We start from the raw sequence: 56,747 nt of genomic DNA, 5'->3' as shown, positions 1-56,747 counted from the left end.
TTACTTCGCACGCAAGTCGCGCAATCTCTAGCGCCAAATACCGCCATTTTTAGTACTCACTTTATTTTTGCCGGTGCGGTTTAACCCACCTGTTTACGATAGTTGCGTTAATAAAAAAAGATAGGGTAATTTAAGGAAATGCGCCCAATTCGCAAATACGGCTATAGGAACGCGAAAGTGTGGTGGGGCGCAATGCAATTCTTCGCGAAAGGAAAGAAGAATATGCGTAACTATATGAATAAGTCAAATATGAATAAATTGAATACAATCAAAGTAAATACGAATAAAAGCGCTCTTAAGTTCCGTAGTATCGCTGCGGCAGCGCTAACTTTCGGCTTGTGCGCAACTTGCGCTGCTTGCGGCGACAATGTTCCTGCAGACAACAACAACGCAACTGGCGCACAGAATGCAAAAATTTCCGGAAACTTCCAAGGCTCTGGCGCTTCTTCGCAGCAGGTTGCAGTAGAAGCGTGGATCGCAGGATTCCAATCTAAAAATCCTGGCACTAAAATCGCCTATAATCCAACTGGCTCTGGCGCTGGCGTTACTACTTTTATGACGGGAGCCACAGCATGGGCTGGGTCCGATAAATCGCTAAGTGACGACGAAGTAGAAAAATCAAAGTCGGTTTGCGCAAATGGCACTACAGCTTTCGACGTTCCAGTATACGTATCTCCAATCGCTGTAATCTTTAATCTAAAAGGCGTTTCGGATGCTGGAAAACACATAAATATGGACGCTTCTACAATTGCTAAAATTTTCGACGGCAAGATTACGCGCTGGAATGACGATGCAATTAAATCGCAAAATCCTAAGCTAAAGCTTCCAGACACTCCAATTACTGTTGTTCACCGCTCCGATAAGTCCGGCACAACGCAGAACTTCTTAAGCTATGTTAAGGATGCAGCTCCGGACGATTGGTCGCATGATCTTTCTGAAAACTGGCCAAATAGCGTCGGTCAAGGCGCAAAAGGCACTTCCGGTGTTGTGTCAACAGTTCGCATGGCTGACGGTGCTATTGGCTACGCTGATTTTTCGCAAGTTGGAAAGCTCGGCACTGTTGCTGTGAAGGTGGGGGATACTTATAATGAGATTTCTCCTGAAGCGGCTTCGCAAACTTTGGCTGATTCCGAGATTGATTCTGATATTTCGGCAAAATATCCTAACCGCGTTGTTATGAAAATTAATCATAATACGCAAACTAAGGGCGCTTACCCGATTGTGCTGGTTTCTTACGATATTTCTTGCCCGGTTTATAAAGATTCTGGAACTGCTCAGTTTGTGAAGTCTTGGCTTAGCTACGTAACTAGCGCGGAAGGTCAGAATGCTGCTTCTTCTGCTGCTGGAACGGCTCCACTTCCACAAAATTTGGTTGGCAAAATTAACAAGTCAATTAATACAATAAAAATCGGAAAGTAAAATAAAAAGTAAAAACTTTTCGTAACTGATATTATAAAAATATTAGTTAAAAGGAGCATGATTGAGTTCTACGAAAAATACGACAGCAGTTGCGAATAGCGCAAATGATGCTACTAAAATTTCTGAGAGCAATAGCAAAAATTATGCAGGCACTCATATTGCGGATCGTCTTTTTAAAGGCGTGGCTGCAGGCTGTGGCGTGCTGATTTTGATTGTTCTTACTGCAGTTGCGCTATTTTTACTGTTTCGTGCTTGGCCGCTAATAAGCGGAGATCAAGCGCAAGTAAGTCGCGTATTTTACGACTTTACTGGCGGTAAAGCGCACGATTTTATAAGTTACGTAGCTCCTCTTATTTTTGGAACTGTACTTATGTCTGCGCTCGCACTGCTGTTCGCATTTTTCGTTGCAATCGGCATCGCGCTGTTTATTGCGTATTATGCTCCTAAAAAAATTGTTCCGCTTTTAAGCGGAGTTGTTGATTTGCTTGCTGCAATTCCGTCCGTAATTTATGGTTTGTGGGGCGGATTGGTGCTTGTGCCAGCAATGTATCCGTTCTGGGATTGGGTTTCTAAACTTTTTGGTTGGATTCCGCTATTTTCTGGTCCTGTGGCGAATCCTTCCAGAAGTGCTGCAACTGTTAGCTTAGTTTTGGCTGTTATGATTTTGCCCATTATTACTTCGATGGCTCGCGATATTTTCCAGCAGGCTCCTCGCTTGCAGCAGGAGGGCGCGCTGGCGCTCGGTGCTACGAAGTGGGAGATGATTAAGTTAGCTGTTTTGCCGTTTGCAAAGTCGGGTATTGTGTCGGCTTCTATGCTTGGGTTGGGTCGTGCTCTTGGCGAAACAATGGCAGTTTTGATGATTTTGTCTCCTGGATTTACTTTTGGTATAAATATTTTCAAAGCTTCCCAAAATCAAACTATTGCTGCAAATATTGCAGCGCAGTATCCGGAAGCGAATGGTCTTGGCGTAAGTGCGCTTATTGCAACCGGCTTAGTTTTGTTCGTTATTTCTTTTGCAGTCAACTTTATTGCTCGCAAAATTACAGGAAAGGCGGGCGCATAAATGGCGAATCAAATTAATAAATCTAACGAAGGTGCTGTAGATTCTGCAGAAAATTCCGCAGCAAATCGCGCAGAAAATTCCGCAGCTCCTGTTATCGACTTCAACAAATTCCGCCCAACTAGATCTTCTCTTGCAGCGCGCAAACGCAAAGATATGCTTATGCGCGTGCTTATTTTCTTGTCTTTCGTAGTTGCAGTTATTCCTTTGGCTTCGCTGCTTTTAACAACAATTATTAACGGCATTAAGCGCTTAAATCTTGACTTTTTAACGCATAATATGACCTACGTTGTGGGCGGAAATGCCACTGGAACTGGCGGTTACGGCGGAATTTTACACGCAATTATTGGAACTCTTGAAATAACTTTTGGAGCTATGCTTATTTCGATTCCAATTGGAATCATGTGCGCAGTTTACTTAGTGGAGTATGCTAGCGGAAGCAAAATGGCTCGAATAATTAACCTACTAGTTGACGTAATGAGCGGTATTCCGTCAATTGTTGCTGGCTTGTTTGCGTTTTCTATGTTTGCGCTTTTTGCAGGTCCTGGAACTATTAACGGTTTTGAAGGTTCCGTTGCACTTTCGCTACTTATGCTTCCAACTGTTGTAAAATCTTCGCAAGAAATGCTAAAAATTGTGCCGAACGATTTGCGTGAGGCTGCTTTAGCTTTGGGAGTAACAAAGCAGCGCATGATTACAAAAATTGTTCTGAGAACTGCTCTTCCGGGAATTGTGTCTGGATGCATTCTTGCTGTTGCGCGTGTGATTGGCGAAACTGCGCCGCTTCTTATGGCTGCAGGTTTTATTGCTTCCACGAATTTCAATTTATTTGATGGCCAGATGACGACTTTGCCAGTGTATGTTTACCAAGAATATTCTAAACTTTCTGCGAACTGCCCAGCTAATGCGCCGGCTTCTTGCGTAACTTCAATTCCTATGGAACGCGCGTGGGCTGCGGCTTTAACTCTTATTGTGGTTGTGCTGTTACTAAATATTATTGGTCGAGTCGTTTCTAGAGTGTTTGCAGTAAAAGCGAGATAAAGCGAAATAAGTCAAAGTCAATCTGGAATAAAACGAAATAAGCGAAATAAACGAAACAAGCAAAATAAGCGAAATAAAGCAAAACAAGCGAAATAAAGCAAAACAAAGCAAAATAAATTTTTAGAAAGCGAGCATAAAATGGGTCAACGAATTGATGTGAATCACCTAAATATTTATTATGGTGATTTTCTTGCTGTAGAAGACGTGAATATTAATATTGAGCCGAATAAAGTTACGGCTTTTATTGGACCTTCCGGCTGCGGAAAATCAACAGTTTTGCGCACTTTAGATCGCATGCACGAAATCACGCCGGGCGCTCGCGTAGAAGGTCAAGTGCTTCTTGAAGGCCGCGATTTATACGGCAAAGATGTGGATCCTGTGGCGGTTCGACGCGACGTTGGCATGGTTTTTCAGCGTCCGAATCCATTCCCAACTATGTCAATTCGCGAAAATGTGCTTGCTGGAGTTCGTTTGAATAATCGCAAGATTTCTAAGAATGACGCCGACGACTTAGTTGAGTGGGCTTTGCGCGGAGCAAATTTGTGGAATGAAGTAAAGGATCGCTTAGATAAGCCTGGAATTGGTCTTTCTGGAGGTCAGCAGCAGCGACTTTGCATTGCTAGAGCGGTGGCAGTGCATCCGCAAGTTTTGCTTATGGACGAGCCTTGCTCGGCGCTTGATCCTATTTCAACTCTTGCAGTAGAAGATTTGATTAACGATCTTAAAAACGAGTACACGATTGTGATTGTTACTCACAATATGCAGCAGGCTGCGCGAGTTGCTGACTACACAGCATTCTTTAATTTGAAGGCTGTTGGCAAGCCGGGCCATTTGGAGTATTTTGCGGATACTACGACTATGTTTAACAATCCGCGCAATGCCGAAGCCGAGCGCTATATTTCCGGTCGCTTTGGGTGAGTTTTGCGTTGTTTTTTCAGCCGTTTTGCTGAATTTTTAACACTTTTACCTTTGTGAGTTGGTCAGCACGTGCGCGTAAGGTCAGAGCTGTTCGGTTGTTCAAAGCTTTCGCAATTTTCATAATTTTATTTGAGATTTTGTGGTGCTTTTGTTCTTCCGGCGAGTCGCAGTAACCTCTGCGTGAATGCCCAAATGTAATTGCGTCCGCGATTGCTCAAGTGCTTTCGCCGCGCTTTCTATGGTCTTTTGCGCTGTAAAACCAAGGAACAGAGAGTTTATGGAAAAGTTCTTCCATCTCAAAGAAAACGGCACGAATGTATCAACGGAGATCACTGCAGGTCTCACTACATTCTTCGCAATGTCGTATATTATCGTCGTAAATCCAATGATTTTAAGCCAAACTGGCATGCCTAAGGGTGGCGTTTTCCTCGCTACAATCATCGCAGCAATCATTGGTACCCTTGTTATGGGCTTGTTTGCTAACGTACCTTACGCACAGGCTGCAGGCATGGGTCTTAACGCATTCTTTACTTACACAGTTTGCTTCGGATTGCACTTTACATGGCAAGAGGCCATGTGCATGGTGTTCTTGTGCGGTTTAATTAACATTATTATTACCGTTACAAAAATTCGTAAAATGATTATTCGTGCCATCCCGACTTCGCTTCAGCAAGCAATCGGCGGTGGCATTGGTTTATTTGTGGCCTATGTGGGCATGATGAGCGTTGGCTTGATTACTTTTACTTCCAAGGATCCTGCCGCCGCTGCAAAGAGTAAACCAACTGCTGCTATTCCAGGTCTTGCTGTTATGAATAACCCTGTGCTTTGGTTATTCCTTATTGGACTTCTTTTTGCTATTGTTCTTACAGTTCTTAAAGTTCGCGCAAGCTTGCTTATTACAATTATTGCAACCTCTTTAATTGGTATTCCTTTGGGCTTGACTTCTTTGAACAATGCAGTGTCTGTTACTGACGCTTTTGCTCAGCTCCCAACTACTTTCGGCGCTATTTTTAGCGATAAGGGCTTTGCATCTTTGTTTGCTGATCCTGCTCGTTTGCCGCTTGTGTTGGTAACTATCTTCGCATTCTCAATGTCGGATACTTTTGACACTCTCGGAACCTTTATTGGTACCGGCCGTCGCACTGGTATTTTCTCCGAGGAAGACGAGAAGGCTTTGGAGAACGGCTCCGGCTTTAGCTCCAAGATGGATCGTGCTTTGTTCGCTGATTCTATTGCTACTTCCGTTGGTGCAATTTGCGGTACTTCTAACACCACTACTTATGTAGAATCTGCTGCTGGTATTGGTGCCGGCGGTCGCACTGGTTTGACTTCCGTGGTTGTGTCCGTGTGCTTCGCGCTTTCTATTGTTCTTGCGCCTTTTGCTTCTGCAGTTCCTGCTGCAGCAACTGCAGGCGTGCTTGTGGTTGTTGGTTGCATGATGGCAAGCTCTTTGAAGGAAATTGCTTGGGATGATATTTCCGAAGCAATTCCTGCATTCTTTGCTGCTGTATTTATGGCGTTCTCTTACTCCATTTCTTACGGTATCGCTGCAGGCTTCATCATGTACTGCTTAGTTATGACTTGCAAGAAGCGTGCTAAGGAAGTTCATCCAATGCTTTGGATTGTTTCCTTGCTGTTCTTGCTTGATTTCGTTGCTAACGCTGTGCTGTAAAAACCTAGAATGCTGTAAGCAATAAACTTAGGTAGCATAAACTTACAGAGCAGTGAAAATAATGTATTTGAGGGTGTGCAATTGCGCGCCCTCTTTTTATTTATAGTTTTCGCATAAATTTTTATTGACATTGTCTTGATTTTGTATTAAACTTGCCCAACGTAAACCACAGACCGTTGGTGGAGTCGAAAGATTCCTGAAATTGATGCGTCAGGCCAGCACAGGTTGAGCGATGATTTACAGCGCGCTTGCTGTAAGTTGTATTTAGCATGTTTTGCTTCTTATGTTGCTCTGCCAGTGCGCAGGGCTTTTTTATTGCTCTGTTTCTTGAGTTTGATGCCTTTCTTTCGAACTGACGGCCGATTTAGGAAGGAACGCCATGAAGAGGCCCGAAAAGGAAGCGGTAGTTGCAGAGCTTACGGAGTTGTTCCGTAACGCGGACGCTGTCTACCTCACCGAGTACCGCGGGCTTACCGTTCCGCAGATTTCTTCTCTGCGTGAAAAGCTAGGCCGCGATACTTCCTACTCTGTGGCCAAGAACACACTCGCCCGTATCGCCGCTAAGGAAGCGGGCGTTGAAGGTCTTGACGAGATCCTCGCCGGCCCAACTGCAATCACCTTCGTGAAGGGTGATTTCATTGAGGCTGCTAAGACCTTGCGTGATTTTGCCAAAGAGAATAAAGCCCTCGTCGTCAAGGGTGGTTTCGCAGATGGAACCGTTTACGATGCCGAAGGCGCAAAGCAGCTTGCAGACTTGAAGTCTCGTCCACAGTTGCTTTCCGAAATGGCCGGCGCGCTCAAGGGCACCATGTCCAAGGCCGCCTACCTGTTCAACGCATTGCCAACCAAGACTGTGCGTACTATCGACGCTTTGCGCGAAAAGCAGGAAAAGGCCGCTTGATTCCCTTGCAGCTTGCTGCATGAGACCAACCAATAATAAAAATGTTATGGTCGTAAGGCACAACTTGTGCCTGGCCAAGTAAGAAAGGAAGCCAATTATGGCTAAGCTCACTAGTGAAGAGCTTCTTGAAGCTTTTGGTGAAATGACCCTCGTTGAGCTCTCTGAGTTCGTCAAGGCCTTTGAAGAGAAGTTCGACGTCGAGGCTGCTGCCCCTGTCGCCGCTGTTGCCGCTGCTCCAGCTGCTGCTGGCGCTGCTGAGGAAGAGAAGGACGAGTTTGACGTCGTTCTTACCGCTGCTGGCGACAAGAAGATTGCAGTCATCAAGGCTGTGCGTGCTTTGACCAGCCTCGGCTTGGCTGAAGCTAAGGCTCTCGTGGACGGCGCTCCAAAGGCTGTTCTTGAGAAGGCTAAGAAGGAAGATGCCGAGAAGGCTAAGGCTGCCCTCGAAGAGGCCGGCGCTTCCGTGGAACTTAAGTAGTTCTTGTTTTTATCTCTATTCGTGAAATTTATTAGTAGCGAGTAGTGAAAATAGGCGGTGAGATTTATCTCTGCCGCCTATTTTTATATTTAATTGAGTGCGTTTTCGACACGCCGATAACATAACAAGTTTTGCCTCCGGGGTGGTTAAAACAGGTTATAAGGTACTATTGTTTTGTAAAGCGTGTTAAGAAGCGCTTGCTGATATTAATCAGTACACTATTGGAAAGCTAGGTTTTATAGCCGTGCTTTTCTAAAGTAGGGGGCGCATCCCCCAAGGAGAAAGGAAAATAATATGTTAAATAAGAAAGCTCTTGCAGCTTTTGCTGCTGGCGCAACCTTGCTTTCTGGTTTCGCTTTTGCGGCACCTGCTAATGCATTAATGCTGGATCTTGTAAAAACGTTGGAAACTGAGAATTTTACAGCTCCAGCTGATAATGATGAACTTGACCATGTGCTTTTTGGTGGCGGTGCTAGTTCTTCTGCTGGTAGCTATGATGCAACTCCAGCTGCTCCTGTAGCTGATGATGAGACTCCAGCTGCTCCAGCTGATGATGCTGCAACTCCAGGTGCTGATGATTTCAACTTTGATGATTTCAATCTCGATGATTTCAACTTTGATGATTTTGATTTGAGCGGTGTTGAGGATGCTCCTGCTGCTCCAGTTGCTGATGATGCAACTCCAGCTGCTGCTGATGATTTCAACTTTGATGATTTCAACCTCGATGATTTCAATCTTGATGATTTCAACTTTGATGATCTTGATTTGAGCGGTGTTGAGGATGCTCCTGCTGCTCCAGTTGCTGATGATGCAACTCCAGCTGCTGCTGATGATTTCAACTTTGATAATTTTGATTTCAGCGATGTTGAGGATGCTCCTGCAGCTGATAATGCAGCCCCTGCACCAGCGGTTAAGCATACCGCTCCTGTGGGAGCAGCGAAGCGCCATGGAAATCCTGCTGTACCAATGCGTCACTAGTTTGTAAAATTAAATATCGCGTTTATTCTTTGCATAAATAAGTGCATAAATAAGTTTGAGATGAACGTTATTTTTTCGGCTTTGTGGTGCTATTTGCGTCACAAAGCCGAAATTGATATATGAGTAAAAAGGCTATGGGGGGTTTGCGTAATTTATTATCCCTCAAAGCATATGTGATATACGTAATCGTAAAAAATATACGTAATCGTGAGAAAAGAAAGGAAGATGAAATGTTAAATAAGAAGGCTATTGCAGCTTTTGCTGCAGGCTCTACATTAGTTTCTAGCGTGGCTTTTGCTTTGCCAGCAATGGCTAATGGCGCTGTTGCAGCTAAAGCTGCTACTGTTTCTAATACTGCTGCTTCTGTAGATGCTGCCCCTGTGACTGCAACTTCTGCCGCTGCTGATGATTTCAATTTTGATGATTTCAATTTTGGCGACATCGATTTTAGTGACATTGATTTAAGCGATGTCGACGCTTCTGCTGCTCCTGCGGCTGAGACTCCTGCGGCTGAGACTGCTGCTGATTCTGATGATTTTAATCTCGATGATTTTAATCTCGATGATCTTGATTTGAGTGGTGTTGATTTGAGTGGTGTTGATTTGAGTGGTGTTGACGCTTCTGCTGCTCCTGCAGTTGAGACTCCTGCGGCTGGTACTGCTGCGTCTGAGACTCCTGCTGATTCTGATGATTTTAATCTCGATGATTTCAATTTTGATGATCTTGATTTGAGCGGTGTTGATTTGAGCGGTGTTGACGATTCTGCTGCTCCTGCTGATTTCAATGTTGATGATTTTAATCTCGATGATTTCAATTTTGATGATCTTGATTTAAACGAAGATAACGCTGCTGAAGAAGATGCTGCTGAAGAAGACGTTCCATCTGCTCCTGCTGTCACCTCTACTCCTAAAGTTACAGAAGTTAATGCCAAAGACATTAAGAGATTTAAGAATATTCTTAACAATGATTTGGTAGATAGCAAGGGTGAGAATCTCTTTAACAGTAATTTTACTAGTGATTGGCTTAAAAAGTTCCGTGAGCAGGAGAAGAAGGATAATGAGAATCCTGCGCCTGCAAAGCAGGATGAGAATCCATCTGCTACTCCTGCAGCTCCTGCAGTAACTCCTGGCACTTCTTCTGAGCCTGCAAAGCCGGCTGGCACCACAACTAAACCTGCTGGTTCTACTGAAGGTGGCGAAACCCCAAAGGCTGATACTACTCCTGCAAAGCCGGATGATCATAAAACTGAGACTCCAGCTCCTTCTGCTTCAGGTACGACCACGAATACTGGTACTACCGAAAAGCCTGCTGGTACTGCAACTACACCTACTGGCAATACTCCAGCTCCTGCCAATCCTTCTGAGCCTGCAAAGCCGGCTGGTGCTGCAACTCAACCTGGTAATACTCCAGCTCCTGCCAGTTCTACTGAAGGTGGCCAAAATTCTGCTCCTTCTACTCCTAAGCAAGGCGAACATGAAGCTGGTAGCACTGGTAGCACCGGCACCGTCGGTAGCAACGGCAACACTGGCACCACTGGTAGCACAGGCACCGACAGCAACAGTGGTAAGGATAAGAAGGATACGCCTGCTCCCAAAGTCAATCTAGGTCTTGGCGATTTCTCTGCTCCGGGTAACGACAGTGATTGGGGTGGCCTTTTTGGCGGCGGCAAAAACTAAGCCACCAATAAGTCTTTGACTTATAAATTATTTACAGAATTGGCTTTGTGAATATTCGCTAAAGCTTTTAAGTTTCAGCTTAATTGCTATTGGCGTTTCTTCACAAAGCCATTTTTCTTATCCCAAAACTCATTTTCCTTAAAACTTATACATAAAATAATCAAATTCTTATAAAAACTAGCGCAATATACATAAAGCATGACACAATAGTGTGTAGTGTGTTTTTTGAAGGGAGCAGGTCACGTGAGTGAGCGACAAACCGTGCAGCGCTGGATGATTACAGTAGGTGGTGTCGAACAGGCACGTGTGGGTGCTGGACAGTCGGTAGAGATTGGCCGCAAACCTATACGCCCATTGCGCGAGGATGGATTTAAGCGCGTCGACATAGTAGACAACAAGCGTTCTATGTCAAAAAGGCATGCGCTTCTTATTGTTGATAATCGTGGAGTAGCAACAATTCGCGATTTGCATTCAACAAATGGAACGTACTTGGTTGGAGCAAATGGAGATTTGCTTAGACTGGAGCCGGATGTTGATTTCCAGCTTCCAGATAGCTTAATGCGCATGCAATTTGGCGATGTGCCAGTTGATTTTGTGCGCGTAGAAGAAGAAGCTCCTGATGCTGATCAAAAAAATGAAGTGCGAAATTTGTTCTCGTATGCGACTGACGATTTGCACGATGAGCCGGCTGCATCAGGCTTATCGGTAGATCAAATTCTTGATTTGCGTGCTGGAGAGCCTACTGGCATTTTCCATGCGCAATCTGTTGCGCAGCCTGGATTGTCGTGGCAGCAGGGTGAGCAAAAATCTCCTCTTGATAATATTTCTCCGGTTAATCATGATGTAACGTTCCCTGTAGTTCAAGAACAGCAGGAACAGCCGGTGGAACCGCGTAATTTGTTTGATGATGCTAAAGCTTTGCACACTGAAACTCCTGTGCAAGAAGAAGTTGAATCTGACGTTTTAAATAATGATCCTATTAAAACTGAAAGCAACAACGCAAATTACGATTTCGCATCAACCAATACGAATGTTGAAAGCGAAAGCAACGTAAATAACGCAAGCAGCGTAAATAACGTAAGCAACGTAAATAACGCAAGCAGCATAAGCAATATCGGCACTATCGATAACGGCGTATCTAATAGCATATCTAGTGACATTGTTAGTAGCGTCGATGCTAGCGCAAGTAACGCAAGCAACGTAAGCAACGTAAGCAATATTGGCAGCATCGACACCAGCATCGACACCAGCATCGACACCAGTATTGATGAGCCTTACACTCCAGCATTTGAGCCTGGCTCAGTATTTGAAAAGGTGTCAAAGGGAGAATTTGACGCCCAGCAGCAAATAATTGAGATTGATGGATACACTTCTCAAGAAGCCAAAGAAAGCAATGATTTTTCAAGGCAATTTGAAATGGCTCAGTATCCTGAGTTTCTCCCGTATTTGGCTGCAAATACTGGATTATACGATGATTTATATGCTTGGCTTGCAGCACAAGGTAACGCAGAAGTAGATTCTGCTCTTGCGCGTAACAGCGGTTATAGCGCATATCGTAAAGCTATTGAACAGTAAGCAAGTTTAACGTAAGCAAGTTGAACAGTAAGCAAGTAGGGCGGAAATATGAGCGATACAAATAATATGGAACAAGATTCGCCAGCAAAAGACTTTACTGGTTCTTTAGCTGGTAATTCTTATACGGAGAATGCTGCTGTGGAAGACGATTCCTTGCGTAATAAATCTAATGCGCAAGTTTCTAAATTTGATGAATTGAGTCGCATCGTAAGCTGGAAAAAACAATATCAGTCGCAATTATCTCCTTCTCCTTTAGAAGATATTACGCAACTTGCTGCACAGTTGGAATTAACTCATGCGCATCCTTCTGGGATTGCTCAGCTTTTTGCTAGCGGCAAAGTCACATTAAAATCTTTGTTTAGAGATTCTGGAATGTTGCGAGCTGCTGGACGCAGGCTCGACCGCGTTTTTGAAGATCGAGATGCAAAAGCGCATGAAAGCGGTGTTTCTGAACTTTCCTTAATTGTTGGTGTTGCGTCTTGGAATGGCAACCATGTGCCGGTTCTTACGTATCCAGTTCGAGTTGTTCGTGATACAAATCAAGATGAAACTTCTGCAACTATCTACTTTTCGGGAAGCGTTGGTTTAAATCGTGCGCTTGTATCGCGCTTACTTGAGCGCGGTGTTGAGTTGCGCGAAGACGTGCTATTTGATGGATCGCATTACGAAAGTGGCACTCCAGAAACGTCGGTTGTTTTTGAAGCAATATGCCAGCAGGCGCGTCATGCTTTCCCTGATTTTGATATTGAGCGAGATATTGTTCTTGGCTGCTTCACGGATGCTGGCTCACGTTTTGTGGCAGAAAGCGAATATATTATAGATTCTCTAAAAAATGGCGGCGCAGGTAATACTGTTATTAATGCCATGGCTGGGGATGATAAAGCTAAGCAGATTCTTAAATCGACTAAAAACCCTGAATATAGTCCTTTCGATGCGGATCCTCATAGTGAGTGCGAAGTAGGGGATGTTGACAACACTGTTCGCTATGCTGCGAATTTAGTTGCTTCCGGAAGTTCGCTATTTGTAAATATTGATTCAGGTTCTGATTCTGCTGCAATTGCTGCTGCAATAGCTTCTCGTTCTGTGCTTGCAGGACGTTCAGTGTTGTATGTTCCAAATGTTGTTGAGCAGCAACGTCGATTCAGATACACTCTGAGTACTCACGAAATTTCTTCATTAGCATTAGACGTTTCGGATGGTCATATTGCAAAGCATGTTGATTCTCAATTGATTGCTGCAGTTGGTGCGCGTCAAAGCGTTGCAACTTCGCGTTTTGAGCAGGTTGCGGATGAGCTTGTTGGCGTGCGCTCGCGTCTTACGCGCTATTTGGGAGACCTTCACGGAATTAATGAAACTTGGGGAGTGTCTGCGTACCAAACTATCCAAAATCTTGCTGCTATTGCTATGCTTCCGTCGCATCCTTCTACTCATGTGCGTTTAGATGTGGCGTCTGCGCATGCTATGACTAATCAGATTGATTCTTGGGCTAAAAAATTCCATCAAGCGGATGAGCTTGGTGAGTTCAGCATTAATCCTGAAGATACTCCTTGGTTTGGTGCGTCTATTTTTGACGAGAATGAAGCTGTAGCTGTGTATCAGCGAGTTGTGGATGTTCTTCTTAAACTTCTTCCTGCTACTCGCGAGCAAGTTAAAAGCACTGTACAAAGCTGTGGTTTCCCTGTACCAACAACGGTTCGTGAGTGGAGTAGGCAAGTTACAGTATTAAAGAATCTTCGCCGCGTGCTTGACGTTTTCCAGCCGGATATTTTTGAGCGTGACTTAGACGCAATGATTGAAGCTAGTAAGCCAAAAGCTCAACGCAAAGCTGAAGGCACTGTTATGGGCTTCTGGGAGCGCCGTCACCATGTGCGCGAAGCTCGTAGTTTGCTTAGAGTCGGAGCTAAAGTTGAAGATCTTCACGAAGCTTTAAAGATTGTTGCTCAGCAAGCGGCTCAGTGGCGTACTTTTGTGCCTCACGGCGGATGGCCTGTGCTGCCTCCAAAGTTAGACGAATTAGTGAGCACTCAGGATGTGTTATCTAGGCATTTGGTTGCTTTAGATGCAGTGTTAGCTACAACTCGTCAAGGTGCAGATCTTGAAAACATTGAGTTTACGCAACTTGAGGCACGTTTACAAGCTTTGCATGATGATCGTGCTTCTTTGGATACTTTGCCTGGTCGTTCTAAGTTGGAGCGTGAATTTAACAACGCTGGTTTGACTGATTTAGTAAATGATTTAAGGCATCGTCATATTACAGGGGATGCTCTTGACGGCGAATTGCAACTTGCTTGGTGGACAACTGTTTTTGAGGATATTGTTAACGCTTCTGCGATTATTTCTCATCAAGACGGTTCTGCAATGCAAGATGCGTCTGATCGCTTTGTGCAAGTAGATACTGAGCATGTGCGTTCTATTGGTCCAATGGTTCAGCAAGAAGCTATGAAGCATTTGTGCGAATTATTGTTCTCGCATACTCAAGAAGCAAATCAATTGCATACTATGCTTGCAAGCAACCATTCCGGAATAACTTTTAACAAACTTTTGCGTAATTATGCAGAAATTGTGTTAGCTGCTAAGCCAATATTACTTGCTATGCCATCTACTCTTACTATGATGACACCGCTTAGCCCTATTGCAGATACTGTAATTATTGATTCTGCAGAGCATATGTCAAGTATTGAGCTGTTCTCTATTTTGGCGCGTGCTCGTCAAGTTGTTGTGTTGGCTCACAAGCAGACAGTAAGTTGCGAAAGCTTGAACGCTCTTATTTCAATGCTTCCGTCTGTAACAGTTGTGTCGCGTTCAACAAGGCGTTCGTTGCGTTTAGCTAGATTCTTGGAAGAGCATGGCTATGGAAAACTACGTCATGATATTCCTGTTGAGCGCTTGCAAGGCAAGGTGCGTTTGCATCAAATTGAGGCGACTGGCGTTCCAGTATTATCTTCTGGTCTTATTGAAAGCAGCCAGCGTGAAATTGATGAAGTAGTGGATCTTATTCGTCAGCGTGCTAAAACCTTTACAGTTGTGCCTTCAACTTACGTTCTTGTGGTTGTTACTTTAACAAACGTGTTTAGAAGCCGTTTGGGTGCAGAGCTTAAGGCTTTGTCTATTAAAGACGAAAATATGGCTCGTTTCTTGCGTCATGTGCGTTTAATGAGTGTTCATGAAGCTTCCGGAGCTGTGGCTACGGATGTGATTATGTCGCTGTGCTATGCAAAAACTTCGCACGGCAGACTTCTTCAGCAATTTGGTTTGCTTGAAGAAGAAGGTGGAAGTAGCATGCTTCTAGACGCTCTTGCTTTGGCTCGACGTCATCTTGATATTGTAAGTGCTTTTACTTCTAAAGATATGGAAGATGATCGCTTGCACCAAGATGGCCCTAAGCTTTTGAAGACTCTGTTGCAATGGGCTGAGCATTTAAGCGATAAGCCGTTGCGTCCAGAAGATTCTCACGACGTTGAATCGCAACTTGCTGCACAATCAGCAAAAGATAACGTATTGTTTGCAGATTTAGCTGAGCGTATTCGTTCTCGCGGATTGCGTGTAGAAGTTAATTACGGCTTCGATAATGATTCGCGAATTCCTATGGTTGTTGGTCTTGCGGATAAGCCTTTCGCTTTGGCTGTTCTCACCGATGATGCTCAATTTATGAGCGTGCAATCTACTCGTGAACGTCATCGCATGATGATTCAAGACTTGGAATCTTTGGGATGGTCTGTGATGACAGTTTGGAGCGTTGGAGCGTTCGTAAATCCTGAAAAAGAAGTGGATCGCGTTATTTCTCGCCTTGGCGAATTATATGGTGATAACGAATGAGCGAATATAATCCAAATCGTCGCTCTCCTAGAAAGTCTGTTCGCGTTGTTCGTGAAGGCTCTGAGCTTTTTGACGCTGATGGCGTAAAGCTGGAGCCTTCTGACGAACTTACTTTGCAACAACGTAATCAAGATGACGATAATCGTATTTTGAGTGAGTTGCCGCCTCATTGGGCTGTGTTTTCTGAGCGCGGACGCTAAACAGAATGCGCAATCGCGTATAACTATGCTGCTAATAAAACTACTAATAAAACTGTAGCTTTTTACTAAGCTGTCATAGTATGTACTAGGATATTTGAAGGAACAGTAAGCTTCTACTTACATGCTCGTATTACTTCGGAGGAACTTTTGCCTACTTATCATTACCGCTGCAAAGAATGCGGATACGATTTTTCTGAACATCAATCATTTTCGGATGAGCCTATTACTATTTGCCCGCAGTGCGGCAAAAACACTGTTCGCAAAGTGTATTCTGCGCCTCCAATTAATTTCAAAGGCAAAGGTTTTTACCGAACCGATAAGTAATTGTGCTTATAAAAACTTTAATTGCGCATTGATAGGTTTTATCCACAATGCGCAATTTTTATTGCGCGAGTTTTTTGCTTACGTAACAATGCAAATATGAGTACAAGTTTTTCTTTATTTTCAAAAAATCAGCGCTCTATGCGCACAAGCGCATTATTGCAGCGAAGACAAAGCGCTTTTGTGCGAAAAATAATTGTGGTTTTATGTGCTGGAGTTATGTCTTTGCTTGTGATTTCTTCGATTATTGATGCTCAAGCAACGCAAGTTATTCCAGTTGCGTCAAGGCATATTCATCAGGGGGCTAAAATTACAGCTAACGATATTAGCTATATAAAAGTTCCTCAGCATAAAATATTTTTTAATACTTTATCTGAGCAAATTAATTCGCATAATCCTCTTATTGCAACTTGCGAAATAAATATTGGAATGCCGATTTTTAAAAATGAAGTAAGTCATGTGCCAAGTATTCCTGAAGGTTTTACTTCTATTAGCGTGCATTTAGCAAGTGCGGATCACACGTTAGTGCCTGGGGAGCATATTAATCTTGCTTTTAGTAAGCCTATTCAGGATGAAGAAGATAGCGCTTCGAAAAATGGCAAAAATGCGGAAAGTGGAAAAGATTCTTACGCAAAAGACGAGTCGGAAAACTCGGGAAATTCGGAAGAATCGAACGAATCGGAAGCACCGGAAGAATCGGAAGAATCAAACGAAACTAGTTCTTCAACAATAGATAGCAGATACGTAAGCGTAATCCATAACGTTATGGTAATGCGCATAACGCAAGGCTCTCAATCGTCTGAAAATCAGCAAGATACCACAACTCTTGCAATGCCTGCAGCAGACGCTTTGCGGCTGTTACAAGCGCAGTCGGCGAATTCCTCATTAGCGATTGTTGCTATGAAGCATGCGAGTAATAAGTAGTGCGCTTACACAGCATATTGTGTGAAATCGTGTGAATTAAACCTACATTTTGGCGACACGCCGAAGCATTTATGTTGCTACACATCCCGTGACTTCTTTATATTAATAACTATGGGTTATGAATCGGTGAGTGCGCTACTTGTGTTGATCATCCTCGTAGCCTTATGGTTCGGGTGGCTGCCTAATCACACGGTTAATGGCATGAAGACTATGCTTGAGCATCGAGAAGATAGGTTTTCACCAACGCTCCATCTTGTAGGTGAGTGGAGTATCGCGCGTATTTGTGACGGTACCGGTATGTTGGCAAAAGAGGCTTGTATGCAACCGACTCAACAAAAACGAACATTAACACCTGAACATATTGCGCGTATTCGTGCAGCTAGACGTGCTGCAATTCGACGACGTTGCGTGTTGGTTGCGTCGTTGGCGTTGCTGACTTTTCTTGTGTTGCTAGCTGGATGCTCTGGTCTGTTTTCGCCAGCTTTTGCGCTGATTCCTGGAGTAATGCTTGCTGTTGTGCTGTATTTTGGTTCGCGTGCTTCGAAACATGCGCGTCAGTGGGAAGCGCGCGTGGCTAAAATGAACGCTAGATCAAAGCAAAATGTAGAGGATGCTTTGTATGAGCGACATAACAGTACAGTTGCGAATCAATTAAGTAACAGCAATGCTGATATTGCTGAAAAGATTGATGATGTTGAGGTTTCAGAAGCTGCTGATTCTGAGTATGCCTCTGAGGAAGCTGCTGAGGATGCTTCGGAATTAAATAATTTTGATAATAATTTGAATAATTCTATTCATCATAGTTCGCGTGACGATACTGCAACGTCTGTTATGGAACAGCGTGAAATTCGTGTTGCTTTGCGTCGTGCAGAAGAAGAGCGTGACGCTGTTTTGCGTTCTCGTAGCGTAGCTAAAGATAGTGAATCTAAGGATGAGTCTTCTAACAATGTTGTTGATAGTGTAGAAGTTACTTCAAATGCTAGTAGCAATCAAGATTTGATTTCCTTCTCGCTTGATTCGAAGGCAAAAGTCGAGTCGGATGATTCTGCTGCTTCGCCTGCTCCGGAAAGCTTGGAAATTAAGTCAACTAAGCAAGTTGTGAAAGCTGTTTCAGTTGCTAAAGATATTAAATCTATTGCGAAAGCAGATTCTTCTAAATTCCATGATGAAGAGCAAGCAAGTCAAGTAGAAGCTCCGGAAAGCTCTGAAGACTCACTTGGCGTTGCTAATTTGCACGACGTTCTTGCTCGCCGCAATGCTTAAACCTTCAATTAAACTAAAGATTTTTTAAAAATTTTAGCACTCGAGTTGGCAGAGTGCTAAATTCGCGGTACCATAAAAGACAGAACGCAAGTGTGATTGCGGACGTGATCGTCAGCCTCGTCGAATTGCAGCTTGCGCAAAAAGTTAGTATCTCTCTTAAGAAAGAGGTGGCGACAGTGTCGATTAAACTCACACCGTTGGAAGATAAGATTATTGTTAAGCAGGCTCAGGCGGAAACTCAGACTGCTTCTGGCTTGTATATTCCAGATAATGCAAAGGAAAAGCCACAGCAGGGTGAAGTGCTTGCTGTAGGTCCTGGCCGTCGTGACGACAAGGGCGAGCGAATTCCTATGGATGTTAAGGTTGGCGATAAGGTGCTGTATTCCAAGTATGGCGGCACTGAAGTGCATTACGAAGGTGAGGATTACTTAATCGTATCTTCTCGTGATGTGCTTGCTATTCTTGGCTAGTATTTAGCTTGTTGAAACGATAAAACTTGCGCTAGGAACGACAAAACGTTGTTCCTAGCGTTTTTTTTTATTGTGCAATTAAGGCCTGCAAGTAGTATCATGGAGAAGTATGACATACAAACACCGCAATATTGTAGATACGATTCCTAGCTACAAGCAGGGAAAGCCGGCTCCTAAATTGGACGGCATTCGTGCATATAAAATCTCAAGCAATGAAAATCCGTATGAGCCGCTTAATAGCGTAAAAGAAGCTATTACGACTCGTGCTCTTAATGTTATTAACCGTTATCCTAATATGCGTGGCACGGAAGTTGTTGAAGAACTTGCTAAGCGCTTTGGTGTAACTTCGGACGAAGTTGTGCTTGGTTGCGGATCTACAGAAGTTATTACGCAACTTGTTGATTTAGTTGCTGGCCCTGGTGACGAAGTTGTGTATCCTTGGCGAAGCTTTGAAGCTTATCCGATTATTGTGACTGGCGCGGGTGCTACAAGCGTTCAGATTCCTAATCGTGCTGACGGTTCGCATGATGTTGACGCTATGATTGCTGCTATTAACGATCGTACGCGTTTGGTTATTTTGAATAATCCTAATAATCCAACTTCCGCTGCTCTTAGCGATGAGGAAGCTCGCAAGGTGTTGGATGCTGTGCCAAGTGACGTTCTTGTGCTTATTGATGAGGCTTATGTGCAGTTTAATACTGCTAAAGGCACGGCAGATGGCATGAAGTTGTACAAAGAGTATCCAAACGTGGTTGTGGCTCAAACTTTCTCGAAGGCTTATGGCTTGGCTGGTTTGCGAATTGGATATGCGATTGCTCCTGCAGACGTTGTAGAGGGCATGCGTAAGGTTGCTGTGCCATTTGGCGTGTCTCAAATAGCGCAAGTTGCAGCGTTGGCTTCGTTAGAAGATGCTGCTAGTGAAGAGATGAAGACTCGCGTTGCGGCTCTTGTTGCTGAGCGCGAGCGTATTGTTTCCTCTTTGCGCGAGCAGGGCTGGAATATTGCTGATGCTTACGCAAACTTCTTCTGGATGCCGTTTGGTGAGGAGACTGAGCGCGCAACAGAATGTTTTGTGGCGGCTGGATTGTCTGTTCGAGCGTTTGCTGGCGAGGGAATTCGCATTAGTATTGGTGAACGTGAGGCAAATGATCGTGTGTTGGTAATTTGCGAAAAATTAAAAAATGACGGTTTTTCGCTAAATAACTAGCTTTTTGCCAAATTTTTTCTGCTTTCGGCGTGTCATGGACTTGCATTAGTCTCGCATTCGTGGCAGAATAACAAAGTTGCCGTTTGAAGTTCACTTCTTACGGAGACTGCTGGCGGGTTTCCCAAGTGGTCAAAGGGAGCTGACTGTAAATCAGCCGCTTCGTGCTTCAGTGGTTCGAATCCACTACCCGCCACGCCTCGATAGCTCAGTGGTAGAGCACTTCCTTGGTAAGGAAGAGGTCGTGAGTCCGATTCTCACTCGAGGCTCTCTGGCGGGGTAGCTCAGCTGGCTAGAGCGTACGACTCATAATCGTAAGGTCAAGAGTTCGAGTCTCTTCCTCGCTACAACGGCCAGTAGGAGACTGGCTGGCCAACAATGAATTGTAGAGGTGAACGAAATGGCAAGCAAGAGCGCTGACATCCGTCCGGGCATTACGATGGCATGCACGGAGTGCAAGGAGCGTAATTACATCACGACGAAGAATCGTCGTAACACGCCTGATCGTCTTGAGTTGAACAAGTTCTGCCCACGCTGCGGCAAGCATACGCTTCATCGCGAGACTCGCTGAAAATATTCAGCTTGCTGCGTTAATATAGCGTCTTGTTTTAGGCCTATTGTGATTGCGCAGATTTAATACTTATTACCCCGCTTTTTTGCGGGGTTTTTTGTTATTTGTTGCTGTTAGGATTTAAGTTATGACTATGCAAGCATCTTTGGCATCTTTGGCATCTTTATCAAATAATCCAACGTTTTCGGATCTTACAACAATCGGTGTTGGTGGCAAGATTGCTCGTTTTGTAGAGCCAAAAACGCGCGTGGATGTTATTGAAGCTGTTGAGGATGCAGATTGCGCAAACTTGCCTTTATGTGTTATTGGCGGCGGCTCGAACATGCTTGTAAGTGACGAGCCTTTTAACGGGGTTGTAGTTCGTGATGCTCGTCGCGCTATTCATGTTCTTGATGAAGCAGCTCCTGCAGAAGACGGTGTTGATAACAGCGGCGCTTATGTAGTGCATGTAAACGCTGAAGCTGGTTGCAATTGGGATGATTTTGTTTCTCACGTAATTGAGCTTGGGCTTGAAGGAGTTGAGGGTCTTTCTGGAATTCCTGGCACTGTTGGAGCGTCGGTTGTGCAAAATATTGGCGCGTATGGCCAGGAAGTTTCTCAAAGCGTTACTTCTGTAGAAGTTTGGGATCGCGAAAATAAAGTAACGCTTGAATTGCAAAAAGATCAATTGCGTTTTGGTTACCGTACTTCTGCTCTTAAGCAAAGCATGTACGTTTCTGCAGGTGTTCCAGGCGATTCGTATTTTCCTACTCCGCGTTACGTTGTGTTGTCTGTTACGTTTTGTTTGCGCCATAGCAGCACTGGCGTTGTTGCTCATTCGCAACTTGCTCGTGCTTTACGCGTAGAAGTTGGAGATCGCATGCAAACTCAAGCAATTCGCCGTGAGGTTTTGCGTGTGCGCGCTTCTAAGGGCATGCTTGAGGATGCTTCTCGTTACGATAATCCGTGGATGCACGGCACAAAGTGTGCTGAAGGTGTTGAGTTTGCTTTGCGATTGCAAAGTGAAGACTATGTTACTGGCGAATTTTTAGAGGGCGATAATACCTATAGTGACCGTCATAGTTGCGGTAGTTTCTTTATGAATCCAATTATGACTAAGGCTCAAGCAGATTTACTTCCGGAGGATGCTCCGCGATTTGACGCTGTTCTTTCTGACGGTACGCAAGGTGTAAAAACTTCTGCTGCTTGGCTTATTGATCATGCTGGATTCCATAAGGGATTTAGGATTGTTGAAAATGGCAAATCTTCCCCTGCAGGACTTTCTTCTTTGCATACTTTAGCGCTTACGAATCGTAATAACGCTACTTCTAGCGATGTTCTTGTTTTAGCAAAAACTGTTATTAATGGCGTTAAAAATAAATTTGGAATTACTTTAGTGCCTGAACCTGTACTAATAGGCATTTCAGTAAACTGAAAATTTTACGCTTATATACTAAATTATGCAGTAATATATTCGGCTGTTCTGTAAAATTTTGTAAATAATAAAGGAACACACGGTAAAACTACCGTATAAGCAAGGTTTTGTGTAATATTTACCTACATTATCCGTATAAAAATTTTTCTTTAGCTTAATACTTAGCATTTAGCTTTATATATAGCTAAATAAAAATTTTATATAGATGAAGTCGCAAGTGTTCCGCAGAATTCGTTGATGCGTTGCTAATTGCGTCTATACCTTTATACCTATACCTCAACGAAAGTGCGTTTATTATGCAAATATGGAGAAAAAAGTCTGTTGAACAGACTATCGCAGAGACAATGGATGGCGATCGCCATCTTAAACGTACCTTAAACGCGTGGGATTTGGCAGTTATGGGTGTGGCTGTTGCTGTTGGTGCCGGTATTTTCTCGGTTGGCGCTCAAGCTGCTGCATTCCATGCTGGACCTGCAGTAATTATTAGCTTTATTATTGCAGGTGTTGTGTGCGGTTCTGCTGCAATGTGCTATGCAGAATTTGCTTCTATGATTCCAGTTGCTGGCTCCGCATACACCTTTACGTATACAACAGTTGGTGAGCTTATTGCTTGGATTATTGGCTGGGATATGATCCTGGAAATGCTGATGGCTGGCTCAGTGATTGCAAAGTATTGGGGCGTTTATCTTAACGATTTAATGAAGCTTTTCGGCTTGAACATGACCACCAGTTTTAATCTAGGTGGTTTTACTGTTGATGTGGCTCCAATTATAATCGTTGCATTCTTTACGACTATGCTTGTTCTTGGAACTAAGCTTTCTGCACGCTTCGACGGTGCATTAACAATTTTGAAGATTGGTATTGTTCTGTTCGTGGTTGTTGTTGGCTTCTTCTACATTAAGGCTTCTAACTTTACGCCATTCGTTCCTCCTGCAACTGATGTTGCTAGCGTAAAGGGAATTGAAGTTTCTGGCGTTATGTCTCAGCCTTTGTGGCAGTGGGTAACCGGTATGCAGCCAGCTGTTTATGGCATTCCTGGCATTCTTTCCGGTGCGGCACTCGTGTTCTTCGCATTCATCGGTTTTGACGTTGTGGCAACCACAGCTGAGGAAACTAAGGATCCGCATAAGAACATTCCACGAGGCATCGGCCTTGGTTTGCTTATTGTTACCGTTCTTTACATCCTCGTTGCAGTTGTGACCACTGGTATGGTTTCCTACAAGGATTTGGCTAAGCAAGCAGCTCCTTCGCTTTCTACTAGCTTCGAACTTGTGGGCGCTACTTGGGCTGCGAAGATTATTTCCCTCGGTATTGTTATTGGTTTAACAACCGTTGTGATGGTTCTTTTGCTCGGCCTTACGCGAATTATCTTCGCTGTTAGCCGCGATGGTCTGCTTCCACGTAGCTTCTCTAAGGTAAGCAAGCGTGGTATTCCTGCAAGACTTCAGATTGTTTCCGGTATTGTTGTGGCAGTTGTTGCTTCCACTCTCGATATTGGCATTCTTTCCGACATGGTGAACATTGGTACGCTTTCTGCGTTCTTGCTTGTTTCTGCAGGCGTGCCGATTATGCGTATGCGTAGGCCTGATTTGCACCGTTCGTTTAGCGTGCCAGGCAATCCGTGGCTTCCGCTGTTTGCAGCTCTTTCCACATTCTGGCTCATGCTTAACTTGTCTGTGCTCACATGGATTCGTTTTGCAGTGTGGCTGGCAATCGGCTTTGCGGTTTACTTCGGCTACTCTTACCGCAACTCGTTGCTTGGAAAGCAGATTCGTAAGGCTAAGAAGCTCGGCGTTCCGGTTGAAACTTTGTTTGCTCAAGACGCTGCTGCAGCAGAAAAGGTTGCAGAAGGCGAGTCAGAAGAGCAAGCTCGTGCAGAAGCTCAAGCTGAGGTTGCTGCTGCGAAAGTTGATGCTAAATAACGCTAGTAATAAAAATAGCTATATAGCATTATCTAAATAATTACGAAGTCGACATGCGAATTTTCGCGTGCCGGCTTCGTTTGTTTTAAGACTGCTGAAAAGTGGACTATAATAGAAAAGTTACATAAAAATGTGATTTACTCGTAATCTGTTAAATATGCAGAAAGGAGGGCATTTATGCCGTATGTGATTGCAGAGCCTTGTGTAGATGTAAAAGATAAAGCCTGTGTGGACGAATGCCCTGTAGATTGCATTTACGAGGGCGATCGCACGCTTTATATTAACCCGAACGAGTGTGTGGATTGCGGAGCTTGCGAGCCAGCTTGCCCGGTAGAAGCTATTTTTTACGAAGATGACTTGCCAGAAGGCTGGGAGTGGTACCGCGATGCGGCGGTTGACTATTTTGACAAGCTTGGCGATTTAGGCGGAGCTACAGATGCTGGCGCGTCCGGATGGGACGAAGAGCATGTTGCGGCACTTCCATCGCGTGCCGATAAAGCAGGTAATTAATCATTTGCAAAGTATTGCTTAATATGGCGCGAGTTCACAACCCAATGTGGGCAGCGTTGTTGCCGTATTTTTTGCGAACAGCGTCCAACGCGTGTTCCGCGTGGCGCAATCTAGTATTTTTGTTCATTGTAGATACGCTGTTTTGCGTAGGATTTTTGGATTCTCGCGTATTTTCTTCCAAAATATCGTTTAATGAAGGTTGAATCGAAACCTTATTTGCAAAAACAAGATTATTAGCCGTAATTCCAGCCAAACGAACTGGGCTTAAAAGCTTTGTGTTGTTGCCGCCGAGAATGTAATTATGAACAGTTGGATTAGCTTTAGAAAGCAAATCAACAGCATGCTTATAAAACTCGTGAGTTGAATCAGTTGCATTTTGCAAAGTAGAAGATCTAGTAACATAATGCAAGTCGCTAAATCGCAATTTTAGCGTTATAGTGCGTGCCATAAGATTGCGGCTTCGCAAATGTTGAGTTACTTCGCTACAGCATTGCTGCAGCAACTGTTTAACAACATTCTCATCCGTTGTGTCTGAATCAAGAGTTCGCTCAGTGCCAATAGATTTTTCAGGCGCATGCGCAACTACAGCACGCTCGTCTATGCCTCTAACTGCTTGATATATCATCTTCGCCAAGATTTGCGAGCCAGTTATGCGAGCAAGCGTCGATTCATCAATTTTTTTAAGCGACGTAACTGTAGATAATCCCCAGTCTTCAAACTTATGAATTAAAGACGGGCCAATTCCTGGTATTGCGCGCAAAGGCATTATTGACACAAAGTCTTCATTGCACTTTTGCGGAATTAGAAGCATGCCATTAGGTTTTGCATTAGTTGAAGCCATTTTTGCAATAAGCTTATTGCTGGCAATGCCAACCGAGCATGTAATATGATATTTTTCAAATACTTCTTTTCGTATCCAAGCTCCAATATTTACAGGCGATTTCCATTGCAATAAAGCCGATTTAATATTCATGTAGCATTCGTCAACAGAAACTTTTTCTACTTGATTAGTAATATTCAAAAAAATTTCTTCAAAAATACTTTTAGAAACGCTTAAATAGTAGGGCATATCAACCGGCAAGAAAACTCCTTGCGGGCAAAGATTTCTTGCTCTAACAACCGGCATAGCAGAATTAACTCCGTAAGCGCGCGCTTCGTAACTTGCTGCAGAAACAACAGCACGATTTCCAGTGCCAATAATAAGCGGCTTTCCTTTAAGCTCCGGATGTCTTGCTACTTCTAGCGAAGCATAAAACGCATCCATATCAACATGAAGAATGTTGCAACCGGAGGTATCGTGCCCCCAATCTCGTTTAGCTGCTTGTACTCTCGGTGCTGTACTCATAAATTTATAATAGAACAAACGTTCGATTTTATATAGAAAACTAAAATTTTTTTGCAAAAAAGCGAATTTCGGCGATATATTCATGTAGGGTTGTTGCTATGAAGCAATTTGTCGTCAATCTTTTACACCGTATGCCGGTGTTGCTAATCATAGTGATTGAAGCTGCGATGGTGTATACAGCGACGTCTGTTGCAAAAGTTGCGTTTAGTCAGTTGGATCCACTTTATGCAGTGTGGTATCGCGTTGGTTTTATGACTTTAATGCTATTGGCATGGCGTAGGCCATTTTCGCGCGAAAAACGTAACTTTTTGCCAAAAACTTTGCGTGAATGGGCTGTTGTTGTTGCGGTTGGAATTTCGCTAGTTGCTATGAATACCATGTTTTATGTGGCAATTAGCTGCATGCCGGTGGGTGTGGCTGTAACTATAGAATTTATTGGCCCGTTGCTTGTGGCTGTTATTACAGGTCATGAGTGGCGTGAGCGAGTTGGAATTGTGATTGCGGTTTTAGGAATTGCTTTACTTGCAAGCGCTTCTATGCATAGTGCAGTAAGTCCGCATTTTCTAATAGGCTTATTCGCTATTCTTGTTGGCGGCTTAATGTGGGGCGTGTATATTGTTTCAGGACGAAAAATTGCAAAAGCTTCGCATGCGATTGACCGCGTAAGTATTGCAACTCTTATTGGCTGGCTTTTGCAATCTACTGTTCTTGCTGTTCCTGCAGTTAAGAATGTTATTTGGCCTAAAGCGGAGGCTACTTGGGCTACTCGCCCTGGAGGCTCTTTTGCTCTGCTGGTTTTAATGCTTGTGATTGCAGTATGTGCTTCATTCTTCCCGGCTTTGCTTGATCAAGTTTTGCTTAAGCGCGTTACTTCTGCAAAATATTCTGTTATGCAAGCGTTGTATCCTGCAATTGCAGTGGTTATTGGAATGGGATTTGGCGAGATTCCAACTTTAACTGATGTTGCTGGAATAGCTTTGGTTATGTGCGCTGTGGTTGTTACGTTTTCGGGTGATCATAATCCTGTTTAATAGCTGTTTAGCAATTTTAAGTGTGTCGTCGGGCTTGTTTACAGTCCGCAAGAGGTGCTATAGTGTCAATCTGTTGCCGTTATGTGCAACGAATAATTGGAGTCATGCCTGAGTGGCCGATAGGGGCACCCTGCTAAGGTGTTAGTCGCGTAAGCGGCTCGAGAGTTCGAATCTCTCTGACTCCGCGATTACTCCGGATTGCTTTTGCAGTCCGGAGTTTTTGTTTAATTTTTAAGTTTTTGCCGCTTAGCCCATATTTTCAAAAATTGTGCTTTATATCAAAAATCTGTTAATAAGCCAAGTCTATAGGCAGAAATTGTGGATTTGTGGATAATTTTTCTTTTATTTAAAGCTTTTAACCACAACGCTAAAAAAATATTTACGAATACTTGCATTAAAGACATAGTTGATTTCATGAATGCTTATTATCAAGTGTTCAACACAAATATTAAGGGTTGGGTTAAGGAGATTCTTATGAAAAGATATTGGGGGAAACATAATAATTCACGTTATGTTGGAGAATTAAAAAATTATTTTAAAAGCAAAAGAACTCGTATTATATCTTCAATACTTGCTTCTGCGTTGATTATTCCTATAGCAAGTTTTACTCAATTTGCTTCCGGATATACGGATTCGTATGTTGGCCTGTATTACAACTATGGAAGAGACCAGGGAAAGAACTATAGGCTAGGACCAACCTACGATGACGATAAAGGAAATCACGTAGCATACTGTATTGAAAGTGGTGTTGACGCCAATAAAGAAAATAATTATTGGCACCAGGTTTATGATAATGATTTTCGTATTGCTGCAACGATGATACAGAAAGAAAAAAACAGCTCTACTGATTTTGTTCAAGCAGGTGTAGCGTACGCAATACATGAACATTTGGATCTGAATAAACTTCAGTGGGAGAAAGTTAAAGAAGCTGGTTTCACTGGTCAATATGTAGAAACTGCTTTTACATCAGCTAAAAATGATTGGCGTGATGCTGAAGAGAATACGCCACTTAAAGTCTCGTCAAGTCAAACATATACAAATGGCAAACGAGAAGGCGTTTTACACGTAAGCGTGCTTAATATTCAAAATTCTGTCGTAAGAAATATCCGTATTCTTGCGAGGTCTACGGATAATCTTGTTTCATTTGAAAAAGGAGAACCTACTTTCGAAGGAACAACCGGAGATGAAGCTAAATTAGATATACCTTGGGTTGCTCAAGGTGATGGTAATGCAAAAATTACTATTTCTTATGAAGCTGCTAAAGCTGAACGTCTTAATTCGCCTGGCCAAGATATGATACGTTCCGTAGAAAATACTTGGTATAGCGAAGATGCTCCCGAGATTGAAGTAGAAAAAACTTTTAATCCAACGATTACTGCGAAAATTTCTAATCGCGAATTAGCTGTTGGAGAAAAAATTGATACTACTATAAAAAGCGGTGTTACCGGAAATAATATTTGGCCTGAGAATGTTCTTTTAAGAGCAGAAGGTTACTATTTTGTGGGTTCTGATAAAGATATTTTGCGCTCGCTGGAAATTAATAGTGGCGAATCTGCTAATGAATATTTAAAGAGATTGCGTTCTTTGCCTAATATGCATCAGGTTGCGGCAGCTAGAACAGATTTTTCAGAATCTAACCAAACTGAAATGCCTTATGCAAAACGTTTAACTGTAGATATTAATAACGACGATTTTGATAATGCTGAACCATATACGGTTACTAAAGAAGAATCTGGATTGTTTGGCACATGGGTATGGGTTATTAAAAAAGAAGAACAAAATAAAAATAGTTCTTGGCTAAAAGGAGATACTATTCAAGCATTTGGTGTTAATGAAACAACATCAGTTAATCAGGGGAAAGTAAGTTCTGCTTTTGCTCCTCAACAGCAAACTGTTGGACTTGGTACGGAAATTGTAAACGAAATTACTGTAACTGGTTTGCCTGAATCGTATGGGTCTTTTAGCGGTAATGAAAAATATGGTTTCAGCAAAGATGAGAAAGCTCATATTAAGGTATGGTGGTCCGGAGCTGGAACTGATAATCCTACTGCAAAAGAAAACAATCGTTATAAGCCGGGTGCAAAGGGCGAGCCGGTATTTAATGAGCCAAAAAAGGAAGATGAGCATCATCGTTTGATTGGTAATTGGGAGGTTCCTGCAGTTAACGGTGTTTATGAGGTTGGTGACGGACGCATTATTCTTAGACCTGTTGCGAGTATGGATAGGTCCGATGTTGATCCTGTGACTTTAGTTGAAAATGTGCATATTCGTGCAGACAAAAATAGCAAATCAGGATGGTATACATTTGTGTACGATTTTCCGGGTTCTTCGCGAGCAAAGGCTTATAAGTCGCAATATAACAATCCTTGGGGCAGCACGTATGTGTCATCTAATGAAGTTAAACCGGCGTCTGTAACTACCACAGAAAACAATAATAATGCTGGAAACCAGGGCGGAAAGCAGGAAGTAAAGCCTGTTGTTCAGCCTGGTGGTAAGCAGGAAGTGAAGCCTGTTGTAAAGCCGGGTGAAAAGCCGGGTGAAAAGCCGGGTGTGCAACCTGGTGGTAAGCAGGAAGTGAAGCCTGTTGTAAAGCCGGGTGAAAAGCCGGGTGAAAAGCCGGTTGTGCAACCTGGTGGTAAGCAGGAAGTAAAGCCGGTTGCAAAGCCTGGTGAAAACCAAAATGGTAACAATTCTGTGACTAATACAAATACTCCTGGTAAAGAAGATACACACAAGAAGAACGGTGGAGCTTCTGAAGGTGGCGATGCTACAGGTGGAACTTCTACAAGTACTGTTGCTGGCACTGAAACTGGTGGTTCTACATCTACTTCCGTAAGTGGAGGCACTGCAGGTACTACTGCAGGTGGCGCTTCTGCAGACGGCTCTTCTGCAGGTGCTGCTTCTGCAGGTACTTCTGCAGGTGGTGCTTCGGAAAATAATTCTAGTGAGTATAAGTTTTCTTATTCAGCTGAAGATATTATTAAAATGCTAAATAATCAACTAAAAGGTGATCAACTAAAAGGTGATCAACTAAAAGGTGATCAACCAAAAGGTGATCAACCAAAAGGTGATCAACCAAAAAATAATCAGCAGAATAATACTTCTACAAACGAAAATTTGTCGGATTTGTACAAGTTTGCAGAATATCTTAAAAAGTATGAAAAGCAAATTAGGCAACTAGCAGATGGCGCAAATGCTGAAAACGGAAACGTCACCACTACTGACGGAAATACTTTTACGCTCGCGAACGCCAATGCGAATGCCAATACGAATGCCAATAATTCAGGTGTAAGTGGTGCTAATGGCATTGCTGGCACGAATGGTATTGCTGGTGCTAACGGCATTGCCGGCGCTAATGGCGTTGCTAATGCGAATGGTATTGCCAGCGTAGGTAACTCTGCAGTTACTACTGATTCTGTTACTTCTTTGGGTGGCAATAGCAGTGTTATGGGTTCTAACGGATATGGCACTTCCGGTACTTCCGTAACTTCGGGTACTTCTGGTACTTCTGGCGCTTCCGGCACGTCTGGAACGTCTGGAACGTCTGGAACGTCTGGAACGTCTGGAACGTCTGGCTCTGCTTTAGCATCTGGCTCAAACGGCAATTCCGGAGCTTATGCAACTTCTGGCGCTTCTAACAATGCGTCTGAAGGAAACAGTGCTAACAGTGTTGCTAATAACAGTGCTAACAACAGTGATGGTCAAGCTAAACCTTTTGAAAATCCTGGTTCTCTTGCCACCACGGGTTCTTCGGCAATGCTCGTGATGCTTCTTGCAATTATTACGCTTACGTTTGCATCAGGAGTATCGTTAGGGCGTTTTGCAAAAGTTAATCCTCAACATAAGCAGTTTTCTTGTGGACGTCACGGAGGTGTTATGAAAGTAAGACGTTTGCTGTAAAACATTTGATAATAAGTGAATATTTGGCGCGTTAATCTGTGCGAATTTATGAAAAATATGGTTAACGCGCCGCTTTTGTTGCAATAGCGTCGTATAAGTGTGCATAATATTAGTTAAATTGCGGCTTGTATTAAGTTGAATATAATGTTATAACCTTTAAGGCTAGAATATTGGTAAACGGAGCAACAATGCAAGATTATGATATTGATAAAAAGAAGTTACTAGTGCGATTGCACAGAATCCAAGGGCAGCTTAATGCTATCAATACTATGATTGAGAAAGATGCTGAGTGTGAAGACGTTCTTATGCAACTTTCCGCAGTAACTGCAGCACTACACGCTTTGGCAGTTATTACAGCGCGCGAACATGTTAATAAGCAAATGCACCTTGTTGCGCAAAATGGCACAGACGATGAAGTGGAAGTAGCAGTAAACGACGTCTATAATATTATTGATCGATTGTTACGCTACGAGAAGGCTTAATATCACGTGCCCAAATCGCATAATATTTTGCACACTGTGCTAGAGCAACCTGACGCGCCGGCTCATGATTCGTTTGTTGAGAAAAAGTCAGAATTTATTGGGGATATCTGTCATATAACAACGCTTGATGAAGCTGTGTCTTTTACGCAATCAGTGCGTTTAAAACATCCTAAGGCGCGTCATGTAGCTTATGCTGCGATTTGCGGTTCGTCGGGAGCTCTTTTATGCGAACGTATGAGTGATGATGGTGAACCATCTGGAACTGCCGGAAAACCCATACTAGATGTTCTAAGGGCTGCGAATTTAACTGATTGCGTAGTAACAGTAACGCGTTATTTTGGTGGGATTCTGCTTGGTTCCGGAGGATTAACGCGCGCTTATGCTAAAGCTGCAAGTATTGCGGTAGATGCATCGCAAATCGTAGATATTATTTCTTGTACCAACTTTATTTGCACGCTGCAATACCAGCAATTACGTATGTTAAAACATATAGTAAGTAAAGTAGAAGGAATAGTTGATAACGAAACTTACGGCGCGCAAATTTGCATTACTATTGCTGTACCAACTTCGAAATCGCAAGAATTTTTAAATATGGTGCAAAATGCTTTTTCTGGAACTATAGTGCCGAAAGCAGATGGTACTCTAAGTAATAAGCTAATCAGCACTAATCGTTAAAGGTGATTTCATGAGTAATGATAATGAAAAAACACAGGATAATAATGATTCTTCGTATGAGCCTTTAACAGCAGTATATGAGCATTTACGCCATAGTGAAAATTCAGATGAGCTACATGAGTTTGCTAGGCGTAAACTGCCGGATCGTGCGGATCAAGCTGCATTTTCTAGAGCCACTTCTTTGCTAGAAGCTGTGGCTGGTAACGCGCACACTCCAGAAGAAGATCGTATTTATTTAGCTACTTCAATGCCATTTCCAAATATATTGGTAAAACTTTCGGAAGATTCTTCAAATAACGTGCGATTGGCTGTAGCAAAAAATACAGATGCTAAAAATTGGCTAGTAGGAAGACTTACGAAAGATTCCTGCGGTGCTGTGCGCGACGCAGCATTATGCAATCCAAAAGCTTCGTGGAAAATGCGCTTAGAGGGCGCTCAATGTGACGGTGTGGGCGCAGAAACATTGCAATATTTAGCATCCTTAGGTGTAAGTGCGGAAGAAAACGCTCCTGTTGTATTGGCAACTATGGTGCGTCGTGCAGTTGCGCTAAATCCTGGTGTGCCGGAAAATGTTTTGCGAAAATTATGCGACGACAAATCGGAAGACGTGGCGATGGCTGCTCGCAGTCGTTGCTCTCGCGAATAATGGAAAACATGAATAACACAACAGAAGAAGTGACAGCAATGACGCCATTGCATCGCCTCGCTGAATTAATGGGCGTTGGCGTACGTTTTACCGGTTCCGACAATAAAGAGTACGAAATTCAAGATGACGTGCTTGTGTCGGTATTAGGAGCTTTAGGGGTTGACGCTTCTAACGAAGATGCAATAGAAAAATCAACACAAAATATTTTGGAATATCGTCACGGACGTATTATTGCGCCAACTGTTTTGCATACTGCTGGCACATGTGACGAAATAATTGTAAATACTGGCATTCTTGAATATCCAGTTGCAACATTAACTCTGGAAAATGGCGAGCAATACAAAGGCGACTTAGCTATTGTTCCTAACGAAAACGATGTTGCGTACCCTGTACATGACAAATTTATTGCAACTTCTTTAATTAAAATTCCTGAAGATGTGCCAATGGGATATCACACATTGCGTGTAACGGTTGGCGATCGTTCGGAAGAAGCTACGCTTATTAGCGCTCCAGAAAGCATTGATACGCTTAATTCCTTAGAAGCAAACGGTGAGCAGCTTTGGGGCTGGATGGCTCAATTGTACTCAATTCGTTCTTCACAATCTTGGGGCGTTGGCGATTTTGCAGATTTGGCTACGTTGCTTACTCAAGCTAAGGCAAAAACTGGTGCCGACTTTGTATTAATCAACCCAATGCATGCTGGCGAGCCGGTAACTCCTTTGACTCCATCCCCATACTTGCCAGTTGCTCGCGGAATGGTAAACGTAACGTATATTCACCCAGAAAGTATTCCTGAATACGCTACTTTGAAAGACGAAACTCGCGAAGAAATCGACAATCTTCACGATCAAGTTGAGCCTCTTAATAATGACGCACAAATTATTGATCGCGATTCTATGTGGCGCGTAAAAATGCGTGCGCTGTGGCTGATTTTCAAGGCTGGTTTAGCGGAAGATCGCGCTCGCGTATTTGAAGCATTTAAGCAGGAAATGGGCGATCGACTTGAGTCGTATGCAACATGGTGCTTGTGCTACGACAAGTGGGGTGCTCCTAAAGGCGACGATTGCTGGGAGAAGACTCTTAATAAGGATTCCGAGCAAGTGCGCGAGTTGGCAGAGCGTTTCCCGGATACGCTTGAGTTTTATCGTTGGCTTGAGTGGGTTGCTTTTACTCAGTTGCATGATGCTCAGGTTGCTGCACGCGAAGCTGGAATGAAAATCGGCATTATGTCGGATATGGCTGTTGGTGTGCATCCTGCAGGCTCCGAAGTTTGGTGGAATCCTGAGCGATTTGCTAACGGCGCAACTGTTGGCGCACCTCCTGATTACTTCAATCAGCAAGGTCAGGATTGGTCGCAGCCTCCTCTGCACCCGTTCGAGCTTGAGCGAACTGGTTTCCGCACATACCGAGACATGGTTCATGGCATGTTTGCTTCTGCTGGTGCTGTGCGAATTGATCACATTCTTGGACTTTTCCGCCTTTGGTGGATTCCAGAAGGTGCAGCTCCAAGCGGCGGCGCATATGTTTATTACGATGCGGATATTATGCTCGGCATTTTAGCTATTGAGGCAACTCGCGCTCACGGCGTGGTTGTTGGTGAAGATTTGGGCGTTTTGCCAGCAAACGCTTTGGACGTATTGCGCAAGAAGGCTGTGCTTGGTTGCACGGTTGAATGGTTTGAAGTGAGCGATGGTGAATTCCGTACTCCAGATAAGTGGCGCGAAATGACGCTTGCTTCTGTAAATACGCATGATTTGCCGCCTGCTGCCGGCTATTTGCGCTACGAGCATGTGAATATTCGCGAGCGCTTGCACTTGCTTACCGGATCTGTAGAAGAATTCCGTGCCGGCGCTGAAGCGGAGCATCGCGCTATGATGCGTATGCTTGTTAAGGGTGGTTACTTAGATGCACAGTTGCTTGAGGATGAGGAAGCTCATACTCAGGAAATTATTGAAGCATTGTATCGCGCTTTGAAGGACGCTCCTTCGCGTTTGCTTGCTGCTTCTTTGGTTGATGCAGTTGGGGAGTATCGTGCGCAAAATCAGCCTGGAACTAATGACGAGTATCCAAACTGGCGTATTCCTCTTGCTGATGCTGATGGTAACGCTGTTTTGCTGGAGAATATGTTTGATTTGCCTCGCGTAAAATCTTTGGCAAATATTATGAATGCTTAACGAAAAGTAGCGAAATTCGTCTCAGGCATATATAACAATAGACATTTGCAAGTAGTCGTCACTTGGCGATATACTTGCAGATTGTTGTGTTTCCCTAAGGGGTCCTTCAAAGCGCTTTTCCCACTCGCCATCGAGGACTTTCAGGGAGCCCACGGATTATGAGTAACGTGTTTTCTATAAACCAAGAAAACGCAACGCTCGAAACACAATAGAGAAAAGGTACGATTGTGAAGACTTTCACACCGAAACCAGCAGATTTGACTCATGACTGGTACATCATCGATGCCACTGACGTGGTACTTGGTCGTTTGGCCTCTCAGGTAGCAATCTTGCTGCGTGGTAAGAATAAGCCAACGTTTGCTCCTCATGCTGATTCTGGCAATCACGTTATTATTATTAACGCTGAAAAGATTGCATTGACCGGCAACAAGTTGAGCAAGGAATTATATTCCCACTCTGGTCGTCCAGGCGGCCTTCGTCGTGACAGCTATGAAGAGCTTTTGGAGAAGAATCCAAAGCGCATTATCGTGGCTGCCGTCAAGGGCATGCTTCCAAAGAATCGTCTTGCTAAGGTGCAGCTTGACCGCCTTCGTGTGTTCACTGGCGCTGAGCATCCGCACACTTCGCAGAAGCCACAGGTCTTCGAGATCGCTCAGGTCTCTCAGCAGGCTAAGTGAGATCAAGGAGAATAGATATGGCAGAAAATAACAACTCCGCGGTTCTTGAGAACGAAGAAGAACTGACTAGCTACACCACTGAAACTAACGCTGGTGCAGGCACTGGTACTTCCGCCATCGAGCCAGGCTACGGCACTGGTCGTCGTAAGGAAGCTGTTGCTCGCGTGCGTTTGATTCCAGGCTCCGGCAAGTGGACCATCAATGGCCGCACTTTGGAAGAGTACTTCCCATCCCGTTTGTTGCAGCGCGAAGTGAATTCACCAATCGTGTTGCTCAAGCTTGAAGGCAAGTTTGACGTTGTTGTCCTCGTTGACGGCGGCGGCACTACCGGCCAGGCTGGTGCTATTCGTTTGGGTGTTGCTCGTGCTTTGAATGCTATCGATCGTGACGCAAACCGTGCTTCTTTGAAGAAGGCTGGCTTCTTGACCCGCGACGCTCGCGTTGTGGAACGCAAGAAGGCTGGTTTGCACAAGGCACGTCGTGCACCTCAGTTCTCGAAGCGTTAAGTTTCGCGAATTTATATTTTACAAAATGGCTTCAGGCTTCTGCTTGGAGCCATTTTTATTTATATTTTTTATATTTTTTTTTATTATCAAAATTATTGGGTTATAGGCCAAAAAGTGTGTAAAGCTAAGTTGATGAGTATTCTGCGGGTATAAACCACAGCCTCAACACCGTTACTAACTCAGTTAACGAACTGAGAAAATAACGGTGATAGGCTCAACACTGTTACTAACTCAGTTAACGAACTGAGAAAATAACAGTCATGAGACCTTCGCGCAGCGCGACGACTGCGTGCGAGTCCGAAAACTGTTAACTAGAGGCCATAACGCAGAACGCTAACTGCGCGCGAGTCCGAAAACCGTTAACTAGAGACCATAACGCAGAACGCCGAAATAATACACAGTGTTTGTGATAGCGCGAGATTTTAGGGATTAAGCCTTTTCTGCATTTGTGGCTGGGGGGGGGGTAGTCTTGTAGAAGGTGCTATGTTGCGCTGATTTTGTGCAGCGTTGTGCTTTAGTTTAAATTCATTGAGAGCTATAAGAAGGTGCATATGATGAATAAAAAGTTTATAGCAACATTTGCTGCTGCAGCTATGTTGTGTTGCGTATGCAACGCTGGCGTTGCAGTGGCAGATGAAAGCACAGCTTTCCAGACGACTATTAATCAATTAGTATCTGAATCAGATAATCATATCGACAACTTAAGAAGAATCGTTAATGCGCAAGATGATACTGAGCTGAAGAAAGATTTTGATAGAATACTGCATTTTATTAATAAACAAAACATTCAGGATGCTCGTTTAAAAATTGAAAAGTTCGAGAAGGATCTTGCTGCTGCAGGAGATAGTCCTGATCAGGCTACGCTTAAAACTTTGAAAGATGAGCATTATGCCGCGCTAAGTGCTTGGTATAATATTTTCACTGGTACCAACCACAATTATCCAATGGCTGCGCGTCATCTACAAGATGATCCATTTACAGGTTATTCTGATTATTCTCGATGGCTTAAAGAAGCTATGTATTATGGAAAAATTAGTGATGCCAATGCGGAAATCTTGAAACTTAAAACAATAAAAGCAAAGATTGCTGATTTTGCAAAGTCGATAAAGCTACCTTCTGAAATAAATCCAGAAAATATTGATGATAAATGTGACCATGAATTTAAGCGTAAAGAATTAGACTTCTGGTATGATGGTACAGCAGATGCTTCCAACACCAAATACGTGGCTGCACAATTAGATTATTGGCGTAAAGATTTACAGTATATTAAGAACAAGTTGAAAGATAAAGTTGCTAAATCAGCTCGCGGACTTGTTGATGATATTGAATATGACTTGGAAGGTAGAATATATCAGCTTACATCCAAAGTTGAAGCAACAATGAATCTTCATGACGGCGAAGAGTATCTGAAGAAACAATTGACAAAATACAATAATCTAGAAGATGCTTTCAGACATAATGTTACGGAATATAACGACTTTGGTATAACACAGGATCAAAGTAGCACACCGGCTAAAGATCCTAGCTTTGATTATGATGCTTATGGCGATCTTGAACACGAGATTGAAACTTTGTACGACAGCTCGTCTTATAAAGAGCTTTACTCTAAATACGGTGATGCTGATGCAAATAAAGATAAAATGGATTCTGCTGCTCGCGAACAGTATTTAAAAGATTACAAAAAACACATGGAACTTCAGAAGGATATATATAAGCTAGAAGCGAAGCGGAACGCTTTGGGCAAGTATCCAGATGTAGATCATAAGCCTACTACCGATTCGAGGACAGCGCGACCGGGTGCTATTTCTTACGCATACTTGCAATTGAAATTTAAGAAGTATGTGCAAAATCTGCTTAAACAAGGAAAGAGCCTTGAAAACTGGCTTGCAGAAAATAAGCCGGCCTATGATGCCATATTTAGGGATCGCGAGAAAGACTTCGGTAATGTATACACAGTATATAGAAACTCAGATCAATACCCGAAGTATTTGGAATCGTACTTTAAGCAGCATCGTTATGAGTTTATTAGAGACTTGGTTGCTTCGCAAGATAATAAGCAGTATGTGAATGATGCGTTGAAAAAACACAAGACGTATGCACAGATGATTCAGGAAACTAATGATTCTCTTAAGGGCATTGACACTGATACTTATAATAAGCGATATCAGCGTATTAAGTTTATTGAGCATCTACAGGAATACGGCAATGATGATGAAGTTGCCAGTATGCTTAATACGGACGACTTAGCTTTGACTCCTGAACAGAAGTCGAGCGAAAGCGTTGCTCCAATCGATTATAATAACAGTTCGTTTGATAATTTTGGCTATAATTACAATAGAAGGAAGAACCACAACACTAATCCTGGTGGTGGTTCCGGTAACACTAATCCTGGTGGTGGCTCCGGCAATAATACTGGCAACACTAATCCTGGCGGTGGTTCCGGTAACACTAATCCTGGCGGTGGCTCCGGCAATAATACTGACAACACTAATCCTGGCGGTGGCTCCGGTAATGGCTCCGGCAATAATCCTGACGGTAATAATCCTGAAGGTGGTTCCAACGGTGGTTCTGTCGGCGGCCCTACGAAGGATTCTGGCGATGATTCTGATGATTTTAATTGGGACGATTTTAATTGGGACGATTTGAATCTTGATGATTTGAATCTTGATGATTTGAATTTGGACGATTTGAATATCAAGCATACTCAGCCTGATAATCCTCAGTCAAAGAAGAATAAGTCTGATAATCCTCAGACCAACAATACCGATGTTGATGATTTCAACATCGATGATTTCAACATCGACGACTTCGATTTAGACGATTTAGATTTGGATGACTCGGATTTGAGCAATTTCTATAGTGATAATACTCAGTCCAATAATGCTAAGCCTAAGAAGAATAAGTCGGAAAATCCTCAGACCAGCAATACCAATGTTGATGATTTCGATTTAGACGATTTCAACATCGACGATTTTAATCTTGATGATTTGAATTGGGACGATTTGAATAGCAAGCATACTCAGTCTGATAATCCTCAATCAAAGAAGAATAAGTCTGATAATCCTCAGACCAACGATACCAATGTTGATGATTTCAACATCGATGATTTCAACATCGACGATTTTGATCTGGATGACTTGGATTTGAGTGATTTGGATTTGAGTGATTTCTATAGCGATAATCCTCAGGCCAATAATGCTGAGTCTAAATAAACTGAGCTTGGCTATACCAAGGTTGTAGAAACTAAGTAATTATGTTCTTGCTGCTGTTGCGAATGTAGCAAGTGCATAAAACATGTAGGCGGTGTGGAGTGTATCCTCACCGCCTACTTAGTTATATAGCTATAGCGTTGTACGTATTACCTTTGCGAGCTATAAGGTAATAACCCAAGCCTCAACCCAACCCAAGCGCCAAAACAAACATAAACACCGTTACTAACTCAGTTAACTGACTGAGAAAGTAACGGTGATAAGCAAAACACTGTTACTAACTCAGTTAACTGACTGAGAAAGTAACGGTGATAAGCAAAACACTGTTACTAACTCAGTTAACTGACTGAGAAAGTAACGGTGATAAGCAAAACATTGTTACTAACTCAGTTAACTGACTGATAAAGTAACGGTGATAAGCAAAACATTGTTACTAACTCAGTTAACTGACTGAGAAAGTAACGGTGATAAGCAAAACATTGTTACTAACTCAGTTAACTGACTGAGAAAGTAACGGTGATAAGCAAAACATTGTTACTAACTCAGTTAACTGACTGAGAAAGTAACGGTAATAAGCAAAACATTGTTACTAACTCAGTTAACTGACTGAGAAAGTAACGGTGATAAGCAAAACATTGTTACTAACTCAGTTAACTGACTGAGAAAATAACGGTGATAAGCAAAACATTGTTACTAACTCAGTTAACTGACTGAGAAAATAACGGTAATTGGCAAAACACTGTTAATATTTCAGCTAACGAACTGAGCTAGTAACACTCAAGCATTCGTACAATCCTTGCTTCAATGCTCTAGTAACTAAAGAAATAACCAACATTCGGCATAATGGGATTCCTACTACCGTAAGGGTTATGAGCTTATTTTTTACACACTTTTGGCCTATAACCCAAATTATCAATATATTTATTTATATTTAAATGTTACAAATAGTGTGTAAGTATCTTATAAACTTAACATTCTAGAAAATTAATGCAATAATCGCACATAAATAATTACAAATAAGCACAAATAACGAACATAACCCTATCTACCTCGCTCATAAATAGCGCAACTCGCCTCAAATTAACGAAAGTACACCAAAGACGATAAATTGTGACTTGTGTCACATAATTACGGTGAACAATAATTTTAATAATAATTTATTGAACCGCAGGTGAAATATCGAGGAGGATGCTCATGGTTGAGGCAAAACACCAATCTGAGGCTGGGAAAGCTGATAACGCTGATGCTATTGACGATGTTGCGTTAGCAGCTCAACAGGAAGTTGACAATCTTGTTGAAAAAGCAGCTCATGCTCTTGACGAATTTGAAAATCTTAATCAAAAACAAATTGACCACATTGTTGCTAAAGCTTCAGTTGCAGCGTTAAATAAGCACTTAGTTCTCGCAAAAATGGCAGTTGACGAAACTGGACGTGGCTTGGTAGAAGATAAAGCTACAAAAAATATTTTTGCTTGCGAGCATATTACGCATTATTTAGCAGGGCAGCGCACTGTTGGAATTATTCGCGAAGACGATGTTCTAGGTATTGATGAGATTGCTGAACCAGTTGGTATTGTTGCTGGCGTAACTCCAGTAACTAACCCAACTTCTACCGCAATTTTTAAGTCCTTAATTGCACTTAAAACTCGTTGCCCAATTATTTTTGGTTTCCATCCTTTCGCTCAAAAGTGTTCTGCTGAAGCTGCTCGAATTGTTCGTGATGCCGCTGTAGCTGCCGGCGCTCCAAAAGATTGCATTCAGTGGATTGAGCATCCTTCTATTGCTGCAACCGGCGCTTTAATGAAGCATCCGAAGATTGCAACTATTCTTGCAACCGGCGGACCTGGAATGGTTAAAGCTGCGTATTCTTCCGGTAAGCCAGCTCTTGGCGTAGGTGCTGGAAACGCTCCTGCTTACGTTGATTCCGACGTTGATATTTCGCGCGCTGCAAACGATTTGATTCTTTCTAAGCATTTTGATTACGGCATGATTTGCGCAACTGAGCAGGCTATTATTGCGCATACGGATGTTTATGATCCTTTGCTTCGCGAATTAAAGCGACGCAAGGCTTATGTTGTAAATGCTGAGGAAAAAGCAAAGCTTGAGCAGTACATGTTTGGATGCACTTCGTATTCCGGCAATACTCCAAAGCTTAATTCGGTGGTTCCAGGAAAATCTCCACAATATATTGCGCATGAAGCCGGCTTTGAAATTCCAGAAGATGCTGTGATTTTGATTTCTGAGTGCAAAGAAGTTGGCGAAATGGAACCGCTTACTATGGAAAAGCTTGCTCCTGTGCATGCAATGTTGCGAGCAGAAAATAAGGAGCAAGGCTTTGAAATGTGCGAGAAAATGCTTGTGCATGGAGCCGGTCACACTGCTGTAATTCACACGAATAATCAAGATCTTGTGCGCGAATACGGCGTTCGTATGCATGCATGCCGTATTATTTGGAATTCTCCTGGCTCTCTTGGCGGAGTTGGAGATATTTACAATTCGATTGCTCCGTCGCTTACGCTTGGTTGCGGTTCATACGGTGGCAATTCTGTTTCCGGCAACGTACAAGCTGTAAATCTTCTTAATATTAAGCGAATCGCACGAAGGAATAATAATATGCAATGGTTTAAGATTCCGGCCAAAACATATTTTGAGCCGAATGCTGTTCGTTATTTGCGAGACATGTATGGTATTGAGCGCGCAGTTATTGTGTGCGATAAAGTCATGGAACAGCTGGGAGTAGTCGATAAGATTATTGATCAGTTGCGTGCGCGTGATAATCGCGTCACTTTCCGCATTATTGATTACGTTGAGCCTGAGCCAAGCGTGGAAACTGTTGAGCGCGGCGCTGAGATGATGCGTGAAGAGTTCCAGCCGGATACCATTATTGCTGTTGGCGGCGGTTCTCCAATGGATGCTTCGAAGATTATGTGGCTTATGTATGAGCATCCGGAGATTTCTTTCGCTGATTTGCGCGAAAAGTTCTTCGATATTCGTAAGCGTGCTTTTAAGATTCCGCCTCTTGGAAGTAAAGCTAAGTTGGTGTGCATCCCAACTTCTTCCGGAACTGGTTCCGAAGTTACGCCTTTTGCTGTTATTACTGATCACAAAACGGGTTATAAGTATCCTGTAACTGATTACGCTTTGACGCCATCTGTTGCAATTGTCGATCCTGTTCTTGCGCGCACTCAGCCTCGTCGCTTAGCTTGCGATTCTGGTTTCGATGCTTTGACGCATGCTATGGAAGCTTATGTGTCTGTTTACGCAAATGATTTCACAGACGCAATGGCATTGCACGCAGCTAAACTTATTTGGGAAAATCTTAACGATTCTGTCAACTCTGAAGACTCGGAACGTAAGATTGAAGCGCAAGAAAAAATGCATAATGCTGCAACGATGGCAGGTATGGCATTTGGTTCTGCATTCCTTGGAATGTGCCATGCTATGGCTCATACTATCGGCGCTTTGTGCCACGTGGTTCATGGTCATACGAATGCAATTTTGTTGCCGTATGTGATTCGATACAATGGCCGTATTCCTCAGGAGCCAACAAGCTGGCCAAAGTATAACCATTATGTTGCCGTTGAGAGGTATCAAGAACTTGCTAAGAATCTTGGAATTGATCCTGGCAGAACTGCAGAAGAAGGCGTGGAAAATCTTGCGCGCGCTGTGGAAGCTTACCGAGATCAAAAACTTGGCATGGATGCTTCGTTTAAGGCTTGTGGAGTAGACGAAGAATACTACTGGTCAATGCTTGATCATATTGGCATGCGTGCTTATGAAGATCAATGCGCTCCTGCAAATCCTCGTATTCCTCAAATTGAAGATATGAAAGATATTGCTATTGCTGCATATTATGGTGTTTCCCAAGAAGAAGGCCATCGTATGCGCATGGAGCGTGAAGCTGGTAATAATTAAAAATCGCAAATACTAAATAATCGTAAATATTAAATAATTAAATAATTGCGATAATTAAATAATCGTAAATATTGTAATAATTAAATAATTACGTATTTAGTAATAAATGGCAGGAGCTTAACTAACTGTAGTTCCTGCCATTTTTTGTTGAAAAATAGCCGACACGCCCGGTTTTTAATAATCGAAGGTTGATGGTTTAATTGCTTAGTTGCCTGTTTTAAGGCTCGCATATTGTAATTCAAAAAAGCGAGCGCGGAAGCGAAAACTTTTTCATGTGAATAAGTTTTTGATGCTGCGCACTGATGTGGAATGACCTTAGGTGTCTATTCTCGACGGTGCCCTTAAATTCAGGTTGGTAAACAGTAAACGAATCGCTAGAAAGGGCGGACGGCAATGGCGGGACAGAAAATCCGCATCAGGCTTAAGTCCTATGACCATGAGGTCATCGACCAATCGGCGAAGAAAATCGTCGAGACGGTGACGAACGCGGGCGCCACAGTAGTGGGTCCGGTTCCTCTGCCGACCGAGAAGAACGTGTTTGTTGTTATCCGTTCTCCTCATAAATATAAGGATTCTCGCGAGCATTTCGAGATGCGCACTCATAAGCGCCTCATTGACATCGTAGATCCAACGCCAAAGGCTGTGGATTCTTTGATGCACATTGACCTGCCTGCGGATGTAAACATCGAGATCAAGCTGTAGGAAGGGGGAGAATAATGTCGCAGAATAATAATCGCACTGCTTTGCTCGGCCGCAAGCTGGGTATGTCGCAGGTTTGGGATGAAAACGGCTTCTTCGTCCCCGTAACTCTGGTTGAGGTTTCTACCAACGTAGTTACCGCTGTAAAGACCGTAGAATCTGACGGCTATTGCGCTGTTCAGCTCGGTTATGGCCAGATTGATCCTACCAAGGTGACCAAGCCATTGGCTGGCCATTTTGCAAAGGCTGGTGTAACTCCTCGTCGTCACCTCGCTGAGGTGCGCACGGAGAACGCAGCAGAGTATCAGCCAGGTCAGGAATTGACCGCTGAGGTGTTCGTTGAGGGTTCTGAAGTAGATGTCACTGGCACTACCAAGGGTAAGGGCTTTGCTGGCACTATTAAGCGTTGGGGCTTCAAGTCCTATCGTCGTACTCACGGCTCGCACAAGAACGAACGTCGCCCAGGTTCTGTGGGCGCTTGCGCAACTCCAAGCCGCATTTTGAAGGGCAAGCGTATGGCTGGTCGCATGGGTCATGTGACTTCCACCGCGCTCAACCTCACCATCGTTTCTTCGGATGTCGAGAACGGCATTCTCGCTATTAAGGGCGCTGTTCCAGGTCCTAAGGGCGCAATCGTTCTCGTCCGTTCGGCAGTGAAGGGAGCCTGATAATTATGGCAAACGTAACTCTGAACGTCACTGATACTACGGGCAAGGCAAACGGTACTGTTGAAGCTCCTGCTGAGATTTTCGGCATCTCCAACGAAGACGTTTTGGCTCATGGCCCATTGGTTCATCAGGTCGTAATCGCTCAGCTTGCTGCTGCTCGTCAGGGCACCCATGCTGTGAAGAATCGTGCTAATGTTTCCGGTGGCGGTAAGAAGCCATGGAAGCAGAAGGGCACCGGTCGTGCTCGTCAAGGCTCCATTCGTGCTCCACAGTGGGTACATGGTGGCGTTGTTCACGGTCCAGTTCCTCGTAAGTACGATCAGCGTACCCCGAAGAAGATGAAGGCAGCTGCTCTTCGTTACGTTCTTTCGGATCGTGCAAATGCTGGACGTATTGCTGTAGTTGATTTTGGTATTAAGGATGTTCCATCCACCAAGAAGGCAGTTGCAGCACTTACCCCTGTGACCAATAACCAGTTCACCACTGTTGTGCTTTCTCGTGAAAACATCAATGAGTGGATGTCTGTACGCAATATCCCAACGGTGCACGTGATCTTCGCTGATCAGCTCAACACCTACGATGTTGTTACAGCTCAGTACGTCGTCTTCTCCAAGGAAGGCTTCGAAGCCTTCGTTGCTGCTAAGACCGAGCCTGTCGTTAAGGAGGCCTGATTTAAATGGTCGCAGTCCATAACCCAGCACATGACGTAATTCTCAAGCCAGTTGTTTCTGAAAAGAGCTATGCAGCTTCTGATCGTGGCCAGTACACTTTCGTAGTTGCTCCAGATGCTAACAAGGTTCAGATCAAGCAGGCTATCGAAGAAATCTTCAAGGTCAAGGTGACAAACGTTAACACCCTGAACCGCGCTGGCAAGTTGAAGCGCTCCCGCACCGGTTTCGGCCGTCGTGTGAATCAGAAGCGCGCTATTGTCACCGTGGCTGAAGGCCAAACGATTGACATCTTTGGTAACTGAAGGCTAGCCGAGAAAAGTAAAGGAATACTATATTATGGCTATCCGCGTTTATAAGCCGACGACTGCAGGCCGTCGCAACGCTTCGGTTTCGGATTTTGCCGAGATCACGCGCTCTACGCCTGAAAAGTCGCTGGTACGCAAACTCAGCAAGACTGGTGGTCGTAACTCTTACGGCCGCATGACTTCTCGCCATCGCGGCGGCGGTCACAAGCGTCAGTATCGTCTCATCGATTTCAAGCGTTGGGACAAGGATGGCGTGCCGGCAAAGGTTGCTCATATTGAGTATGACCCTAACCGTTCCGCTCGCATCGCATTGTTGCACTATGCAGATGGTGAAAAGCGTTACATTATCGCTCCTGAAGGCATTGCCCAGGGTGATGTTATTGAGACCGGTGCTCAGGCTGATATTAAGCCAGGCAACAACCTGCCTCTGAAGAATATCCCAACCGGTACCGTGGTTCACGCAATCGAACTTCGTCCACTTGGTGGCGCAAAGATTGCTCGTTCCGCTGGTGCTGCTGTTCAGCTCGTCGCTAAGGATGGCGCTTACGCTCAGTTGCGTATGCCATCTGGCGAAATTCGTAACGTTGACGCTCGTTGCCGCGCTACGATTGGCGAAGTTGGTAATTCTGATCACGCCAACATTGAGCTTGGTAAAGCAGGTCGTGCACGTTGGCTTGGTCGTAGGCCAATCACCCGTGGTGAATCCATGAACCCTGTGGACCACCCACATGGTGGTCGTACCCGTGGTGGCAAGCCGCCAGTTTCTCCATGGGGCAAGGGCGAGGTTCGTACACGTCGTCCAAAGAAGGCTTCGAACAAGATGATTGTTCGTCGTCGCCCGAATGGTAAGAACCGCAAGTAAGGGAGTGTCGAATAGATGACTCGTAGCATCAAGAAGGGCCCTTTCGTCGACGCCCACTTGCAGAAGAAAGTCGACGAGCAAAACGACAAGGGCACGCACAACGTCATTAAGACGTGGTCGCGTCGTTCGATGATCACTCCTGATTTCATTGGACACACCTTTGCCGTACACGATGGCCGCAAGCATGTGCCGGTATTCGTTACCGAAGCCATGGTTGGTCATAAGCTCGGTGAGTTCGCCCCGACCAAGACCTTCAAGGGTCATGTGAAGGACGACAAAAAGGCACGCCGCTAAAGGAGAGTTAGGACACATGGAAGCTAAAGCAATCGCTCGTCACGTCCGCGTGACGCCGCGCAAGGCTCGCCGCATGGTCGACCTCATCCGAGGCAAGCGTGCAAGCGAAGCTATTACCATTTTGAAGTTTGCTCCTCAGGACGCATCTCTTCCGGTGCGCAAGGTTCTCGAAAGCGCGATCGCTAACGCTCGCGTTAAGGCCGAAAAGGCCGGTGAACCATTCCGTGAGCAGGACTTGGTCATCAAGGAAACCTATGTGGATGAGGGCGTAACGCTTAAGCGTTTCCGCGCTCGTGCACAAGGTCGCGCTGCGCGCATTAACAAGCGCACCAGCCATATCACTGTTATCGTCTCGCTTAAGGAAGGAGCCCGCTAAAGATGGGTCAGAAGATCAATCCTTTCGGCTATCGCCTGGGCATCACCGAGAATCATCGTTCTAAGTGGTTCTCCGACTCCAACAAGGCTGGCGAGCGTTATCGTGACTTCGTCCTTGAGGATGACAAGATTCGCAAGGAAATGAGCCATGACCTCGAGCGTGCTGGCGTATCTCGTATCGTTATTGAGCGCACTCGTGATCGCGTACGTGTTGATATTCACACCGCTCGTCCAGGTATTATTATCGGTCGTCGTGGTGCTGAAGCTGAGCGCGTTCGTGCAAAGCTCGAGAAGCTCACAGGCAAGCAAGTACAGCTCAACATCTTCGAAGTGAAGAACGCTGCACTTGACGCTCAGTTGGTCGCTCAGGGAATTGCGGAGCAGTTGACAAACCGCGTTACATTCCGTCGTGCTATGCGCAAGGCACAGCAGGACGCAATGCGTGCAGGTGCCAAGGGTATCCGTATTAAGCTCTCCGGTCGCCTTGGTGGCGCCGAAATGAGCCGTTCTGAGTTCTATCGTGAGGGTCGCGTTCCACTGCAGACCCTTCGTGCCCTGATTGATTATGGCTTCTTCGAAGCTAAGACCACTTACGGCCGTATTGGCGTAAAGGTCTGGATTTACAAGGGTGATATGACCGAGCGTGAGTTTGAAGAGCAGCAGGCTCAGCAGGGTAAGCGTGAAGGCCGCCGTGGCGACCGTCGTCCACGTCGTGGCGCACGTCCTGCTAACCAGCAGAAGGCTGCTGAAGCACAGGCTGAAAAGCCAGCTGAAGCTGCAGCTGCTGAGGCTCCTGCCGCAACGGAAACGAAGGAGTGAGCAGATGCTTATCCCAAAGAGGACTAAATATCGTAAGCAGCACCGTCCTACCCGTAGCGGCATGTCTAAGGGTGGAACCGAGATTGCTTTCGGCGATTTCGGTATTCAGGCGCTGGCTCCGGCCTACATCACTAACCGACAGATCGAGGCAGCTCGTATCGCAATGACTCGTTACATTAAGCGTGGCGGTCGTGTGTGGATTACGGTCTTCCCAGATCGTCCATTAACCAAGCACCCGCTTGGTGCGCGAATGGGTTCCGGTAAGGGCGCTCCAGAATTCTGGATTGCCAACATCCACCCAGGCCGCGTAATGTTCGAGATCGGTGGTGTTTCTGAGGACATCGCTCGCGAGGCTTTGCGCCGCGCTATCGATAAGCTCCCAATGAAATGCCGTGTTATTGCGCGTGAAGGCGGTGACATCTGATGCCAGTCGGAACTGCAGACTACACCATCAAGAATTTGAACGAGAAGACTAACGCTGAAATTGAAGGCTTCTTAAAGAAGTCCAAGGAAGAGCTTTTTAACTTGCGCTTCCAGGCAGCAACTGGTCAACTCGAAAACAGCGCTCGCCTCAAGGCGGTCAAGCACGACATAGCCAGGATGTATACTATCCTGCGTGAGCGTGAACTCGGCATCAGCCAAGAGCCTGGCGCCACTGAGGTCAAGGAGAAGTAAGCATGGCTGAGAACCAAGAGCGCAACTTCCGCAAGGTTCGTCGCGGTTACGTCGTGTCCGAGGCCATGGACAAGACGATTGCCGTTGAGCTGGAGCAGCGTTCGACACACCCGCTTTACGGTAAAGTCGTTCGCTCCACCCGCAAGGTCAAAGCCCATGATGAACACAACGAGGCACATATTGGCGACCTCGTGAGTATTATGGAAACTCGGCCCCTGAGCAAGACCAAGCGTTGGCGTCTCGACTCGATTATCGAGCGCGCCAAGTAAACAAGTTCGGCAAGGCTCCGCGCTTCACCTGTGTCTGCTTTTAGGGCAGGCACAGGTGAGTGGGGAGAACCAGCTCGGCTAAGGAGAATCAATGATTCAGCAGGAAACGCGGCTTCATGTCGCCGACAACACGGGTGCTAAGGAATTACTTGCCATCCGCGTGCTCGGTGGATCGAAGCGACGCTATGCCGGCATCGGCGACATCATCGTCGCCTCCGTCAAGGACGCGATCCCTGGCGGGTCGGTCAAGAAAGGCGACGTAGTTAAGGCTGTCGTCGTCCGTACTGTCAAGGAACATCGCCGTGTCGATGGTTCCTATATTAAGTTCGATGAGAACGCCGCCGTCATTCTCGGCTCTGGCCGTGAACCAAAAGGCACTCGTATCTTCGGACCAGTCGGTCGTGAATTGCGCGATCAGCGCTTCATGAAGATTGTGTCCCTTGCCCCGGAGGTGATCTGATATGGTAGCCAAGATTAAGTCCGGCGACCAGGTAAAGGTCATTCGCGGCAAGGATCGCGGTAAGGAAGGCAAGGTACTTCGTGTACTTGCTGACGACCGTTTGGTTGTTGAAGGCGTTCAGATTGTTAAGAAGCACGTTCGCGCCACCCAGCAGGGTCAGCAGGCGGGCATTGTATCGGTTGAGGCTCCAATCCATCGCTCTAACGTGATGGTTATTGATCCAGAAACCAAGCAGCCTACCCGCGTTGGCGTGATTGTTAAGCAAGAGGCTCGTGACGGCAAGGTTAAGACCGTGCGCGTGCGTGTCGCCAAGAAGTCCGGAAAGGAGCTGGCATGACCGATACTACAGTTGAGTTGCCGGCAACTCCGCGCTTAAAGCAACAATACAAGGATGAAATCGTTCCAGCCTTGGAGAAGGAATTCGGCCACACTAATCCTATGCAGGTGGCTCGCGTGCAGAAGGTTGTCGTCTCTATGGGCGTCGGCGCTGCAGCTCGTGATTCCAAGCTCATCGAAGGTGCGATTAAGGATCTCACTCTGATCACTGGCCAGAAGCCAAAGGTCACCAAGGCAAAGAAGTCTGTTGCACAGTTCCACTTGCGCGAAGGCCAGGCTATTGGTGCTTACGTTACGCTTCGTGGCGATCGTATGTGGGAATTCTTGGATCGTTTGCTCACTCTGGCTTTGCCACGTATCCGCGATTTCCGTGGTATCAATGGCAACCAGTTTGACGGTCAGGGCAATTACAACTTCGGTCTTACGGAACAGTCTATGTTCCATGAGATTGATCCTGACTCGATTGATCATCAGCGTGGTATGGACATCACCGTGGTGACTACCACCAAGGACGATGTGGAGGCCAAGTCTTTGCTTAAGCACCTCGGTTTCCCATTCAAGGAGAACTGAAATGGCAAAAACCGCTCTGAAAAACAAGGCGGCCGCTAAGCCGAAGTTCAAGGTACGCGCTTATACGCGTTGCCAGGTTTGTGGTCGTCCTCACTCCGTGTATCGCAAGTTCGGTCTGTGCCGTGTTTGCCTTCGTGAGAAGGCACATCGCGGTGAGTTGCCGGGTGTTACGAAGTCCAGTTGGTAAATATCGACGCTGAAGGTCCACTGCCCAAAGACAAAGGTCTCATATAGAGGCGGTGGAAACCACGGCGAGAAAGGGCGTTAGCCCACATGACAATGACAGATCCAATCGCAGACATGTTGACACGTCTGCGTAACGCGAGCGCGGCAAAGCACGATACCGTGGAAATGCCGTACTCCAAGTTCAAGGCGAACATCGCCGAGATTCTGAAGCACGAAGGCTACATTAAGGACTTCGCTGCTAAGGAAGCTAAGGTTGGACAGACGTTGGAAATTACGTTGAAGTATGGCTCCAATGGCCAGCGTTCTATCCAGGGCATCAAGCGCATTTCTAAGCCAGGCTTGCGTCGTTACGCTAAGTCTGATGCTTTGCCAATGCCTCTTGGTGGTCTCGGTATCGCTATTATCTCGACCAGCTCGGGATTGTTGACTCAGAAGGAATGCCTCGACCGAGGCATTGGCGGCGAAATTGTCGCCTACGTATGGTGAGAAAGGAGAGCTGAAGATGGCATCGCATATTGGTAAGCTCCCCGTCGACATTCCTCAAGGCGTGGAAGTAAAGATTGAAGGTCAGTCCTTCAGCGTCAAGGGCGCTAAGGGTTCTGACTCCTATGTAATTCCAGAGGGTATTACCGCGGAAGTTGCTGAGAATCAGATTGTTTTGACTCCAGCTGACGATTTGCGTCCAACTCGTGCAAAGCACGGCTTGGCTCGCGCAATTGTTGCTTCCATGGTTAAGGGTGTGCATGATGGCTACACCAAGACTTTGGATATTGTCGGTACCGGTTATCGTGCAGTAATGAAGGGCAAGGGCATTGAGTTCTCGCTCGGTTATTCTCACACTATTACCGTTCAACCACCGGCAGGTATTGAGTTCGAGTTGCCAAATCCTAACCAGGTAATCGTTAAGGGCACTGATAAGCAGACTGTTGGCCAAGTTGCTGCTAACATTCGTAAGCTTCGTGCTCCAGAACCTTACAAGGGTAAGGGTATTAAGTACACCGATGAACGCATCCTGCGCAAGGCTGGAAAGGCTGGTAAGTGATATGAGCGTTAAGATTTTCGGTAAGGGTACCAAAGTCGCACGTTTGCGTCGTCACGCCCGTCTTCGTAAGCGTATTGCTGGCACATCTGAACGTCCTCGTTTAGTTGTTTCTCGTTCTAACCGTCACATGGTTGCTCAGATTGTGGACGATGTCAAAGGCATTACTTTTGTAAGCGCTTCCACTTTGACTGCAGACTTCGCTGGTTTCACCGGTACGAAGACTGAAGCTGCAACCAAGGTTGGTGAGTTGGTAGCGGCTAAGGCGAAGGAAGCGGGTATTACCGCTGTAGTCTTCGACCGTGGCGGCAACAAATATCATGGTCGCGTCGCAGCAGTGGCTGAAGGCGCCCGTCAGGGAGGTCTGGCACTGTGAGCGACAACGAAAAGGAAACCCAAGTGGCTGAAGAAACTCAGAACACTCAGGCATCCGCTGAGGAACGCAACGATGATCGCCGTTCTCGCCGTAACAAGGGCGAGGGTAAGCGTGGCGAGCGTCGTAACCGTCGTGAAGAAAACCGCGGCGAGGAGCTTCTGGATCGCGTAGTTACTATTAACCGTGTTTCCAAGACCCACAAGGGTGGTCGTACCTTTAGCTTTGCAGCACTTGTTGTTGTTGGCGACGGTAAGGGCACTGTTGGTGTTGGTTACGGCAAGTCTCGCGAAGTTCCAGCAGCTATCGCTAAGGGTCAGCTTGACGCCAAGAAGCATATGTTCACCGTTCCACGCATTCGTGGCACCGTCACTCATCCAGTGCTCGGTCACGATGCTGCTGGTACCGTGTTGCTTCGTCCAGCTGCTCCAGGTACTGGTGTAATCGCTGGTGGTGCTGTGCGCGCCGTTATGGAATGCGCTGGTATTACCGACATCCTCACCAAGTCCATGGGCTCTGCCACTGCTGTTAACGTAGTGCGCGCTACTGTGGACGCTTTGAAGAAGCTCGAAGAGCCAGAAGAAATTTCTGCTCGTCGTGGCCTCTCCCTTGAGGAAGTCGCTCCTGATGCTTTGCTCCGTGAGCGCGCTGCCGGCATTGCCGAAGCTCGCAAGGCTCGCGAAGAAGCTCAGGCCGCCAAGGCAGCTGAAGCAAAGGATGGTGAGTGATGTCAAATTTGAAGATCACTCTGGTGCATGGTTTGGTTCACACCACTGAGCGCCAGCGCGCGAACGTTCATACGCTCGGCCTTCATAAGATTGGTCATAGCGTAGTTCGTGAGGACACCCCCGTCAATCGTGGCTTGGTCATGGCCGTGCGCCACCTGGTGAGCGTCGAGGAGGTCGACTGATTATGGCTAACGAAGAACCAATGCTGCATATGCATACGCTGCGTCCAGCTCCAGGAGCTAACAAGGATCGCATCCGCGTAGGCCGTGGTGAAGGCTCCAAGGGTAAGACCTCGGGTCGTGGTGATAAGGGCACAAAGAAGCGTTATCAGGTGCGTCCTGGCTTCGAAGGTGGCCAGCTCCCACTCTACATGCGCTTGCCTAAGTTGCGTGGCTTCAAGAGTCCTTTCAAGAAGGAGTTCCAGGTCGTCAACGTTGCAGCTCTCGCTGAACTCTTCCCAAAGGGTGGCGAAGTTACTGTTGCTGACCTCATTGCCAAGGGCGCTGTGCGCGATGGCTACCCAGTTAAGGTTTTGGGTGACGGCGAATTAACCGTTTCCTTGACTCTTAAGGGTATGAAGGCTTCTGCTTCTGCTAAGGCTAAGATTGAAGCTGCAGGCGGTTCCGTAAGCGAAGAGTAGTTAAATAAAACTACTTGAGTTTAATGCAGTTATAAATCTGTAAATAGTCCCTCTAGCATTGTCTAGGGGGACTATTTTTATCGTCAAAACTCACCAATAATCTATTTCAGTAGGCACCGTGAGATACACTATTGCCTCAGAGTTTGTTTTTTGCACTGTTGCGCCTAGGAGTGCGCGAAAAAAGGGAGGAAGACCCAGGTGAAAACGTTAATCCAGGCCTTCAGGACGAAGGAGTTGAGGAATAAGATCCTCTTCGTCTTCGCTATGATTATTATCTACCGTATCGGTTCGTTTATTCCGATTCCAGGTGTCGATTATAAAGTAATTCATGCTTGCACAGCTAAGTTAGCTTCGTCTAAAGAGAACTTTATTGGGTTGGTTAACTTGTTCTCAGGCGGCTCGCTTTTGCAGCTTTCTATTTTTGCTTTGGGCGTAATGCCTTACATTACGGCTTCCATTGTGATTCAGCTGCTTCGCGTGGTTATTCCGCGCTTCGAGGCTTTGCACAAGGAAGGCCAGTCAGGCGAGACAAAGCTTACGCAGTACACGCGTTACTTAACTATTGGTTTGGCTATTTTGCAGTCGACTACTATTTTGGTAACCGCTCGTTCTGGTGCGCTCTTTAACTATCAGTGCGGCCAGGTTATTCCTGACGGCAGCTTCTGGAGCCTTGTCGTAATGGTTTTGATTATGACCGGCGGCACGGGCCTTATTATGTGGATGGCAGAACTTATTACCGATAAAGGCATCGGCCAGGGTATGTCCGTCTTAATCTTCATGTCTATTTGCTCTGGCTTCTTGCCAAAGCTTTGGGAGATTGGTTGGGGCACAAACGGCTCCAATGGCGATTGGACTAAGTTCTCAATTGTTGCAGGCGTTTTGCTTGTTATTCTTGTCTTCGTTGATTTTGTGGAGCTTGCGCAGCGTCGTATTCCTGTGCAATACACTCGTCGTATGATTGGCCGCAAGATGTATGGTGGTTCTTCCACTTACTTGCCATTAAAGGTCAATATGAGCGGCGTTATTCCACCAATCTTTGCTTCGTCAATTCTTGCTGTTCCTACACTTATTGCCCAGTTTGGCGATAAGAAGCAGGGATGGGTTAATTGGATTGAAGATAACTTAGCTAATTCCACTTCTGCTTGGTACATTGCTTTCTACACAGTGATGATTGTGTTCTTCTGCTTCTTCTACACGGAGATTACTTTCAACACTGACGAAAGCGCAGATAACATGAAGGAGTATGGTGGCTTTATTCCTGGCATTCGTGCTGGTAGCGCCACAAGCCATTACTTGAGCTATGTTATGAACAGATTGAACACTGTTGGCGCTGTGTATTTGCTTTTCGTTGCGTTAATTCCTACCGTTTTGATTATGGCTTTGCATTTGAATACAAAGTTGCCATTCGGCGGTACAACCATCTTGATTATTGCAGGCGTTGGTTTGGATACCTTGCGTCAAGCAAAGGCTCAGACTGAGCAGTTCCAGTACGCTGGTTTCTTGTTCAATCATGAGGATCAAAAGCAAATATCTAAGTAAGTAAATTAATTTGTGAAGAATCAAGGAGATAATATGCGATTGCTGATTATGGGTCCGCAAGGCGTAGGTAAAGGAACCCAAGCCGCTTTGTTAAGTGAGCATTACGGTATTCCAGCAATTTCTACAGGCGATATTTTCCGTTACAATCTGAAGAATCAGACTGAGCTTGGTAAGCAAGTTCAGGGTTACCTTGACAAAGGCGAGTTGGTTCCAGATGAGTTGACGAATACTATCGTTAAGGATCGTCTTGCTCAAGATGATGCTAAGAACGGCTGGATTCTCGACGGTTACCCACGCAACGCTTCCCAGGTTCAAGCATTGGATCGCATGTTGGAAGATCTCGGCACTCCTCTTGATCACGTTGTTGCTCTTGAAGCTGAGCGTGAAGTTTTGCTTGAGCGTATGCAAAAGCGAGCTGTAGAGCAGGGTCGTTCTGACGATACTCCTGAAGTTATTGCCAAGCGTTTGGAAACTTACGAAAAGGAAACCGCTCCGTTGCTTGATATTTACGAAAGCCGCGGTCAGTTGGTTGCAGTTGATGGCGTTGGCGATATTAAGGAAATTAATAATCGCATCGTCGAATCGCTAAATTAATTTAGTAGCAAATCAATTTAGTAACAAATTAATTTAGTAAGTTATTAAAATTTCACGCAATGCGCCCTATTCGACACGCCGAGTGTTGTAAGGGGCGCATTTCCTGTATTATAGAAGATTGGCGTGTCTTCGGATGCGCAAAGTAGTATATCCAAGGAACGGAACGAGGCTCATGGCAAAAGACGGTGTGATTGAAGTCGAAGGCAAGGTAGTCGAAGCGCTGCCGAACGCGATGTTTCGTGTTCAGCTCGAGAATGAGCACATCGTACTAGCGACGATTTCTGGGAAGATGCGCAAAAATTACATTCGTATTCTTCCGCAAGATCGTGTAGTGCTGGAGATGAGTCCATACGATTTGAACCGCGGACGTATTACGTACCGTTATAAGTAAAGGTACAAGCAAAGGAAAACCATGAAGGTCAGCCCTAGCGTGAAGAGGATCTGCGAAAACTGCCGCGTGATCCGCCGTCACGGCCGCGTCATGGTGATCTGCATTAACCCACGTCATAAGCAGCGTCAGGGCTGAGCAGATTTCCATCGCGGAATACATAGAATAAGGCGCTGAGTCACAGCAAAAGCTGAACCCTGGGTGCGCAGGCCCAGGCCGCAGATAATGCGGAAGACTTGGTGCACGACCTGCGTAACAGTAAAGGAATTACAATGGCACGTCTTGCCGGAGTAGATATTCCAAATGAGAAGCGCATTGAGATCGCCCTCACCTACATTTTTGGTGTTGGCCGCACTCGCGCTAAGGAAACGCTTGCCGCGACCGGTGTTAATCCGGACACTCGCGTCAAGGATCTTACGGATGAACAGCTGATCACCCTGCGTGATTATCTTGAAGCTAATTACAAGATTGAAGGCGATTTGCGTCGTGAAGTCGACGCCGACATCCGTCGTAAGATTCAGATCAACTGCTATCAAGGCCAGCGTCATCGCAAGGGTCTTCCTGTGCGTGGTCAGCGTACCAAGACTAATGCTCGTACTCGTAAGGGTCCAAAGCGTACTGTCGCCGGGAAGAAGAAGGCCACCCGATAGTAGTCGGTGGTCGGCTCTAGGCCACGGATACATTTCCATCGTCTAGACATACCAACTCATTCGTCATTAGGAAACGAGGGTCAATGGCAGCTGCAAAGCAAGCCTCGCGCAAGCCGCGTCGCCGGGACCGCAAGTCGGTGCCGGTTGGGCAGGCGCATATTAAATCAACATTCAATAACACGATTATCTCCATCACCGATCCATCCGGTGCAGTCCTTTCCTGGGCTTCCGGTGGTGATGTCGGCTTTAAGGGTTCCCGTAAGTCGACTCCTTACGCTGCAGGTATGGCCGCTGAGTCTGCCGCTCGTAAAGCAATGGAGCATGGCCTTAAGAAGGTTGACGTGTTTGTTAAGGGTCCAGGTTCCGGTCGTGAAACCGCTATCCGTTCCCTCCAGTCCGCGGGTCTCGAAGTTGGTTCTATTACCGACGTCACCCCGCAAGCGCATAACGGCGTACGCCCACCAAAGCGTCGCCGCGTCTGAGCACTCTTACGAATCCATCCATCCAACCCGCTTATGGGCGGCGAGTGCACCACCGACCAGAAGCTGAAAGGATACCAAAGTGCTTATCGCACAGCGTCCGACACTTACCGAGGAACCACTGAATCCCCAGCGTTCTCGCTTTATTATTGAGCCGTTGGAACCAGGTTTTGGCTACACTCTCGGCAATTCGCTGCGTCGTACCTTGTTGAGTTCCATTCCAGGTGCTGCC

General features: G+C 45.1%; 60 protein-coding genes and 4 tRNA genes (1 of these 64 only partly in view). 63 read left to right on the top strand and 1 reads right to left on the bottom strand.

Features of this window, described 5'->3' with window-relative positions:
- The first annotated feature begins 222 nt into the window (after window positions 1-222).
- From pstS to fdxA, 24 genes are all read left to right on the top strand, one after another.
- A complete protein-coding gene (pstS, locus tag ACTJLE_RS02935) occupies window positions 223-1,419 on the top strand; it encodes a phosphate ABC transporter substrate-binding protein PstS (RefSeq protein WP_481267353.1) in 1,197 nt (398 codons plus the stop codon).
- A 118-nt stretch (window positions 1,420-1,537) separates the two neighbouring features.
- Window positions 1,538-2,485 carry a phosphate ABC transporter permease subunit PstC gene (pstC, locus tag ACTJLE_RS02930; RefSeq protein ID WP_119487353.1) on the top strand — a complete coding sequence of 316 codons (948 nt, stop codon included), beginning with the start codon at window positions 1,538-1,540 and terminating at the stop codon, window positions 2,483-2,485.
- A complete protein-coding gene (gene pstA, locus ACTJLE_RS02925; RefSeq protein ID WP_481267352.1) occupies window positions 2,486-3,523 on the top strand; it encodes a phosphate ABC transporter permease PstA in 1,038 nt (345 codons plus the stop codon).
- A 138-nt stretch (window positions 3,524-3,661) separates the two neighbouring features.
- Window positions 3,662-4,441, top strand: a complete 780-nt coding sequence (pstB, locus tag ACTJLE_RS02920; RefSeq protein WP_119487299.1) for a phosphate ABC transporter ATP-binding protein PstB — start codon at window positions 3,662-3,664, stop codon at window positions 4,439-4,441.
- 277 nt (window positions 4,442-4,718) lie between these two features.
- Entirely contained in the window at window positions 4,719-6,113 is a 1,395-nt protein-coding gene (locus ACTJLE_RS02915) for an NCS2 family permease (RefSeq protein WP_308583281.1), read from the top strand.
- A 379-nt stretch (window positions 6,114-6,492) separates the two neighbouring features.
- Entirely contained in the window at window positions 6,493-7,014 is a 522-nt protein-coding gene (gene rplJ / locus ACTJLE_RS02910) for a 50S ribosomal protein L10 (RefSeq protein WP_481267351.1), read from the top strand.
- 97 nt (window positions 7,015-7,111) lie between these two features.
- Entirely contained in the window at window positions 7,112-7,492 is a 381-nt protein-coding gene (gene rplL / locus ACTJLE_RS02905; RefSeq protein WP_032814643.1) for a 50S ribosomal protein L7/L12, read from the top strand.
- 294 nt (window positions 7,493-7,786) lie between these two features.
- A complete protein-coding gene (locus tag ACTJLE_RS02900; protein ID WP_481267350.1) occupies window positions 7,787-8,470 on the top strand; it encodes a hypothetical protein in 684 nt (227 codons plus the stop codon).
- Window positions 8,471-8,700: 230 nt separating this feature from the next.
- Window positions 8,701-10,146, top strand: a complete 1,446-nt coding sequence (locus ACTJLE_RS02895; RefSeq protein ID WP_481267349.1) for a hypothetical protein — start codon at window positions 8,701-8,703, stop codon at window positions 10,144-10,146.
- A 243-nt stretch (window positions 10,147-10,389) separates the two neighbouring features.
- Window positions 10,390-11,721, top strand: coding sequence for an FHA domain-containing protein (locus tag ACTJLE_RS02890; RefSeq protein WP_481267348.1), 1,332 nt, complete (start codon window positions 10,390-10,392; stop codon window positions 11,719-11,721).
- 48 nt (window positions 11,722-11,769) lie between these two features.
- The gene (locus ACTJLE_RS02885; protein ID WP_481267347.1) at window positions 11,770-15,537 is read left to right on the top strand and encodes a helicase; all 3,768 of its coding nucleotides are present in this window, start codon (window positions 11,770-11,772) and stop codon (window positions 15,535-15,537) included.
- On the top strand, window positions 15,534-15,737 hold the full coding sequence (locus ACTJLE_RS02880; RefSeq protein WP_481267346.1) for a hypothetical protein: 204 nt from the start codon (window positions 15,534-15,536) through the stop codon (window positions 15,735-15,737). The genes ACTJLE_RS02885 and ACTJLE_RS02880 overlap by 4 nt, the downstream gene beginning before the upstream one ends.
- A gap of 147 nt (window positions 15,738-15,884) precedes the next feature.
- A complete protein-coding gene (locus ACTJLE_RS02875; protein ID WP_029600038.1) occupies window positions 15,885-16,061 on the top strand; it encodes an FmdB family zinc ribbon protein in 177 nt (58 codons plus the stop codon).
- A gap of 96 nt (window positions 16,062-16,157) precedes the next feature.
- Complete coding sequence (locus ACTJLE_RS02870) at window positions 16,158-16,982, top strand: hypothetical protein (protein ID WP_481267345.1); 825 nt, start codon at window positions 16,158-16,160, stop codon at window positions 16,980-16,982.
- A gap of 111 nt (window positions 16,983-17,093) precedes the next feature.
- Entirely contained in the window at window positions 17,094-18,245 is a 1,152-nt protein-coding gene (locus ACTJLE_RS02865; RefSeq protein ID WP_481267344.1) for a hypothetical protein, read from the top strand.
- 176 nt (window positions 18,246-18,421) lie between these two features.
- The gene (gene groES, locus ACTJLE_RS02860; protein WP_004114319.1) at window positions 18,422-18,715 is read left to right on the top strand and encodes a co-chaperone GroES; all 294 of its coding nucleotides are present in this window, start codon (window positions 18,422-18,424) and stop codon (window positions 18,713-18,715) included.
- 109 nt (window positions 18,716-18,824) lie between these two features.
- The gene (gene hisC / locus ACTJLE_RS02855) at window positions 18,825-19,922 is read left to right on the top strand and encodes a histidinol-phosphate transaminase (RefSeq protein WP_481267343.1); all 1,098 of its coding nucleotides are present in this window, start codon (window positions 18,825-18,827) and stop codon (window positions 19,920-19,922) included.
- A 111-nt stretch (window positions 19,923-20,033) separates the two neighbouring features.
- Window positions 20,034-20,115: transfer RNA gene (locus ACTJLE_RS02850), tRNA-Tyr, on the top strand.
- A gap of 1 nt (window position 20,116) precedes the next feature.
- Window positions 20,117-20,188 (top strand) — tRNA-Thr (locus ACTJLE_RS02845).
- 4 nt (window positions 20,189-20,192) lie between these two features.
- Window positions 20,193-20,266, top strand: a tRNA-Met gene (locus ACTJLE_RS02840).
- Window positions 20,267-20,319: 53 nt separating this feature from the next.
- The gene (gene rpmG / locus ACTJLE_RS02835) at window positions 20,320-20,490 is read left to right on the top strand and encodes a 50S ribosomal protein L33 (protein WP_004105548.1); all 171 of its coding nucleotides are present in this window, start codon (window positions 20,320-20,322) and stop codon (window positions 20,488-20,490) included.
- A 127-nt stretch (window positions 20,491-20,617) separates the two neighbouring features.
- On the top strand, window positions 20,618-21,904 hold the full coding sequence (locus ACTJLE_RS02830; RefSeq protein WP_481267342.1) for an FAD-binding protein: 1,287 nt from the start codon (window positions 20,618-20,620) through the stop codon (window positions 21,902-21,904).
- A 296-nt stretch (window positions 21,905-22,200) separates the two neighbouring features.
- Window positions 22,201-23,826 carry an APC family permease gene (locus tag ACTJLE_RS02825; RefSeq protein ID WP_481267341.1) on the top strand — a complete coding sequence of 542 codons (1,626 nt, stop codon included), beginning with the start codon at window positions 22,201-22,203 and terminating at the stop codon, window positions 23,824-23,826.
- A 177-nt stretch (window positions 23,827-24,003) separates the two neighbouring features.
- Window positions 24,004-24,336, top strand: coding sequence for a ferredoxin (fdxA, locus tag ACTJLE_RS02820; protein ID WP_102694982.1), 333 nt, complete (start codon window positions 24,004-24,006; stop codon window positions 24,334-24,336).
- 34 nt (window positions 24,337-24,370) lie between these two features.
- On the opposite strand, the gene dinB is transcribed toward fdxA, so the two are convergent.
- Window positions 24,371-25,681 carry a DNA polymerase IV gene (dinB, locus tag ACTJLE_RS02815; protein WP_481267340.1) on the bottom strand — a complete coding sequence of 437 codons (1,311 nt, stop codon included), beginning with the start codon at window positions 25,679-25,681 and terminating at the stop codon, window positions 24,371-24,373.
- Between the two features lie 98 nt (window positions 25,682-25,779).
- Here dinB and ACTJLE_RS02810 point away from each other — a divergent pair, with 98 nt between their 5' ends.
- The 39 genes from ACTJLE_RS02810 to ACTJLE_RS02620 form a co-directional block, all read left to right on the top strand.
- A complete protein-coding gene (locus ACTJLE_RS02810) occupies window positions 25,780-26,712 on the top strand; it encodes an EamA family transporter (RefSeq protein WP_481267339.1) in 933 nt (310 codons plus the stop codon).
- 98 nt (window positions 26,713-26,810) lie between these two features.
- Window positions 26,811-26,897, top strand: a tRNA-Ser gene (locus ACTJLE_RS02805).
- A gap of 289 nt (window positions 26,898-27,186) precedes the next feature.
- Window positions 27,187-30,612: a hypothetical protein gene (locus ACTJLE_RS02800; RefSeq protein ID WP_481267338.1), complete on the top strand. Its 3,426-nt coding sequence runs from the start codon at window positions 27,187-27,189 to the stop codon at window positions 30,610-30,612.
- Window positions 30,613-30,800: 188 nt separating this feature from the next.
- Window positions 30,801-31,094 carry a metal-sensitive transcriptional regulator gene (locus ACTJLE_RS02795; protein WP_481267337.1) on the top strand — a complete coding sequence of 98 codons (294 nt, stop codon included), beginning with the start codon at window positions 30,801-30,803 and terminating at the stop codon, window positions 31,092-31,094.
- 6 nt (window positions 31,095-31,100) lie between these two features.
- Window positions 31,101-31,769, top strand: a complete 669-nt coding sequence (locus ACTJLE_RS02790) for an IMPACT family protein (protein ID WP_481267336.1) — start codon at window positions 31,101-31,103, stop codon at window positions 31,767-31,769.
- Between the two features lie 10 nt (window positions 31,770-31,779).
- Window positions 31,780-32,415, top strand: coding sequence for an AbrB family transcriptional regulator (locus ACTJLE_RS02785; RefSeq protein ID WP_481267335.1), 636 nt, complete (start codon window positions 31,780-31,782; stop codon window positions 32,413-32,415).
- Between the two features lie 8 nt (window positions 32,416-32,423).
- The gene (gene malQ, locus ACTJLE_RS02780; protein WP_481267334.1) at window positions 32,424-34,589 is read left to right on the top strand and encodes a 4-alpha-glucanotransferase; all 2,166 of its coding nucleotides are present in this window, start codon (window positions 32,424-32,426) and stop codon (window positions 34,587-34,589) included.
- Between the two features lie 227 nt (window positions 34,590-34,816).
- Window positions 34,817-35,266, top strand: coding sequence for a 50S ribosomal protein L13 (gene rplM, locus ACTJLE_RS02775; RefSeq protein WP_119487321.1), 450 nt, complete (start codon window positions 34,817-34,819; stop codon window positions 35,264-35,266).
- 17 nt (window positions 35,267-35,283) lie between these two features.
- Entirely contained in the window at window positions 35,284-35,772 is a 489-nt protein-coding gene (rpsI, locus tag ACTJLE_RS02770; RefSeq protein WP_481267333.1) for a 30S ribosomal protein S9, read from the top strand.
- A gap of 551 nt (window positions 35,773-36,323) precedes the next feature.
- Complete coding sequence (locus ACTJLE_RS02765) at window positions 36,324-38,984, top strand: hypothetical protein (protein WP_481267332.1); 2,661 nt, start codon at window positions 36,324-36,326, stop codon at window positions 38,982-38,984.
- Between the two features lie 1,191 nt (window positions 38,985-40,175).
- Window positions 40,176-42,896, top strand: coding sequence for a bifunctional acetaldehyde-CoA/alcohol dehydrogenase (gene adhE, locus ACTJLE_RS02760; protein WP_481267331.1), 2,721 nt, complete (start codon window positions 40,176-40,178; stop codon window positions 42,894-42,896).
- Between the two features lie 393 nt (window positions 42,897-43,289).
- Entirely contained in the window at window positions 43,290-43,598 is a 309-nt protein-coding gene (gene rpsJ / locus ACTJLE_RS02755; protein ID WP_003808013.1) for a 30S ribosomal protein S10, read from the top strand.
- 14 nt (window positions 43,599-43,612) lie between these two features.
- The gene (gene rplC, locus ACTJLE_RS02750; RefSeq protein ID WP_481267330.1) at window positions 43,613-44,263 is read left to right on the top strand and encodes a 50S ribosomal protein L3; all 651 of its coding nucleotides are present in this window, start codon (window positions 43,613-43,615) and stop codon (window positions 44,261-44,263) included.
- A gap of 5 nt (window positions 44,264-44,268) precedes the next feature.
- Window positions 44,269-44,934: a 50S ribosomal protein L4 gene (gene rplD / locus ACTJLE_RS02745; protein WP_119487325.1), complete on the top strand. Its 666-nt coding sequence runs from the start codon at window positions 44,269-44,271 to the stop codon at window positions 44,932-44,934.
- A 5-nt stretch (window positions 44,935-44,939) separates the two neighbouring features.
- Window positions 44,940-45,236, top strand: coding sequence for a 50S ribosomal protein L23 (gene rplW / locus ACTJLE_RS02740; protein WP_004105515.1), 297 nt, complete (start codon window positions 44,940-44,942; stop codon window positions 45,234-45,236).
- Between the two features lie 34 nt (window positions 45,237-45,270).
- Window positions 45,271-46,101 (top strand): 50S ribosomal protein L2, encoded by an 831-nt coding sequence (gene rplB, locus ACTJLE_RS02735; protein ID WP_004129060.1) that lies wholly within the window; start codon window positions 45,271-45,273, stop codon window positions 46,099-46,101.
- A gap of 15 nt (window positions 46,102-46,116) precedes the next feature.
- On the top strand, window positions 46,117-46,395 hold the full coding sequence (rpsS, locus tag ACTJLE_RS02730; RefSeq protein ID WP_004114357.1) for a 30S ribosomal protein S19: 279 nt from the start codon (window positions 46,117-46,119) through the stop codon (window positions 46,393-46,395).
- 16 nt (window positions 46,396-46,411) lie between these two features.
- Window positions 46,412-46,771, top strand: a complete 360-nt coding sequence (gene rplV / locus ACTJLE_RS02725; protein ID WP_004105510.1) for a 50S ribosomal protein L22 — start codon at window positions 46,412-46,414, stop codon at window positions 46,769-46,771.
- Between the two features lie 2 nt (window positions 46,772-46,773).
- The gene (rpsC, locus tag ACTJLE_RS02720) at window positions 46,774-47,589 is read left to right on the top strand and encodes a 30S ribosomal protein S3 (protein WP_004129057.1); all 816 of its coding nucleotides are present in this window, start codon (window positions 46,774-46,776) and stop codon (window positions 47,587-47,589) included.
- A 4-nt stretch (window positions 47,590-47,593) separates the two neighbouring features.
- Window positions 47,594-48,013 (top strand): 50S ribosomal protein L16, encoded by a 420-nt coding sequence (gene rplP, locus ACTJLE_RS02715; protein WP_116712250.1) that lies wholly within the window; start codon window positions 47,594-47,596, stop codon window positions 48,011-48,013.
- A complete protein-coding gene (rpmC, locus tag ACTJLE_RS02710; RefSeq protein ID WP_004105502.1) occupies window positions 48,013-48,264 on the top strand; it encodes a 50S ribosomal protein L29 in 252 nt (83 codons plus the stop codon). Before rplP ends, rpmC begins: the two co-directional genes overlap by 1 nt.
- Before the next feature lie 2 nt (window positions 48,265-48,266).
- The gene (rpsQ, locus tag ACTJLE_RS02705) at window positions 48,267-48,533 is read left to right on the top strand and encodes a 30S ribosomal protein S17 (protein WP_004114365.1); all 267 of its coding nucleotides are present in this window, start codon (window positions 48,267-48,269) and stop codon (window positions 48,531-48,533) included.
- Between the two features lie 91 nt (window positions 48,534-48,624).
- Window positions 48,625-48,993 carry a 50S ribosomal protein L14 gene (rplN, locus tag ACTJLE_RS02700; RefSeq protein WP_004574089.1) on the top strand — a complete coding sequence of 123 codons (369 nt, stop codon included), beginning with the start codon at window positions 48,625-48,627 and terminating at the stop codon, window positions 48,991-48,993.
- Between the two features lies 1 nt (window position 48,994).
- A complete protein-coding gene (gene rplX, locus ACTJLE_RS02695; protein WP_119487326.1) occupies window positions 48,995-49,330 on the top strand; it encodes a 50S ribosomal protein L24 in 336 nt (111 codons plus the stop codon).
- Window positions 49,327-49,899 carry a 50S ribosomal protein L5 gene (gene rplE / locus ACTJLE_RS02690; protein ID WP_004129048.1) on the top strand — a complete coding sequence of 191 codons (573 nt, stop codon included), beginning with the start codon at window positions 49,327-49,329 and terminating at the stop codon, window positions 49,897-49,899. The genes rplX and rplE overlap by 4 nt, the downstream gene beginning before the upstream one ends.
- A gap of 1 nt (window position 49,900) precedes the next feature.
- Window positions 49,901-50,086 carry a type Z 30S ribosomal protein S14 gene (locus ACTJLE_RS02685; protein ID WP_004114370.1) on the top strand — a complete coding sequence of 62 codons (186 nt, stop codon included), beginning with the start codon at window positions 49,901-49,903 and terminating at the stop codon, window positions 50,084-50,086.
- Between the two features lie 86 nt (window positions 50,087-50,172).
- Window positions 50,173-50,571, top strand: a complete 399-nt coding sequence (gene rpsH / locus ACTJLE_RS02680) for a 30S ribosomal protein S8 (protein ID WP_004105495.1) — start codon at window positions 50,173-50,175, stop codon at window positions 50,569-50,571.
- A 16-nt stretch (window positions 50,572-50,587) separates the two neighbouring features.
- Window positions 50,588-51,127, top strand: a complete 540-nt coding sequence (rplF, locus tag ACTJLE_RS02675) for a 50S ribosomal protein L6 (RefSeq protein ID WP_481267329.1) — start codon at window positions 50,588-50,590, stop codon at window positions 51,125-51,127.
- A 1-nt stretch (window position 51,128) separates the two neighbouring features.
- Window positions 51,129-51,500, top strand: a complete 372-nt coding sequence (gene rplR, locus ACTJLE_RS02670; protein WP_481267328.1) for a 50S ribosomal protein L18 — start codon at window positions 51,129-51,131, stop codon at window positions 51,498-51,500.
- Complete coding sequence (gene rpsE / locus ACTJLE_RS02665) at window positions 51,497-52,225, top strand: 30S ribosomal protein S5 (protein ID WP_004134284.1); 729 nt, start codon at window positions 51,497-51,499, stop codon at window positions 52,223-52,225. Before rplR ends, rpsE begins: the two co-directional genes overlap by 4 nt.
- The gene (gene rpmD / locus ACTJLE_RS02660) at window positions 52,225-52,407 is read left to right on the top strand and encodes a 50S ribosomal protein L30 (protein ID WP_004105491.1); all 183 of its coding nucleotides are present in this window, start codon (window positions 52,225-52,227) and stop codon (window positions 52,405-52,407) included. The genes rpsE and rpmD overlap by 1 nt, the downstream gene beginning before the upstream one ends.
- 2 nt (window positions 52,408-52,409) lie before the next feature.
- On the top strand, window positions 52,410-52,865 hold the full coding sequence (gene rplO / locus ACTJLE_RS02655) for a 50S ribosomal protein L15 (RefSeq protein WP_481267327.1): 456 nt from the start codon (window positions 52,410-52,412) through the stop codon (window positions 52,863-52,865).
- Between the two features lie 198 nt (window positions 52,866-53,063).
- The gene (gene secY / locus ACTJLE_RS02650; protein WP_119487328.1) at window positions 53,064-54,404 is read left to right on the top strand and encodes a preprotein translocase subunit SecY; all 1,341 of its coding nucleotides are present in this window, start codon (window positions 53,064-53,066) and stop codon (window positions 54,402-54,404) included.
- A 33-nt stretch (window positions 54,405-54,437) separates the two neighbouring features.
- On the top strand, window positions 54,438-54,998 hold the full coding sequence (locus tag ACTJLE_RS02645; RefSeq protein WP_119487329.1) for an adenylate kinase: 561 nt from the start codon (window positions 54,438-54,440) through the stop codon (window positions 54,996-54,998).
- Between the two features lie 172 nt (window positions 54,999-55,170).
- Window positions 55,171-55,389 carry a translation initiation factor IF-1 gene (gene infA, locus ACTJLE_RS02640; protein ID WP_004129021.1) on the top strand — a complete coding sequence of 73 codons (219 nt, stop codon included), beginning with the start codon at window positions 55,171-55,173 and terminating at the stop codon, window positions 55,387-55,389.
- A gap of 21 nt (window positions 55,390-55,410) precedes the next feature.
- A complete protein-coding gene (rpmJ, locus tag ACTJLE_RS02635) occupies window positions 55,411-55,524 on the top strand; it encodes a 50S ribosomal protein L36 (protein ID WP_003842636.1) in 114 nt (37 codons plus the stop codon).
- A gap of 134 nt (window positions 55,525-55,658) precedes the next feature.
- Window positions 55,659-56,036 carry a 30S ribosomal protein S13 gene (gene rpsM / locus ACTJLE_RS02630; RefSeq protein WP_119487330.1) on the top strand — a complete coding sequence of 126 codons (378 nt, stop codon included), beginning with the start codon at window positions 55,659-55,661 and terminating at the stop codon, window positions 56,034-56,036.
- Between the two features lie 83 nt (window positions 56,037-56,119).
- Complete coding sequence (rpsK, locus tag ACTJLE_RS02625) at window positions 56,120-56,518, top strand: 30S ribosomal protein S11 (protein ID WP_004105468.1); 399 nt, start codon at window positions 56,120-56,122, stop codon at window positions 56,516-56,518.
- A gap of 79 nt (window positions 56,519-56,597) precedes the next feature.
- Window positions 56,598-56,747: the 5' end (the start) of a DNA-directed RNA polymerase subunit alpha gene (locus tag ACTJLE_RS02620; RefSeq protein ID WP_481267326.1), read on the top strand. It continues 846 nt past the right edge of the window; only the first 150 of its 996 coding nucleotides appear in the window; the start codon lies at window positions 56,598-56,600; the stop codon falls past the right edge of the window.

The sequence above is a fragment of the Gardnerella sp. CCPDSM genome, assembly GCF_056754715.1.
Note: the sequence above shows the minus strand (reverse complement) of the source record. Positions and strands in the feature narration are given on the sequence as shown.

What these genes read in the sequence shown, in the direction of transcription:
- pstS (WP_481267353.1), top strand. Translation starts at nt 223, where the DNA reads ATGCGTAACTATATGAATAAGTCAAATATGAATAAATTGAATACAATC.
- pstA (WP_481267352.1), top strand. Translation starts at nt 2,486, where the DNA reads ATGGCGAATCAAATTAATAAATCTAACGAAGGTGCTGTAGATTCTGCA.
- pstB (WP_119487299.1), top strand. Translation starts at nt 3,662, where the DNA reads ATGGGTCAACGAATTGATGTGAATCACCTAAATATTTATTATGGTGAT.
- ACTJLE_RS02915 (WP_308583281.1), top strand. Translation starts at nt 4,719, where the DNA reads ATGGAAAAGTTCTTCCATCTCAAAGAAAACGGCACGAATGTATCAACG.
- rplJ (WP_481267351.1), top strand. Translation starts at nt 6,493, where the DNA reads ATGAAGAGGCCCGAAAAGGAAGCGGTAGTTGCAGAGCTTACGGAGTTG.
- rplL (WP_032814643.1), top strand. Translation starts at nt 7,112, where the DNA reads ATGGCTAAGCTCACTAGTGAAGAGCTTCTTGAAGCTTTTGGTGAAATG.
- ACTJLE_RS02900 (WP_481267350.1), top strand. Translation starts at nt 7,787, where the DNA reads ATGTTAAATAAGAAAGCTCTTGCAGCTTTTGCTGCTGGCGCAACCTTG.
- ACTJLE_RS02895 (WP_481267349.1), top strand. Translation starts at nt 8,701, where the DNA reads ATGTTAAATAAGAAGGCTATTGCAGCTTTTGCTGCAGGCTCTACATTA.
- ACTJLE_RS02885 (WP_481267347.1), top strand. Translation starts at nt 11,770, where the DNA reads ATGAGCGATACAAATAATATGGAACAAGATTCGCCAGCAAAAGACTTT.
- ACTJLE_RS02880 (WP_481267346.1), top strand. Translation starts at nt 15,534, where the DNA reads ATGAGCGAATATAATCCAAATCGTCGCTCTCCTAGAAAGTCTGTTCGC.
- ACTJLE_RS02870 (WP_481267345.1), top strand. Translation starts at nt 16,158, where the DNA reads ATGAGTACAAGTTTTTCTTTATTTTCAAAAAATCAGCGCTCTATGCGC.
- ACTJLE_RS02865 (WP_481267344.1), top strand. Translation starts at nt 17,094, where the DNA reads ATGGGTTATGAATCGGTGAGTGCGCTACTTGTGTTGATCATCCTCGTA.
- hisC (WP_481267343.1), top strand. Translation starts at nt 18,825, where the DNA reads ATGACATACAAACACCGCAATATTGTAGATACGATTCCTAGCTACAAG.
- rpmG (WP_004105548.1), top strand. Translation starts at nt 20,320, where the DNA reads ATGGCAAGCAAGAGCGCTGACATCCGTCCGGGCATTACGATGGCATGC.
- ACTJLE_RS02830 (WP_481267342.1), top strand. Translation starts at nt 20,618, where the DNA reads ATGACTATGCAAGCATCTTTGGCATCTTTGGCATCTTTATCAAATAAT.
- ACTJLE_RS02825 (WP_481267341.1), top strand. Translation starts at nt 22,201, where the DNA reads ATGCAAATATGGAGAAAAAAGTCTGTTGAACAGACTATCGCAGAGACA.
- fdxA (WP_102694982.1), top strand. Translation starts at nt 24,004, where the DNA reads ATGCCGTATGTGATTGCAGAGCCTTGTGTAGATGTAAAAGATAAAGCC.
- dinB (WP_481267340.1), bottom strand. Translation starts at nt 25,681, where the DNA reads ATGAGTACAGCACCGAGAGTACAAGCAGCTAAACGAGATTGGGGGCAC.
- ACTJLE_RS02810 (WP_481267339.1), top strand. Translation starts at nt 25,780, where the DNA reads ATGAAGCAATTTGTCGTCAATCTTTTACACCGTATGCCGGTGTTGCTA.
- ACTJLE_RS02800 (WP_481267338.1), top strand. Translation starts at nt 27,187, where the DNA reads ATGAAAAGATATTGGGGGAAACATAATAATTCACGTTATGTTGGAGAA.
- ACTJLE_RS02795 (WP_481267337.1), top strand. Translation starts at nt 30,801, where the DNA reads ATGCAAGATTATGATATTGATAAAAAGAAGTTACTAGTGCGATTGCAC.
- ACTJLE_RS02785 (WP_481267335.1), top strand. Translation starts at nt 31,780, where the DNA reads ATGAGTAATGATAATGAAAAAACACAGGATAATAATGATTCTTCGTAT.
- malQ (WP_481267334.1), top strand. Translation starts at nt 32,424, where the DNA reads ATGAATAACACAACAGAAGAAGTGACAGCAATGACGCCATTGCATCGC.
- rpsI (WP_481267333.1), top strand. Translation starts at nt 35,284, where the DNA reads ATGGCAGAAAATAACAACTCCGCGGTTCTTGAGAACGAAGAAGAACTG.
- ACTJLE_RS02765 (WP_481267332.1), top strand. Translation starts at nt 36,324, where the DNA reads ATGATGAATAAAAAGTTTATAGCAACATTTGCTGCTGCAGCTATGTTG.
- adhE (WP_481267331.1), top strand. Translation starts at nt 40,176, where the DNA reads ATGGTTGAGGCAAAACACCAATCTGAGGCTGGGAAAGCTGATAACGCT.
- rpsJ (WP_003808013.1), top strand. Translation starts at nt 43,290, where the DNA reads ATGGCGGGACAGAAAATCCGCATCAGGCTTAAGTCCTATGACCATGAG.
- rplC (WP_481267330.1), top strand. Translation starts at nt 43,613, where the DNA reads ATGTCGCAGAATAATAATCGCACTGCTTTGCTCGGCCGCAAGCTGGGT.
- rplD (WP_119487325.1), top strand. Translation starts at nt 44,269, where the DNA reads ATGGCAAACGTAACTCTGAACGTCACTGATACTACGGGCAAGGCAAAC.
- rplW (WP_004105515.1), top strand. Translation starts at nt 44,940, where the DNA reads ATGGTCGCAGTCCATAACCCAGCACATGACGTAATTCTCAAGCCAGTT.
- rplB (WP_004129060.1), top strand. Translation starts at nt 45,271, where the DNA reads ATGGCTATCCGCGTTTATAAGCCGACGACTGCAGGCCGTCGCAACGCT.
- rpsS (WP_004114357.1), top strand. Translation starts at nt 46,117, where the DNA reads ATGACTCGTAGCATCAAGAAGGGCCCTTTCGTCGACGCCCACTTGCAG.
- rplV (WP_004105510.1), top strand. Translation starts at nt 46,412, where the DNA reads ATGGAAGCTAAAGCAATCGCTCGTCACGTCCGCGTGACGCCGCGCAAG.
- rpsC (WP_004129057.1), top strand. Translation starts at nt 46,774, where the DNA reads ATGGGTCAGAAGATCAATCCTTTCGGCTATCGCCTGGGCATCACCGAG.
- rplP (WP_116712250.1), top strand. Translation starts at nt 47,594, where the DNA reads ATGCTTATCCCAAAGAGGACTAAATATCGTAAGCAGCACCGTCCTACC.
- rpmC (WP_004105502.1), top strand. Translation starts at nt 48,013, where the DNA reads ATGCCAGTCGGAACTGCAGACTACACCATCAAGAATTTGAACGAGAAG.
- rpsQ (WP_004114365.1), top strand. Translation starts at nt 48,267, where the DNA reads ATGGCTGAGAACCAAGAGCGCAACTTCCGCAAGGTTCGTCGCGGTTAC.
- rplN (WP_004574089.1), top strand. Translation starts at nt 48,625, where the DNA reads ATGATTCAGCAGGAAACGCGGCTTCATGTCGCCGACAACACGGGTGCT.
- rplX (WP_119487326.1), top strand. Translation starts at nt 48,995, where the DNA reads ATGGTAGCCAAGATTAAGTCCGGCGACCAGGTAAAGGTCATTCGCGGC.
- rplE (WP_004129048.1), top strand. Translation starts at nt 49,327, where the DNA reads ATGACCGATACTACAGTTGAGTTGCCGGCAACTCCGCGCTTAAAGCAA.
- ACTJLE_RS02685 (WP_004114370.1), top strand. Translation starts at nt 49,901, where the DNA reads ATGGCAAAAACCGCTCTGAAAAACAAGGCGGCCGCTAAGCCGAAGTTC.
- rpsH (WP_004105495.1), top strand. Translation starts at nt 50,173, where the DNA reads ATGACAATGACAGATCCAATCGCAGACATGTTGACACGTCTGCGTAAC.
- rplF (WP_481267329.1), top strand. Translation starts at nt 50,588, where the DNA reads ATGGCATCGCATATTGGTAAGCTCCCCGTCGACATTCCTCAAGGCGTG.
- rplR (WP_481267328.1), top strand. Translation starts at nt 51,129, where the DNA reads ATGAGCGTTAAGATTTTCGGTAAGGGTACCAAAGTCGCACGTTTGCGT.
- rpmD (WP_004105491.1), top strand. Translation starts at nt 52,225, where the DNA reads ATGTCAAATTTGAAGATCACTCTGGTGCATGGTTTGGTTCACACCACT.
- rplO (WP_481267327.1), top strand. Translation starts at nt 52,410, where the DNA reads ATGGCTAACGAAGAACCAATGCTGCATATGCATACGCTGCGTCCAGCT.
- ACTJLE_RS02645 (WP_119487329.1), top strand. Translation starts at nt 54,438, where the DNA reads ATGCGATTGCTGATTATGGGTCCGCAAGGCGTAGGTAAAGGAACCCAA.
- infA (WP_004129021.1), top strand. Translation starts at nt 55,171, where the DNA reads ATGGCAAAAGACGGTGTGATTGAAGTCGAAGGCAAGGTAGTCGAAGCG.
- rpmJ (WP_003842636.1), top strand. Translation starts at nt 55,411, where the DNA reads ATGAAGGTCAGCCCTAGCGTGAAGAGGATCTGCGAAAACTGCCGCGTG.
- rpsM (WP_119487330.1), top strand. Translation starts at nt 55,659, where the DNA reads ATGGCACGTCTTGCCGGAGTAGATATTCCAAATGAGAAGCGCATTGAG.
- rpsK (WP_004105468.1), top strand. Translation starts at nt 56,120, where the DNA reads ATGGCAGCTGCAAAGCAAGCCTCGCGCAAGCCGCGTCGCCGGGACCGC.